Source organism: Paraburkholderia sp. J94 (assembly GCF_905220285.1).
GTDB lineage: Bacteria > Pseudomonadota > Gammaproteobacteria > Burkholderiales > Burkholderiaceae > Paraburkholderia > Paraburkholderia tropica_A.
Map to the genome: position 1 here is coordinate 171,897 of NZ_CAJMZH010000004.1, position 57,671 is coordinate 229,567.

Below are 57,671 nucleotides of genomic sequence, written 5' to 3' on the forward strand. Positions count from 1 at the left end.
GCCGGGGAACATGAAGACCACGGCGGGCGCGGCTTGCGGCGCCTGCGCTTCGAGCGCGCCTTTTTGCAGCTTCGCCTGCGCCTGTTCGAGACTGTCGGCGACGATCACCGCGCGATGCGCGAACGCGCGGCGGCCCGTTTGCAACGTCGCGGCCACGTCGGCCAGTGCGACTTGCTCATGCGCCGCCGCGAGCGGCTTGGCGAGATAGGTGGCGAGATTCGCCTTCGCGCGTTCGAGCGCGGGCGCGCTGCGCGCCGAGATCGGCAGGAGTTGCGGCGTCTGCGGCGTTTGCGGATTCTGCTGCGAGGCGTCCACGCGTTCGCGTGCAGGCGCTTCTTCGAGCAGCACGTGCACATTCGTGCCGCCCACGCCGAACGAACTCACGCCCGCGCGGCGCGGCGTCGGGCCATCGGCCCATGCGCGCGCGGCGGTGTTGAAGTAGAACGGGCTGCGCGCCACATCGATGCCCGGATTCGGCGACTGGAAATGCGAGAGCGGCGGCAGCGTGCGGTCGCGCAGCGCGAGCGACGCCGCGATCAGGCCGGTGACGCCCGCCGCCGCGTCGAGGTGCCCGACGTTGGCCTTCGCCGAGCCGAGCGCGCAGAACTGGCCGCCTTCGACGCCGCCCAGACGGAACGCCTGCACGAGCCCCGCGAATTCGATCGGATCGCCGAGCGGCGTGGCCGTGCCGTGCGCCTCGATGTAGCCGATGGTGGCCGGATCGATGCCCGCCTCGGCATGTGCGATGGCGATGGCGCGCGCCTGCGCGTCGACGCTCGGCGCGGTGAAGCCGACCTTGTCCGAGCCGTCGTTGTTCATGCCGACGCCGCGAATCACGGCGCTGATCGGATCGTTGTCGGCGAGTGCGTCTTCGAGCCGCTTGAGCAACACGACGCCCGCGCCGCTGCCGAACACCGTGCCTTGCGCGTGGGCGTCGAACGGACGGCACACGCCGTCGGCCGCGCCCATGCCGCCTTCCTGGTAGAAGTAGCCGCGCTTCTGCGGGAAGGTGATCGACACGCCGCCGGCCAGCGCCATGTCACAGCGTCCCGCGCGCAGATTTTCGACGGCGAGGCCGATGGCCGTGAGCGAGGTCGAGCAGGCCGTCTGCACCGAAATCGCCGGACCCTTGAGGCCGAGCTTGTAAGCCGTGCGCGTGGCGACGAAATCGCCCGCGCCGACCAGCTTCTGATACTCGCCGATCTGGAACTGGCTCGTGAATTCGTCGATCACGCTGCGGTCGGAGAGCACGTGCTTGAGGAAGTACGTGTTCATCGACGTGCCCGCGAACACGCCGACCGCGCCCGCGATGGCGGCGGGATCGTAGCCCGCATCCTCGAACGCTTCCCACGCGATTTCGAGGAACAGGCGCTGTTGCGGATCGGTCAGCGCGGCCTCGCGCGCGAGCATGCCGAAGAAGCCCGCGTCGAAGCGATCGACATCGGGCAGGATCGGCCGCGCTTTCACGTAGCTCGGGTCGCGGCGCATCGCGTCGTCGAAACTGTCTTCGAGTTCCGACACGTCGAAATGCGTGACGCAGTCCCGGCCCGCGAGCAGATTGGCCCACAGTTCGGCGACGTTGCGCGCGCCCGGAAAGCGCCCGGCCATGCCGATCACGGCGATGGCGCCGCTCGTCTGCGCGCGGCGCGCTTCGAGCTTGCCGCCTTGCGTCGCGCCGAGCGTGGCGCGCGAATGGGCGGCCAGCGCGTCGACGTTCGGATGACGGAACAGATCGACGAGCGCGAGACCCTGCGTGACGTCGCGCGCGATGATCGCGTGCGCGCGCATCAGATCGAGCGAGCGCAGACCGAGGTCGAAGAAGTTCGCGCGGCGCTCGACGGGTTTGCCGAGCAGGCCTTCGAAAACAGCGGCGAGCTGGTCTGCGATGTCGTGCTCTTGCGTCTGCGTTTGCGTGCTTGCCGACGGTGCAGCGGGCACGTCCAGTTCCGCGAGCAGCGCCTTGCGATTGATCTTGCCGTTCGGCGTGAGCGGGAAGTCGGGCAGCACGCGCAACTCGGTCGGCACCATGTAATCGGGCAGGGCCGCTTTCAGATGCGTGCGCAGCGCGTCGAGAAACGCCGATGCAGACGCGGCGTCGGCTTTCACGAAGCCCGCGATGGCCTTGCCGTTGCGGCCTTCGAATGCGGCTACGGCCGCATCGGCGACGCCCGGCGCGACGCGCAGCGCATGCTCGATTTCGTCGAGTTCGATGCGCTTGCCCGCGATCTTGATCTGCCGGTCGTTGCGGCCGAGGAAATCGATCGCGCCGTCCGCGCGGCGGCGCACGAGGTCGCCGGTGCGATAGAGCTTCGCGCCTGGCGTGAAGACGTCGTCGACGAATTTTTCCGCGCTCAGATCGGGCCGGTTCAGGTAGCCGAGCGCGACGCCGTCGCCGCCCACCACGAGTTCGCCCACTTCGCCATCGGCGACCGGTGCGAGCTTTTCGTCGACGATATGCGCCTGCGTGCCGGCAATCGCGTGGCCGATCGGAATCGCGTCGCCGTGCGCGAGCGCTTCGTCACGCGCAATGCGATAGCAGCACGAAAACGTGGTGTTTTCGGTCGGACCGTAGCCGTTGATGACTTGCAGGCCGGCGTGCGCATCCATCACCTTGCGCACGTGCAGCGGCGAGAGCACGTCGCCGCCCGTGAGCACTTCCTGGAGCGGCGCGAACGCGTCGAGCCGGTAATCGGCGAGCGCGTTGAAGAGGCCCGCCGTGAACCAAGCGCTGGTCGCGCCGAGCCGCGCGATGTCGGCGGCGATGGCGTCAAGCGAAGGCTGCACCTCGTTGACGATGGCCGCGCAGCCGCCGTTGAGCAGCGGGCCCCAGATCTCCAGCGTGCTCGCGTCGAAGGCGAGCGGTGCGAGATTCAGGAAGCGCGTGTCCGGCGTGAGCGCGGTGAACGTCTGGCCTTGCACGAGCCGCAGGATCGCGCGATGCGGCACGATCACGCCTTTCGGCTTGCCGGTCGAACCCGACGTATACATGATGTAGGCCGCGTCGTCGCGGCCACTGACATGCAGCGCTGCCGGTTCGGCGGTTTTCTCCGCCGCCACGAGATCCGCGATGTCGATCAGGATTCCGTAGGATTCGCTGGCGTTGGCGAGCGTGGCGGCGTCGGCGATCACGAGCGCGGGCGCGCAATCGGCCACGATGAAGTCGAGCTGCGCGCGCGGATAGGCCGGATCGAGCGGCACGTAGACCGCGCCCACGCGCAGGATCGCGAGAATCAGCGCCAGCGTGTCGCGTCCGCGCGGCACCATGATCGCGCAGCGCTCGCCCGGTGCGAGTCCTCGTTCGAGCAGCGCGGTGGCCAGCCTGGCCGAGCGTTCGCCGAGTTCGGCGTAACGTTCCTCGCCTGTTGCGTCGATGGCGGCAAGGCGGTCGCCGAACTCCGCGCGTATTGCCTCGAAACGCGCCACGACACCTCGTCCCGTATCCGGGCTGCCTTGAAGGCCGCCGGATAGTGCATCGCGATGTGACATTTGCCGGTCTCCCAATATCTTTGATCGGCCATCGGAAAATCATTGGATCGTCGATTCGTCACCGTTTGCGCGATGCCCCGTTGCACCTCGGTGAGTTCACGACAGGAAGAAAACCCCGTTACCGCCTGACTTATCCGCGCCCAGCGCCTTTCCCAGCAACCATTTGCGGGCGAGAAATATTCTGTAAGTCAAATTTAATTTTGCGGGAGGGAACTGTCCGTTCGCCTTCGCACACAGGGGCGCGGCGTGCGCGCCACGCAACAGCGCGGGGCGCGGCGGCCGGCGCGCTCATGCGCTCATTTACGTTTGGCGTCATGCGCGCGTTCAGGCCGCGCCCACCTGGCGCGCGGCGGCCTGGCGTTGCGCGGACGCGCGGCGCAGCACCGCGATGGCGGGCCGCTCGACCAGCAGATGGAACACATAGGCCACGGCCAGCGCGATGAAAAAGCAGGCGAAGGCCCAGAGAATGCTGACCTGGCGCGTCGAATGGAGCAGCCAGTAGAACAGCGCGATGCAGACCGGCATATGCACGATGTAGAGCGAATAGCTGAATGCGCCGACCTTTTCGAACATACGCATCGCGAGCGTGCCACGCGGGCGCGCATGCAGCAGGGCGTCGAGGCAGGGCGTGAACGCGAGCGCCCACGGCAGGCACCAGAGAATGCGTCCGTGGCCCATCGACAGACGGTCGCCGATCACGAGCAGGAGCGGCGTCGCGAACAGCAGCCAGCCGCGTGCGAGCCGCTGGCCGCGCACTTGACGCTCGGCGAGCCACGCGCCGAGATACCACGACGACCAATAGGTCGTGAAGATCAGCACGCCGTGCCGGTCGAGCAACACGAACGATACGGCGGCGAGCGCCATCAGGGCCATGAGCGTGCGATTGGGGCCGAGCCTTCGGTGCGCGGCAAACAGCAGCGGATAGAGCAGATAGAACTGGACTTCGAGGGACAGCGTCCAGAGCGCGGTGTTCGAGCCGTAAGTCGGCGCGGCGATGCCCTGCAAGGCCAGCAGATTCGCGACGAAGGTCCACAGGCTGCCGTCGCCGAGCTGGGTGTCGCGTGGGTGGAACTGGAAGCTGAAGTTGTCGAGCGCCCAGGTCAGCAGCAGCGCGCAGAACAGCACCGGATAGATGCGCACGAAACGCCGCCACAGAAAGTCATGCGCATCGAGCGGGTATTGCGGATTGCGCGCGAGACGCGCCGCATGACTGCGGTGAATGCAATAGCCGCTGATGACGAAGAAGATCGGCACGCCAATCGGTCCCCATACGAACGGAATCGTCAGGTAGGCGAGTATCGTATCGAGCGAGAACCTGGGGTGGGGCCCTGACGCGTAGGCGCGTATGCCGATCCATGCAATCAGCCGGCAATGGAATATCGCGACTGCGATCGCGGCGATACCTCGCATCGCCTCGATCACGCGCGTTTGATCGGCGTCTTCGCCAGTGATGGCAGGGCTCATTGCTAGCCTCCCCTCGCGTGTACCGCGCGAAGGGGTTCGCGTCATGCCACGCTGCTGATCCGGGTGCGGAGATTGAAGCAAGGCGCCGCCGAAGCCTCTGTGCGCCGGCAAACACATTTCAGGCACATGCCGCGCTCGCGCGGCGCAATTTCATCAGGAATTCATGAACACGAGCGACCAGTCGGCGTGGCGGGCGGCGACGGCGCCCGCACAATCGGGGCGATCCTGCATCCCATTTTGAAGGGTTTGAATGCGCCAATGCGCGGCTTCGTGCGCATCGCCGCCGACGCAACACGGCGTGGTGTCGCCGCGCACGGCAAGATCGAATTCGAAATGATCGGGCGGCAGGATGAAGCCCGTGCCGAGCGCTTTCAAACACGCTTCCTTGCGGGCCCAGGTTTCGAAGAACACGGCTTGCCGCTGCGCCTCGGGCAAGGTGGCGAATTGCGCGCGCTCGCGCGTGGAGAACACTTCGACCGGCATGCTTTCTTCAACCGGCCTCACGATCTCCACATCGATGCCGATCTCGATACCGTTCGAGACCGCGAGCGCCGCCGTGTTGTCGCTGTGGCTGAGATTGAAGCAGAGCGTCCAGTGCGCGGGCTGACTCGTGCAAAAGGGCTTGCCTTCCGTGCCGTAATCGAGCGAAACGGCGTGCGGCGCGAGGCCGAGATAGGCGCCGAGCAGACGGCGCAGTTCACCGCGTCCGGCTACGAAGCGGCGACGATGCAGATCGAAACGAAATTTGCCGGCGCGTTCGCGTTCCTGTTCGGACAGCGTTTGCCAATAGCCGTCGATTTCCGCATCGGACACATCGAGATTCCAGCGCCAGATATGAACGTCTTGCGCGGCGGGCGGCGTGAGCAGGAAGGCGGTCATTGAAAGCAGATATTTCGCTGGCAGTAAGCGGAATGATTGTAAGGCGCGGTTAGATTTCTGCCGACTGGTTTTGCCCCGGTATTGTTGGCCACCCCACGGAACGGGGACGGATGGCGACTTACGATCGTCCACAGCATAACGCACGTGGCGCTGCGGGGAAAACTCCGCTCCGTGTGTATGACTGCCATCGTCGATTCGCTCTGTTCGTGCGAGGGCGATCCGATCTGCGATCTGTATGCGCAAGTTTGCCGCGGCTTGAAGACGCGAATGACGTATGCCACCGATACCACGCGTGGCGCGCGTTCGTCCGTTTGTCTATTCGCCGGCTTTGAATCGGAGGAATCGGTTCTGGAGTATTGACCAGGACCGGGGACTCGCTCGGCCCGAGAAAACGATTTGACTGATTCCACTATTTGAGTCGTTGAGCGAATCGTAAAGATTATCGTTATTCGTCAGTAGGCCAGTGTCATTCATCGCCCGCCGGTAAGGCCGCTGGGATGGGCTCTTCTTTGCTCTTCGTGTGAGGGATTTTTCGAAATTTTGACCCGAGGTGTGGGATGCGGCGTGAGTGTGTACCTGGTTACAACGTGAGTGTGATAATTCCACACTACAACAGCGTCGATTTGCTATGGATGGCGATCGAGTCGATCTCCACCCAGACTGTGGTTCCGTTGGAAATCATCGTTGTCGACGACGCGTCGGGCATGGCGTTCGAATTGCCGAGCCATTGCGGCGACGACATCGCACTGCACCTGATTCGCGAGACCGAGAATCGCGGCGCCGCGTGGTGCCGCAATCGCGGTATCGAAGCGGCGAACGGCGAACTGATCGCCTTTCTGGACGCCGACGACCGCTGGCTGCCGAACAAACTCGAGCGCTGTATCGCGGCCTTCGGCGCGAGACCGTCGGACAACGAAACGAAAGTGCTGTTCAGCAATGTCGTGCTGACTGATGGAAGCCATCGCATGCTGGGCAATCCCGCTCCGTACGACGGCCAGTCCATGCTCGATTTCATTTTGCTGGAGCGTGGCTATATTCAGACGTCTTCGATCATGATGTGGCGGCATCAGTATCCGCTCATCAGTTTCGACGCTACCTTGCGCCGCCATCAGGATTGGGATTTCGCGATCAATGCCGAGATGGCGGGCTGTGCGTTTATTTATCTGCACGATGCGCTGGTCGAATATTCATTGCGCGGCCGCGCCGACAAGATTTCGCGCGCGCCCAGTTCCGAACCCAGCATGGTGTTCCTCGGGAAATACAACAAGCTGATGACGAAATGGCATGTCTCGTCGTTTGTCTTCGACGTGCTGATCTACAAGAATATGAATCTGATTTTGCGACTCGATTTCGTCGGACGAATCATGTCGGGTGAAATTGCGATTCCGGGCAAGGGCAGGGTGCCGTTGTTCGCGCGGCTCGTGATCGGCCGTGGCGGCGTGAATCTGCTCAAGCAGCTGCGCAGAAGAATTCAAATCAGAAATTACCCTGCTTGATCGAATTGTCCCCCGCGCATCAGGCGCTCGGGCGGGACGGGCTTGTGTCTGTCGGCGCACAGATACCCCGTTGCCGCTCTGCTCTAATCGCTGAGCACACACGGATAGCGTTCGGACGACGAGTGCCGCATGCAGCACTCCTCCGCAAAACAGACGCGCGGCTTTTGTCGCGACCGGTGTGACTGCGCGTGCTGCGTAACGCTTCGAATCGAGGGGGTCTGAATGCGCCAATTGTTCCGCGATGTCTTTTACTCCTCCTTCGCCGATCGACAGGTGAAATTGCCGCTTGCGCCGACTTCGCTCGCGATCGATTCGCGCAAGCTCAATATCTTGCTGCTGGGTACGTGCGGCGTCGAAACGCTCGCCAAGCGCAGCGCGAATATCGGGCACACCATGCGGCATATTCTGATGGGATCGGAGCGTCACGCGTCCGTGCCGGAACCGGCGCCGACCGACGACGTGGCCGTGGTGAATCTGACGCTACGGCATATTCTCAGCGAGGCTGCGAACACGCCCGAGCCCGCCGTCGACATGTTGTTCGCACGGCTCCAGTCCGACGACGACGCACGCGCGCTGCTCGACAGCGCCGGTAAGTTCATCGCGATGAAGGTCGGGCAGATCGCCGCGAAGATCACCACGGTGCCGATTCTCTTCATGTCGTTCTTCGAGCCGAGTTTCAATTACCTCGGCGATCTGATCGATCAATCGGCGATGACGTCGCCGGCTTATCTGGTTCGCGAACTCAATCGTCTGTTGTTCGATGCGGTGCGCAAAACCGGCAACGGCTACTTTCTCGAAGTCAACGAGATTCTGAATTTCGTCGGCCGCCGACATTTGCAGGACGACGTGCTGCTGAGCAGTTCGCACGCTTCGTTTATCAACGACTGGGATTTCAAGCTCGACGCCAGCCGTTTGAACGCGCCGAAAGCACTCACCAATCTGGTCACGTATGAGGTGGCCTCGCGCGAATATACGCTCGCGCTGCTGGCGCGCGTGGAGGCGATCGTCAAGATCGCTGCGCAGCGCAATCCGGTGAAGCTGATCATCGTCGATCTGGACGATACGCTGTGGCGCGGCGTGGCGGCGGAAGGCGAGGGGCTGAGTCATGCGCAGCGTATCGAAGGCTGGCCGATCGGTCTCGTGGAAGCGCTGCTGTATTACAAGCGGCGCGGCGGCCTGCTCGCGATCTGCAGCAAGAACGATGCGGCGCCCACCATCGAGCGCTTCAATGCGATCTGGCGCGGCGCGATTACGCTCGACGATTTCGCGAGCGTGCGTATCAACTGGCAGCCGAAGTCGCAGAATATTCGCGAGATCATGAAGGAAGTGAATCTGCTGCCCGGCAACTGCGTGTTTATCGACGACAACGACCGCGAATTGTCCGAAGTGAAAGCGGCGATTCCCGAGATTCGCTGCCTGGGCGGCAATCACTACGATTGGCGGCGCATTATTTTGCGGTCGGCGGAAACGCAGGTGCCGGTCGTGACCGAGGAGTCGGCGCGGCGCACGGAACTCGTGCGCGCGATTTCACAGCGCGAGGCCAGTGTCGATGCCGAAAGCGGCGCGTCGCGCGAGGAATGGCTCGCTTCGTTGCAGCTTCGGCAGTCGCTCTTTCTGATCAAGACGCCGCAATCGAAATACTTCGAACGCGCTTTCGAGTTGATCAACAAGACGAATCAGTTCAATACCACGGGCAAGCGCTGGGAGAAGTCGGAGTTCGAGAAGTTCATCAGCAAGGGCGGCTATTGCATCGTTTCCTCGCTGCGCGACAAGCTGATCGACAACGGCATCATCTCCGTGTGCTTGATCAAGTGCGAAAGCATCGTGCAGGTGGTGCTGTCGTGTCGCGTGTTTGGTCTGGGCGCAGAGCTGGTGGTCGGCGCGGTGGCCACGCGCCTCGCGCTCAAGTCGCAGCCGCAGATACACGCGGAACTGGTGGACACGGGCAAGAACGCGACGTGTCATGACTACTTCGAGCGCATCGGCTTCTCGCAGACGAAGACCGGCCTCTATGCCAGCGCGGCGAACGCATTGCCTGCGTATATCCAGATCGAGAATCTGGGCGCGTCCGACTTTCCGCCAGTGCAGATTTAGGCCGGCGCGGCAGGTCTTTCATCTGGCGCGAGCGGATCGCGGCTGCACCCACGGGACATAGAACAACAAGACGTGGGTCACGCGCATGCTCGCGGCTATTCAAGCTGCTACAGCGGGCAGATTCAGAACACGTGTACGCGTGTTGCCTCGCATTCCATTTTCCGGCCGTTCATTCCTTGCTCATCTCCAGATGCCGAGCGGTGCCTGCGCGCCTGACGAATACCTGTCGTCTGGCGAGGCGATGAATTTAATTCTTTCAAATTTCCATTTCTATTCTTTGCTTTTTTATTTGCTTTACCCGACTTTTACCTGAATGTGCGCTTACGAACAGAAAGCCTGTGTGTGGCCGGTGTTTAATAACACTATGGTAAATGCGGGAAATTCCGGGTAAGCAGCGGAAGGCGGGTGTTCGTCAGCGCACATCTGACGGGTAGGGGCGATTGTAGCCTGAAGGCAAATCTTCCCCTTCCCGTGAGGTCTGCCATGTCTACGCCTGGCGATGCCGTTACGTGGGCTTTCGAGCCACAGTTTCCCGCAGACAATAATGTTCTTCAAGCTTGTAAGCCTGAATTCAAGAATAATTTCAACTGTAAGCCTTTCAAATTCAATCACACGTTACATCGATGCGGTTTATTTGAAATTCCAAGAATTGCTGAAGTCGCTGAAAGGATGATGAAAAGAAATGGCGACTTCTGTGCAATCAATTTGAAGCAGGGTTCGGTCGGCAGCAAATTCAGCGACATGCCGAACGAGGGCCGGTTGAAAGACGCATTTGACGAAGTGGGCGAGAGCGCTACGTGGATCAAGCTCACACAAGCCCAGTACTACGATCCAGAGTACGAGAGGGTGCTGGATCAGGTGACCGAGGAGCTCGAAGACTTGTCGGGCTTTCCTCTGCGCAAGGACATGACGTGGCGGACGATGACCTTGATCGTCGCTTCGCCGAAGATCGCAACGCCATTTCATATCGATCATGAGACCAACTTTCTTTTTCAGATCCAGGGCTCGAAAGACGTATGCCTCTTCCCCGCGAGCGATCGTGAGCTGGTTCCCGATCAGGAAATCGAACGCTATTACAGCGGCAATTTCGAAGCCGCGCATTATCGGCAGGAGTTGCAGGATCGCGGCACCATTTTCCGGCTTGCTCCGGGTGAGGTGGTGCACCACCCGTCGCTGGCGCCGCATTGGGTGAGGAACGACAACAACGTGTCGGTGAGCATCAGCATCAGCTATTGCATGAAGTCGCTCGAGCGTTGCGCCAGGGTGTATCAGGCCAATTACATTCTGCGCAAGTTTGGATTGAAGCCGCTGTCACCGGGGCTTTCTCCGATGCGGGACAAGCTGAAGCGCATGCTCATGTCGACGCTGGAACACCGCAATCCGAAGACCTTTGCGGAAGTCGTACACGAACCGTTGAACCGGTTCAGATCGCCGCTGAACGCAGCGCGGCGGATCGTGAAGCGCTGACAAAAAAATCAGGCTCGGCCGCTTGGCCGGGCCCGGCGCAATAAAGGGCTTTTCTGCGATTACTTTATGTTCGTGGGGAAAATTCATGTTGATCAACGACGCTCCCGTCCTGACCCGTTCGCTTTGGCACACCGTCGATCCGCTCGCCGAGTGTCGCGAGCAACTTCATAAGACGGCGTTCGCGGCGCGCCATCCGCTCGCCGGTCATCCGTTGTTTTCCATCGAGGCGCTCACGAAGGTGGCCGAGGCGGCCTGCAAGCGCAAGGACGATGTGTATGTCGACGCCGGCGACCTCTCGCTGGCCGACAAGTGGGGAAGCACGCCCAAGCCCGATATGACGATTCCCGAAATCATCGACCGGATCGAAACGGCGGGCGCGTGGCTCGTGATGAAGCACGTCGAAGAAAACCCCGCGTATAAAGCGTTGCTCAACGAATATGAAGCGTTCGTGCGCGAGGTGGCCGGACCCGAAGGCTCGAAGCTGTTGAGCAATGCGGAGATGCTGGTGTTCATCACCTCGCCGCATCGCAAGACGCCTTTTCATTTCGATGCGGAAATCAATTTCCTCGTGCAGATTCAGGGATCGAAAGATCTTTGGGTTTGCGATCCGCTGGATCGCAGCGTCACCACGGAAGAAGAACTCGAACAATACTATTATGGCGCGATCAATGCCGGGACTTACAAACCGCACGCCGAGAAAGTCGCGCAGCGATTCACGCTGCATCCCGGCGACGCCGTGCATATTCCCACGCACGGTGCGCACTGGGTACAGAACCACGACAACGTGTCCATTTCGCTCAGCCTCAACATGGAATTTCCGCAGCGTTATGGCGACGCATACCGCGCCAATCACTATCTGCGCATGCTGGGTTTGAAGCCGCGGCCGCCGGGCGCATCGGAATGGCTGGATCGTTCGAAGGCCGCGACCGTGTATGGTCTGCGGCAGGTGAAGTCGCTGCTCAAGCGATAGGCGGCGCGCCATTCGAGCCGACTTTCGCGCGCGAGAAGATCGCGGCGCGAAAGCGGCAAGCAGAAAGCAGAAAGCGGAAAGCGGAAAGCGGAAAGCGGAAAGCGGAAAGCGGAAAGCGGAAAGCGCCATTGACCGGCGCAATGACGATTTGCGCACGGCGTAAAGCGCGAAAAGAAAATGGGCTTCTGCGGAAAGAACAACCGGGATCAGTTCGGCCGCGCGACGGCCTGTATCTCGGTACCGCTTCTGCGCGCCAGCGATTGTTCGAGAAATGCCCGGACTGGACGATCGATGAAGCGCTCAACGAGGTAAGCAGCGACTAGCGTTGCAGTGATCGCGATAAGGGCGGCATGCATAGGGTGTCCGCTGCGGGACATGGCAAAGACCAGTCTGCCGATCGGGAAGTGAAGCAGATAGATTGGGTACGACAGTCGGCCAAGAAGGCCGGCCGCGTAACCGGACAGCTTTGATGAGAGGTCGAGTTCCGCTCCGCGCCAAACCAGCACCGGAGCGATCGCGAAAACAATAAAGAATGGATAAATTCCCTTCATGAGATAAGGAAACGCGCAGACGGCAGCAAATAGCGTATAGAGCACCACGTCAGAGGGGATCAATTTTCGGAAAGCGACGAGCGCAACTGGCTGGCTGTTGCGAAAGTGCAGTCGATAAATGAGTATGCCCGTCGCAAATCCATACACGACTCTGCTAAATCCGCCGAGGAAATTCGATGTGGCCCAGCCCAGTCCGAATTGAAGCGCAAAACGACCGGCGTTGACTTCCAGCAGCACGGCGATGATCAGGGTGGTGAGCGCGCCCCATATCGCAATGGTGATCAACTTCTTTTCGCTGGCCCGGATAAATAGCACGAACAAGCCGCTTGCCACGATTTCAAAGAACAGCGACCACGCGGGATCGTTGATGGGAAAAATTGCGCCTATTGACGCCGAGCTGGGGTCCGGATGGCCCGCTATGCCCATATTGTTGATCGCTCTGTCGCCCAGATACGGAATCATCAGCAGATTGGATGCCGTCGCCGATATCAGACCCGGGTACGAGAAGTTGGCGAGAGCCACGTTGTTGATCAAGACGAGCGTCGGAATGCCAATGAGCGACGAGATGAAAAGCATCGGATAAAGGCGTATCAGGCGCTTGACGAGATAGCGCGAGTTGCTTATCGAATGGTTGGCGAGCTTTTCCCCGTAAGCGTGGAAAATGACGAAGCCGCTCAGAATGAAAAAGAGATCGACGCAAATACTCCCGTTCGGGAAGAGCGGCGACGGCCCGTGCATCGTGAAGTGGTACGCCATGACCATCATCGCGGCGATGCCTCTCAGCCCGTCGAGGACGTCATAGCGAGATCGGGGGGCTAGATTCGTCATTGGGCTTGTAATTGGCGTGGGGGCAGGCGAGACGGTGTACTGGCCAACATGCTGCGTGATTTCCGTGGCGGACTCCGTGGGGTGGGGCACCAAGTGCGTGGCCCTGACTGACAATCCGGCCGTCGGTTCGAGTAGGCGAGCGCGCTTGTCCCATTGACTGACGGGCTGGCAAATAGGGTGGAATCGACGCCGTCGCCGCGCTGGGTGGGGATTCCCCTGGGCGAAAAAGAAATCCGGTCGGCAGGGGCGCGACGCCCGGAAAAGGCGGTTTTCGAGTGCCTGCGAGGTGGCGCGAGCGGTCAGGGGTTAGAGCGCGCCGCGCCGACCAAGTCCTTGTTTTTACGGGGCTAATCCGTCTTCAGCGGCTTGTGGAATCGCCGCGCCGATCTGCTCGTCCTGTCCGAACGGCTCAGGGAAAGGGCTGAATTTCGACACCTGTGCCCTCCTTCTTGAATTTGTCACTACCCGTCCATATAATTAGCACTCACCGCATGAGAGTGCTAACAACGCTCCGGTGTACACATATCTCTGGCTGGCACCTTCGCCAACCAGGTTTTCTTGAGTCTCTTCAAGTCCCAATCAAGAGAGAGGATCTATCCATGAACCTTCGTCCTTTGCATGATCGCGTGATCGTCAAGCGCCTGGATCAAGAAACCAAGACCGCTTCGGGCATCGTGATCCCGGACGCAGCGGCAGAAAAGCCGGATCAAGGTGAAGTCCTGGCCACGGGCCCGGGCAAGCGCGACGATAAAGGCTCCCTGATCGCACTCGACGTCAAGGTCGGCGATCGCGTCCTGTTCGGCAAGTACGCTGGCCAGACCGTCAAGGTCGATGGCAACGAACTGCTCGTGATGCGCGAAGAAGACATCATGGCCGTGGTGCAGAAGTAATTTTCGCCCACCGCTCATTCATCAAGAATTCAAGGAGTTAGAAGATGGCAGCTAAAGACGTCGTGTTCGGCGATTCCGCCCGTTCCAAGATGGTTGAAGGCGTGAACATTCTCGCCAACGCAGTGAAGGTCACGCTGGGTCCGAAGGGCCGCAACGTCGTCCTCGAGCGCTCGTTCGGCGGCCCGACGGTCACCAAGGACGGTGTCTCGGTCGCGAAGGAAATCGAGCTGAAGGACAAGCTCCAGAACATGGGCGCGCAAATGGTCAAGGAAGTCGCTTCCAAGACCAGCGACAACGCAGGCGACGGCACGACGACGGCAACCGTCCTCGCGCAATCGATCGTCCGCGAAGGCATGAAGTACGTCGCATCGGGCATGAACCCGATGGACCTGAAGCGCGGCATCGACAAGGCTGTTGCAGCCGCCATCGAAGAACTGCGCAAGCTGAGCAAGCCCTGCACGACCAACAAGGAAATCGCGCAAGTCGGCTCGATCTCGGCGAACAGCGATTCGTCGATCGGCGACCGTATCGCTGAAGCGATGGACAAGGTCGGCAAGGAAGGCGTCATCACCGTCGAAGACGGCAAGTCGCTGCAAGACGAACTCGAAGTCGTCGAAGGTATGCAGTTCGACCGCGGCTACCTGTCGCCGTACTTCATCAACAACCCGGACAAGCAAGTTGCCGTTCTCGACAACCCGTTCGTCCTGTTGTTCGACAAGAAGATCTCGAACATCCGCGATCTGCTGCCGATCCTGGAACAAGTCGCGAAGGCTGGCCGTCCGCTGCTGATCATCGCTGAAGACGTCGAAGGCGAAGCTCTGGCAACGCTGGTCGTCAACAACATCCGTGGCATCCTGAAGACTGTCGCTGTCAAGGCTCCGGGCTTCGGCGACCGCCGCAAGGCCATGCTGGAAGACATCGCGATCCTGACCGGCGGTCAAGTCGTCGCGGAAGAAACCGGCCTGACGCTCGAAAAGGCAACGCTGAACGAACTCGGTCAAGCGAAGCGTATCGAAGTGGGCAAGGAAAACACGACGATCATCGACGGTGCAGGCGAAGCCGCAAGCATCGAAGCGCGCGTCAAGCAAATCCGCACGCAGATCGAAGAAGCGACGTCGGACTACGACCGTGAAAAGCTGCAAGAGCGCGTTGCCAAGCTGGCAGGCGGCGTGGCAGTGATCAAGGTCGGCGCTGCGACCGAAGTCGAAATGAAGGAAAAGAAGGCACGCGTGGAAGACGCGCTGCACGCAACCCGCGCTGCCGTTGAAGAAGGCATCGTCCCGGGCGGCGGCGTTGCGCTGATCCGTGCTCGCGTTGCTGTGACGGGCCTGAAGGGCGTCAACGCCGATCAGGACGCAGGCATCAAGATCGTCCTGCGCGCGATGGAAGAGCCGCTGCGCCAGATCGTCACGAACGGCGGCGAAGAAGCGTCGGTCGTCGTGGCAGCGGTTGCTCAAGGTTCGGGCAACTACGGCTACAACGCAGCGACCGGCGAGTACGTCGACATGGTCGAAGCCGGTGTGGTCGACCCGACGAAGGTCACGCGCACGGCGCTGCAAAACGCAGCTTCGGTCGCCGGCCTGCTCCTGACGACGGACGCAGCAGTGGTCGAAGTCGCGAAGGAAGATGCACCGATGCCCGGCGGCATGCCCGGCGGCATGGGCGGCATGGGCATGGACATGTAATATCGGCTCACGCCGCGATTACATTGAAGTGCAGGAGGGCGCATCGAAAGATGGGCTCTCCGCCCAAAAGAAAACCCGCAGCGATGCGGGTTTTTTTTCGTCCTGGTTTTCGTCGATTTTTTTGTCCGATTTTTCGTCGGATGCGTGCAACTCCACCCGGCGTGTGAACGCGACGACTCGCGCCGGATGGTGGTGATGCCCCGGCTGCCCGTATTTATTGGGGCTCGAGCGAACATGCGTGGGGCTTGCCCGGGACGCTATACTCTCGCCAGTTCCCGCTTTTGGCCGAAGCAGCGGAAGAAATATATGAGTAGCGGATCCCGGCTCGGGATCGATCGCTGGTCGCCACGCACGATGACGGCACGTTATCGCAATGTCGGTCGCGGGAGGCGCTGAGAAGCCCCGTCCCGATGCGGCAACGGCGGCTTCCGATGGCATTTCACATCATCAATGAAAATTCAGACGAATAGCAGCGTCGCGGTCGTATTGCCACCGCCGATCGGTGACAGCCTCATTGGCATGGTCCTGGTGAACAATCTGGTTCGCAATGGCTATCAGCCCGTTGTTTTCGGCTGGGTGGCAGAACAGCTCGCCGCCTGGTTTCCTTACGTGCGGGTCGGGCGTGCCGCGGAACACGCCGGCGAGTTCGACACCGTGATCGAACTGCGGCCGACCGAGCAGGGGCCGACGCTCGCGCGCTCGGGCAAAACGCTGTGTCTCGCCGATCTGCCTGCGTACCACGGTCCCAGGCACCACATGGTGGACCGCATCGTCGACATCGCTTCCTCGGTGTTCGAACTCAAGGATGTGACGCGCTCGAATGGCCTGACCTTGCCGCCCGGTGTGGTGCGCCGTGCCGCGGCGAGTCGCGTGGTGATTCATCCGACCGGCAGCCATCCCGAGAAAATGTGGAGCCGCGCGAAGTTTCTCGCGCTGGCGCGCTCGCTCGAACGTCTTGGCCTGAAGCCGAGCTTTCTCGTGGCGCCCAACGAATTCGACGCGTGGCGCGACGCGGCGGCCCAAGGTCACGAAGTCAATGCGCTCGCGCTCGGCGATGTCGCGAAGTGGATCGCGGAGTCGGACTGGTTTATCGGCAATGACTCGGGACTCGGGCACCTTGCTTCGTCGATCGGTGTGCCGACGCTCACGCTGTTCATGCGTCGCGGACTTGCGCGTTCGTGGCGCCCTGGCTGGGGGCCGGGCGAAATCGTCCTGCCGCTCAATGTCGTGCCTTCTGGCAAACTCAAGGAGCGGTTGTGGAAACAACTGCTTACCGTCAGACGTGTGATGTCGGTGTTCCAGACACTCCGAAATTCGGACTCGACAATCTTCTCTCGCTGATTCTGAAAAACATGCGTTTCTCTCCTGTGGCTGCCTGGTCTGCAGCCGTGCTGCTTTTTATTGCCCCCGCAGTCAACCTGGTCTGGCGCGGCGGCTCCGGCTATTGTTTCTTTCTGCTGCTTGCCATGGCGCTTTTCGCCGCCGTGCGCAATCGGCATGTGAGCGGATATTTTTCGCCACTGCGCGATTACCCGTGGTTCGTCGCAGGTATGTGCGGGCTGCTGCTCGCGAGCATCGTGCAGCAGGCCGTCTACGGCATGTGGAATCCACGCCAGTTCGACGCGTATTCGCGATTTGCGCTTGCCATTCCGATCTTCCTGATGCTTCGGCAAATGCCCGCGCGCTACTTCCGCGCACTGGGCTGGGGTTGCGTGGCGGGCGCGCTGGTACTGGGCGTGGTCGCCTTGAACAACCGGCCGGTGGGTGGCTGGACGGATGCGGACCGTCTCAATAACGACTACACCAACGCGATCCCCTACGGCGACACGGCGTTGCTGCTCGCGTTTCTTTCGATCTTCACGATTGGTTGGGACGAGAAGCATCGCAAGCTGGCCGTGTGTCTGCGGGTTGCGGCACTGGTAGCGGGTGGCTTTTCGTCCTATTCGACGGGCACGCGCGGAGGATGGGTGGCCATTCCCGTATTCGTGGTCATGCTGGGCGTGCAGTACGGCTGGTTCGCGAACCTCAAGCGGCTTGCGATTGGCGCCGTGGTCGTCGTAATCGGTACTGCCGCGCTGCTCTCGACGCCCCGTATCGAACAGCGCATCCACGATTTCAGCGCGGATATCTCGCGGCTGACCAAGGGCGATCCGAATAGCTCGACCGGCATCCGCCTCGAGTTGTGGCGGGCATCGACGCATCTCTTTACCGAGCATCCGGTTTATGGCGTCGGCAAAGGGCGGCTCGAAAGCTCGATGGAGCAGTTGTCGAAGCAGGGCTTCATGCCCGAACTCGTGGTGAACGAGCGCGCTCACAGCGACTTTTTCTCGACGCTGGCTGAATCCGGCGCGGTGGGGATTGTCTGTCTGTTTGTCTTCTACTATGGATCGACGGTGTACTTCTGGCGTCGACGGAAGTCGACCGATCCGTTCATCCGCACGGCTGCCTTTTCAGGCATGGCTGTCTCGGCCAGCACCATCGTTTTCGGATTGACGATCGATGTGCTCGTGCCGATCATGGTGACGGTCCTCGTCTCGTTGCTGAGCGCGACCTTCCTCGCGGCCATCGACGCTCGCGAGCGCGAGATCGCGAGCACGCCGCGCTGACGTAACTCGCCCGAGCGACTTCACTGCGCTCGAAAGAAAAAACCCGCAGCGATGCGGGTTTTTTTTCGTTCGGTGTTTGTGTCTCGCGCGGGGCCTCGGGGCGATACGGCGCGTTACGCCTCGCCGTCCTCGTCCGGCGTCTCGGCGTCGTTGCTGCGCGCCCAGAAGAAGCGGTCGGGCACCCACGCGCCCATGCCCGGACGGAACGCGCCCTGCACGCTCTGATAGAGATATTCCTGTGCCTCGCGCACGGCCTCGGGCGGCTCCTGGCCGTTGGCGAGCAGGGCGGCGATGGCCGAACCGAGCGTGTCGGTCACGCCCATCATCGGATTGTTCGAGCGGTCCCAGAAATCCTGGCGCAGCTGGCCTTCTTCGCTGTAGAGCGTGTTGACCACGCGGTGCGAGCCGGTTTCCATCGCGAGGATGTACTCGCAGCCCGTGGCGAGCAGATGCGAGATCGCGGCGTCGATGCTCGGCGCTTCGGCGTCGCCGTCGGGTTGCGCGAGCGCGAGCAGCACCGAGACGTCGGCGACCAGCAGCGTGGTTTGCGGTACCAGCAGGTCGCCGACCGCTTCGCGCAGTTCGTCGGCGGCGAGCACGTGCTCGTCGTCGAGCGTGAAGTCGGGTGCGAGCACGAGCGGCACCTCGTCGTAGTCGGCGACGACTTCGGCGATCGCGCTCACGACTTCCGCGCGCGTACCGGCGCCGACCTTGAAGGCTGAAACGGGCATGTCCTCGAGCAGCATGCGCGCCTGGGTCGCGACGGTCTCGGGGTCGAGGCCGGTGACTTCGTCGCAGCCCGCGGAGTCGCGCACGGTGTAACCCGTCAACGCGGTGACACCGTGGCAGCCCATGCTGGCGAGCGTGAGCAGATCGGCTTGCAGGCCGCCGCCGCTGGTCGGATCGGAGAGGCCGAAGGTAAGGACGATGGGAGGGGTGTCGCTGGGCATGAACGTGACGAGAAAGGTTGGCTCGCTGCAAATGCAATGCGCTTGCGGTGATCGGCAGGTCGGCGGGCTTTCCGCCGACGTTTGCACAGTCTCGTCAATTATGCCGCCTGGCGGCGCTCACGGGGGACGGATGATCGGTCTTGCGCCCGGAATTTCGCATCGCGGCCGTGTGCGTGGTCTGCGCCGGGTCCGCCGCAAGCAGGCAGCGTGCGCGGCGACACGGTTGCTAGGCATAAAAACGGCAACACGGTACCATCATGGCTCTTGTTTCCTGACAGTTTTCCCCAACCGCCTCCACCTCGCGCCCGCAGGGTCATCGACGGGTGCGGGCGCGCGGTATTTTGGACTTTTCGACGCGGCATAAGAATGGAATATAGAAGCTGGATGTGCCTGATCTGCGGCTGGATCTATGATGAAGAAGCCGGTTTGCCAGACGAAGGCATCGCGCCCGGCACGCGCTGGGAGGATGTGCCGATCAACTGGACGTGCCCCGAGTGCGGTGCCCGCAAGGAAGACTTCGAGATGGTCCAGATCTAAGGCATGGGCCGGGAGCGCCGCTTCCGGCTGGCTGAGGATCGGTACAGAAGTCTGCTGTCAAAGCGGGCGCTGGCATTGTGGTTCGCGTCGCGGCCCGCTTGATCGCTTCGATTTCCTTCGCGCCGCATCGCGGTTTCGCGGACGCATCACGAAGGTCGCGAAGATCGCGAACGTCGCGCGCTTCGTCACGGATCACCCGCATCATCCGCATCAACGGCGGGCGGCGCGCAAATTGCTCAATGAGGGCTCGTCCGCGGGCCGCCTGAGCGCAGTCGAGGCCGCCACGCCCCCGCGCCGCCTGACGAGCGGCCCGCTCGCGCCGCGTGCGCCCGTCCCGCCGGGCCGCGGTCATCGCAACCTGCACTGCAACCGCATTGCAACTGTTCTCGGCGCTGCATCATGAGTCTACGTTCAACGTCGGTCGCCCCTTTCGACGCGCTGCCCAATCCGCGCGGCGGCAGCGTGCCGTTCGCCCTCGCGGCGCTCGCGCAGGCGCTCGCCGCGCTCGACGAGCAGCGCGACGTCGCGCGTCCGCTGCGCCAGGCCGCGCGCACGCTGCGCGACGCGGGCTGGCTCGCCGCCGCGCGTTTCGCCGATACGCTCCTGCTCGCTTCGCCGCTCGCGCTGGCGGCTTCGGTCGCCGTGGCGCCGCCGCCCGGCTTGCCCGCGCGGCCCGCGCACGAACACGACGGTCCCGACGACAGTCACATCCGCACGGCATTTCGCGACGCGCTGATCGAACTGTCGGCCGTGCTTGACCGCCGCAATCTGCGCGAGCAGGCCTGTTCTCCGGCGCTTTACGCGCATCAGCGCGCGCTCATCGACATCATCGCGGAGCACGCGCCGGGCCTCTCGCTCGCGTACGAGGACGTGGCGCTGCATGCCCGTCCGATCGTCGGCGCGATCCTGAGTCCGCAGCCCGCGCAGCGGCTTTCGCAGGCCCGCGCGCGCTTCGAGGCGGCGCTGCTGCCCGCACTGAAGGCGCGTCTGGGCAACGGTAGCCGCGCGGCCAACGCGCTCGCCGAGGCCGCGTTCGACGAGATGGACGCCTGTTTCGCCGAATTGACCGGCCCCAATCCCTATGACTTCTGGCGCCTCGCCGTTGCCTGCGGACGCGCGCTGCGGCGCGGCGTGACGTATTGGGGCGACGAGGACGTGCGGCGTTTCTACGCACGCTGCAACCTGCTGCTCGGCGAGCACGCACGCGGCTTGCGCATCGTTCCGCAATCGCTCGTGCGTTCGGCGCTCGCGCTGTTGTGGCGCGATTACGCGCTGTTCGGCGCGTCGGCTGAAGATACCGCCGACGTCGAGCTGCTGCACGACTACGGCTTGACCGTCGACTGGCACGTGGCCGGCACCCAGGCGTCCGAGGCGCTGTGGGAGGCGGAAAGCGCGCAGGCCGGCGCGCTCGCGGCGCGGGTTGCGCCGTCGCGCGATCTGGGCGCGCTCGTCGTCAACGGCAATGCTTACGAGGATTTCCTGCAGACCGCCGATGCCGCGATGCTCGCGCTCGGCACCCAGGCGCGGGCGCTGTCGCTGCGTAACGACGGCACGCACGGCGATCCGGCGGCCTCGCTGCTGGCGGCGGAGGCGGCGTACCGGATCGGCGCGGCGGCGTGGGCGCTTGGCCTGGGCCACGTGGCGCTGCTGTCGGATGCGCTCGGGCTGGCCTGGCGGCGCGCGGCGCACGCGATGAGCGCGCATGAGGCGGTGACGGGCGGTGCGCATGGCGAGAGCGGTGCAAGTGGTACAAGCGCCGCGCCGTCCATCGAGGCGATCGAGTACGCCAACGAATCGCTGCGCGCGATGCTGCACAAGGTGGCGGCGGGCGTAGCGCAGCCGGACGCGACCCCGACCGTGCGGGCGCTCGGCCTGGCGATCGCGAGCGGTGCGGGCAACAACGCCAGCAACAGCAACAGCGCCAGCAACAACGTAGGCAACGGCGCGGCCAGCCCGACGGCAAACGCAGCGCCGTCCGCGCCAGGCGGTCTCGGCGCGACGACGCCACACTGAGACGGCACGCGCCCCGCCCACCGGCATCGTGCCGATTGGCCAGTCGGGCGTGTCGCGCCGCCGTGTTAGAGTGAGCAATTCCCCGTCATACGGAGCGCGGGTCGAGTTGTGCGCAGGGCGCAGGCAGGGTGCAGGTAGGGTGCAATCGGGTCGCAGGCAGGACACAAACCGAGGGCACAAACCGGGTGCCGCGCGGGTCCACGGACCCTCGGGCAACCGGCGCACCGGGCCGCCGCCATTCCGTATCGTCTTTGCTAGAATTCAAACCATGTCCAAGAGTAACGATCGCATCAACCTGACCAACCAGTTCCTGATTGCCATGCCCAGCATGGCGGATCCCACGTTTTCAGGAACGGTGGTCTACCTTTGCGATCATTCCGAGCGCGGCGCGCTCGGTCTCGTGATCAACCGTCCCACCGACATCGACCTCGAAGCGCTGTTCTCGCGCATCGACCTCAAGCTCGAAATCGAACCGCTGCTGCACGTGCCCGTTTATTTCGGCGGTCCGGTGCAGACCGAGCGCGGCTTCGTGCTGCACGCGCCCAAATCGGGCATCAACTACACCTCGTCGATGGCGGTGCCGGGCGGGCTTGAGATGACCACGTCGAAGGACGTGCTCGAAGCCGTCGCGAACGGCAGCGGTCCCGAGCAGTTCCTGCTCACGCTCGGCCACGCGGGCTGGGGCGCGGGCCAGCTCGAGGACGAAATCTCGAAGAACGGCTGGCTGACCGTGGAAGCCGACCCCAAGATCGTCTTCGACGTCCCCGCCGAAGATCGCTTCGAAGCCGCGCTCGCGCTGCTCGGCATTTCCTCGACGATGCTCTCGGGCGAAGCGGGTCACGCATGAGCGTGGCCGCGAAGCGAGGCGCCGCCGAGGCGACCTTGCTGGCGTTCGATTACGGCGAAAAACGCATCGGTGTCGCGCTCGGCAACGTGCTCACGCATAGCGCCCGCGCGCTCACCGTCATACCCAACAAGAGCAAGGAATATCGGTTCGAAGCCATCGGCGCGCTGCTGCGCGAATGGCAGCCCGATTTGCTCGTGGTCGGCCTGCCGTGCCACCCGGACGGCACGCCGCACGCCATGACGCAGCTCGCCACGCGCTTCGGCAATCAGCTGAATGGCCGCTTCAATCTGCCTGTCGTGTGGGTGGACGAGCGCTACTCGTCGGTCGACGCCGAGGCGCGTCTGCGCGAGCGCGGCGAACGCGCCGAGCACATCGATGCCGAAGCCGCCTGCGTGATCCTGCAGCAATATCTCGACGAGCATTCGTCGCAACCCCTCTGACGCGCCCGTGATGAGCCCACTTGACGCCGAGGCGCTGTACCGCGCCGTTCTCGACCAGATCCGCGCGGCGTATCAGAGTGACGCCGCGGGTGACGCCGCCAACGCCTTCAGCGCCGCCGACGGCATCGCCATCGTCGGCATACACAGCGGCGGCGCGTGGCTCGCCGAACGGCTCGCGCGCGATCTCGGCGCGCCGCATCACGGCGTGGTGAACGTCTCGCTGCATCGCGACGACTACGCGAAGAAGGGCTTGCACAGCGAGGCGAGCCCGACCGCGCTGCCGTTCGAGGTGGAGAACCGCCGCATCCTGCTCGTCGACGACGTGCTGCACACGGGCCGCACGGTGCGCGCGGCGCTCAACGAACTCTACGATTACGGCCGTCCCGCGTCCGTCGAACTGGCCGTGCTCGCCGATCGCGGCGGCCGCGAGCTGCCCGTATCGGCACGCTTTGTCGGCGCCGAAACGGTCGTGCCCGCAGGCTCGACGCTCGTGCTCGCGCGCGAGGGCGGCGACGCTGATCAAGCCACCTTCGCGTTCAGAATCGACGCGAACGCCGGCTGATCCACACAGGCCACGCGCAACGTGTAGTGCGCGCCGCGTGGCCAGCCTCAGACACACCCAACATTCTTCCGACTCCGATCTCACCGCAGGACTCATCGCGATGAACACACAGCCCACGCCAGCGTCGCCCGATAGCGGCGACTCGCGCTTTCGCTACGGCTTCCTGAAGGGCAATCCGCAGCTCACGAAAAACGGCGAGCTCAAGCATCTGCTCTCGATCGAAGGCCTGCCGCGCAAGATCCTCACGCACATTCTCGACACGGCCACGCAGTTCGTCAGCGTGACCGACCGCGACGTGAAAAAGGTCCCGCTGCTGCGCGGCAAGTCGGTGTTCAACCTGTTCTTCGAGAACTCGACGCGCACGCGCACGACCTTCGAGATTGCCGCCAAGCGTCTCTCGGCGGACGTGCTGAACCTGAACATCAACGCGTCGTCGACGAGCAAGGGCGAATCGCTGCTCGACACCATCGGCAATCTGTCGGCGATGCACGCCGATATGTTCGTCGTGCGTCACGCATCGAGCGGCGCGCCGTATCTGATCGCCGAGCATTGCGCGCCGCACGTGCACGTGATCAACGCCGGCGACGGCCGTCACGCGCACCCGACGCAGGGTCTGCTCGACATGTACACGATCCGCCACTACAAGCGCGATTTCACAAATCTGCGCGTGGCGATCGTCGGCGACATCCTGCATTCGCGCGTGGCGCGCTCGGACATCCACGCGCTCACCACGCTCGGCGTGCCCGAAGTGCGCGCGATCGGTCCGCGCACGCTGCTGCCGGGCGGCCTCGAACAGATGGGCGTGCGCGTGTTCCACAACCTCGACGAAGGGCTCAAGGATGTGGACGTCATCATCATGCTGCGTCTGCAGAACGAGCGCATGAGCGGCGCGCTGCTGCCGTCGGCGCAGGAGTATTTCAAGAGCTGGGGGCTCACGCCCGAGCGTCTCGCGCTCGCCGCGCCCGACGCGATCGTGATGCACCCGGGGCCGATGAACCGCGGCGTCGAAATCGATTCGCAGGTCGCGGACGGCCCGCAGTCGGTGATCCTCGATCAGGTGAGCTTCGGCATCGCGGTGCGTATGGCGGTGATGGGCATCGTCGCCGGTAATAACGATTAACGCAGGGCAGACAGGGCAGCGCATGAAGATTCATATTCAAGGCGGCACGCTGATCGATCCGGCGAGCGGCAAAGAGACGCGTCAGGACGTGTTCATCGAAGCGGGCAAGATCGCCGCGCTCGGTACGGCGCCCGCGGGCTTTCAGGCGGATCGCACGATCGACGCCAGCGGCCTCATGGTCGCGCCGGGTCTCGTCGACCTGAGCGCGCGGCTGCGCGAGCCGGGCTACGAGCACAAGGCCACGCTCGACTCCGAAATGGCGGCCGCGCTGGCGGGCGGCGTGACGAGTCTCGTGTGTCCGCCGGACACCGATCCGGTGCTCGACGAAGCGGGTCTCGTCGAGATGCTCAAGTACCGCGCGGGCAAGCTCGAACGCGCGCACGTGCATCCGCTCGGCGCGCTCACGGTCGGGCTCAAGGGGCAGACGATCACCGAGATGGTGTCGCTGACCGAGGCGGGGTGTATCGGCTTCACGCAGGCCGATCAGCCGATCGTCGATACCTCGGTGCTGCTGCGCGCGCTGCAATACGCGAGCACCTATGGCTACGCCGTCTGGCTGCGTCCGCAGGATGCGTATCTGTCGAAGGGCGGCGTGGCCGCGAGCGGCGCGCTGGCGTCGCGCCTCGGTCTCTCGGGCGTGCCGCAGAGCGCCGAGACGATTGCGCTGTTCACGCTGTTCGAACTGATGCGCGTGACGGGCGCGCGCGTGCACGTGCAGCATCTGTCGTCGGCGGCGGGCGTTGCGCTCGTGCGCGCGGCGAAGGCCGAAGGCCTGCCCGTGACCTGCGACGTCACGGCGAACCATCTGCATTTGATCGACATGGACATCGGCTATTTCGACGCGCAGTTCCGGCTCGATCCGCCGCTGCGCCAGCAACGCGACCGCGAGGCGCTGCGCGCCGGTCTCGCCGACGGCACGATCGACGCGATCTGCTCGCAGCACACACCCGTGGACGACGACGAAAAGCTGCTGCCGTTCGGCGAAGCCACGCCGGGCGCGACGGGGCTCGAACTGCTGCTGTCGCTGACCGTGAAGTGGGCGCAGGAAGCGGGCGTGCCGCTCGCGAAGGCGATCGCGCACATTACGTCCGCGCCTGCCGCCGTGATGGCGCGCGACGCCGTCACGTTGAGCGTGGGCGCGCGCGCCGACCTCGTCGTGTTCGACGCGGGCACGCACTGGCACGTCGAGCCGCGCGCGCTCAAGAGCCAGGGCCACAACACGCCGTTCCTCGGTTACGAGTTGCCCGCCGTCGTGCGCGCGACGCTCGTGGCGGGGCGCATCGGCTTCGAACGTCATATCGAACGCAACTGAGCGCATCGCCATGAGTCTCTTCTTTCGCAAAGCCCGCCTGCTCGGCCATCTGCTGCGCGGCGCGTGGACCGTCGCGATGCGCTTTCCGCGCGCGACGCCCGAAAAACGTCACGCGCTCAACCGCGCCTGGTCGCTGAGGATGCTCGAACTGTGCGGCATGAAGCTCGTCGTGCACAACGACGCCGCGCGTCTCGACGCGGGCGCGCTGGTCGTCAGCAATCATATTTCGTGGATCGATATCTACGTGATCAACGCGTGGCGGCCGACACCGTTCGTCTCGAAGGCCGAGGTGCGCAGCTGGCCGCTGATCGGCTGGTTCGCGCAGAATCTCGATACCGTGTTCATCGAGCGTGAGAAGCGCAGCGAAGCGCGCCGCATCATGCACGAGCTGGCCGAGCGGCTGCAGCGCGGCGAACTGATGTGCGTGTTCCCCGAGGGCACGACGACGGACGGCTTCGCGCTCAAGCCGTTTCACTCGAACATGTTTCAGGCGCCGGTGTCGGCGTGCACGCCGGTGCAGCCGGTCTGCATCATGTATGAAGATGCACAGGGCCGTCAGTCGCTCGCGCCGGCCTATATCGACGATCTGTCGCTGAAGGATTCGCTCGACGCGATGCTGAAGTCGGGGCCGCTGACCGCGCACGTCTATGTGTGCGACGCGCTGGAACCCGGCGACGACCGCCGCAAGCTCGCGGCGCGCGCGCAGGAAGCGGTGGGCGCGGCGCTGGCGACGATGCAGGGGGCGGGGCAGGGGCAAAAGCAGGCGCAGAGCGTGGCGGAACGGGCGTGAGTTCGAGCGCCGATAATCAGCGAACCAGCACGGAAAGCAGGGCAAACATCATGGATCGTACGGAACTGGGCGCGCGCATCGCGCAGCGCCTCGAAGCGGAACTCGCGCGGCTGCGCGAGCAGTGGACGCAGACGGCGCCCATCAACCATTTCCATATCGACGACGTGTTGCCGGAAGAAGTCGCGCGCGAGATTCGCGCCGCATTCCCGGACGCGTCGAAGATGATGTTGCGCAAGAGCTTGCGCGAACTGAAGTACGTCTCGGCGCAAATGGATGCGCACGCGCCGCTGCTCGAGGAGATCATCTTCGCGTTCCAGGCGCCGCGCGTGGTCGAACTGGTGAAGGAGATCACGGGCCTGCGCTCGCTGTATCCGGACGAGCATCTCTACGCGGGCGGTATCTCGATGATGGGGCCGGGCCACTTCCTCAATCCGCATCTCGACAACTCGCACGACAAGGACCGCGCGCACTATCGCGTGCTCAATCTGCTGTATTACGTTTCGCCGGACTGGACGCTCGAGAAGGGTGGCAATCTCGAAGTGTGGCCGCAGGGTACGAAGGCTGAACCGATCACGATCGTGAGCCGCTTCAATCGCCTGGCCGTGATGGTGACGAACCAGCACTCGTGGCATTCGGTGTCGAAGAACGCGAGTGCCGAGCAGCGGTGCTGCGTGTCGAACTACTACTTCTCCGATCATCCGGTCGGCGACGATGAGTATTTCCATCCGACCTCGTTTCGCGGCCGTCCCGATGAACCGGTGCGCGACGTGGTGCTGCAGGCCGATGCCGCCGCGCGCGGGCTGGTGCGCCGCGTGTTCCCGAAGGGTGTGGCGGCGACCACGCACGTGTACAACAAGAAGCGCTGAAGCTTTCCGGCGCGCGGGGTGGCATCGCGCGCGTTGTTCTGGCTCAGCTCAACCCGAAACCGCGCGGCAGGTCTCGCAGGGCACCTGGGTTAGCACACGCTGATACGGGTCGGGGACGAGATGCACGGCCGAGAGCCGCTCGCCCCACACGCAGCCCGAATCGAGCCCGACGAGATTCGGGCGCAGAGTCAAGCCGAGCGCGGCCCAGTGGCCGAACACGACGGTGACGTCGTCGGTCTTGCGGCCGGGCACGTCGAACCACGGCAGCGTGCCTTCCGGCGCCGAATCGAGGCCGCCGCTCGCGCTGAAATCCATCACGCCGTCGCTATCGCAAAAGCGCATGCGCGTGAGCGCGCTGCACGTCACGCGCAGCCGCTCGATCCCCTTGAGATTCTTCGACCAGCGGTTCGGCTCGTTGCCGTAGAGGCCCGCGAGCGTTTCCTTCCAGTTGTCGCGCCGCAGAGCCTTTTCGAGCTCGTGTGCGAGTTCCATCGTCAGATCGACGTCCCACTGCGGCAGCACGCCCGCATGCACCATCAGCATGCCGTTCTCGTAATGCGCGATCGGACGATGACGGACCCAGTGCAGCAGATCGTCGGCGTCGGGCGCGTTGAGAATATCGTCGATGGTGTCGCCCTTTTTCGACTTGCGGATGCCCGCCGACACCGACAGCAGATGCAGGTCGTGATTGCCGAGCACCGCCACGCTGCGTTCGCCCAGCGCGATGATCTCGCGCAGCGTCGCCAGCGAGTCGGGGCCGCGATTGATCAGGTCGCCGGCGAACCACAGCGGCGTGTCGGCCGAGGGCGCAGCTTTGGCGAGCAATTCGCGAAACGGCGTGAGGCAACCCTGAAGATCGCCGAAGGCAAGAGGAGCAGGAGACGGCGCGTGCTTGGTCATGAATCGGAATCAGTTGCAGTACGACGCGGTGCCGCACAAAGAGGGAGTGACGGTATCACAGGAATACTTTTATCGCGTGATAGCACCTGAATTTGACATCATTGAGACAGATAGGCGCAGACGTCGTGAAAAGGGCGTTCGCTATAAGTGTCCGGTCAGAATTTGTCAAGCTGTTTCAAGATGTTAGCGGTATGGTTTTCGCTTGCGCTGGCCTTATAATTGCAAAGATAAAATCAGCGCCAAAGTATGCTGCGCGGATAATATTCGGCGCTTTTCCGCCTGAATTTTCTTTTTACAGCATTCTTTCGAGCATCTGGTGGCCGGGGTGGTAACGCCAGATCTGCTATCAAACACGCGACACAAAGGAGTTCCATGATCCTCGTAACGGGCGGTGCCGGCTTTATCGGCGCCAATTTTGTGCTTGACTGGCTGAGCCAGTCCGACGAAGCCGTTCTCAACGTAGATAAGCTGACCTACGCGGGCAATCTTGGGACGTTGAAGTCGTTGCAGGGCAACCCGAAGCACGTGTTCGCCCGTGTCGACATCTGCGACCGCGAAGCCCTCGACGCGCTGTTCGCCGAGCACAAGCCGCGCGCCGTGCTGCATTTCGCCGCGGAAAGCCACGTCGATCGCTCGATTCATGGTCCGGCCGATTTTGTTCAGACGAATGTGGTCGGCACCTTCACGCTGCTCGAAGCCACGCGTCAGTACTGGAACACGCTGCCCGAAGCCGAGAAGGCCGCCTTCCGCTTCCTGCACGTTTCGACCGACGAAGTGTTCGGCTCGCTCTCCGCGACCGATCCGCAGTTCTCCGAAACCACGCCGTACGCGCCCAACAGCCCGTACTCGGCGACCAAGGCCGGTTCCGACCACCTCGTGCGCGCCTACCATCACACGTATGGTCTGCCCGTGCTCACGACGAACTGCTCGAACAATTACGGTCCGTACCAGTTCCCCGAAAAGCTCATTCCGCTGATGATCGCCAACGCGCTCGCCGGCAAGCCGCTGCCCGTCTACGGCGACGGCCAGAACGTGCGCGACTGGCTCTACGTGGGCGACCATTGCAGCGCGATCCGCGAAGTGCTCGCGCGCGGCCAGAGCGGCGAGACGTACAACGTCGGCGGCTGGAACGAGAAGAAGAACCTCGAAGTCGTGCACACGCTGTGCGACCTGCTCGACGAGATGCGTCCGAAAGCCGCAGGTTCGTACCGCGACCAGATCACCTACGTGACGGATCGCCCCGGTCACGACCGCCGCTACGCGATCGACGCGCGCAAGCTCGAACGCGAACTCGGCTGGAAGCCCGCGGAAACCTTCGAAACCGGTCTCGCGAAGACGGTGCGCTGGTATCTGGATAACCAGGCATGGGCCGACGAAGTCGCTTCGGGCGACTATCGCAAGTGGGTCGAAACGAACTACGCGCAGCGCACGTAAAGGCGGTCGACATGGCTCGTAAAGGCATTATTCTCGCCGGCGGTTCCGGCACGCGGCTCTATCCGATCACCCACGCAGTCTCGAAGCAGCTGCTGCCGGTGTACGACAAGCCGATGATCTACTACCCGCTGTCGACGCTGATGATCGCGGGCATTCGCGACGTGCTCATCATCTCGACGCCGCAGGACACGCCGCGTTTCGAGGCGATGCTCGGCGACGGCAGCCAGTGGGGCATGAACATCCAGTACGCGGTGCAGCCCTCGCCGGACGGTCTCGCGCAGGCGTTCATCATCGGCAAGGATTTCGTCGGCAACGATCCGTCGGCGCTGATTCTCGGCGACAACATCTTCTACGGTCACGATCTCGCGAAGCAGCTCGAGCGTGCCAACGAACAGGATGCGGGCGCAACGGTTTTCGCCTATCACGTGCATGACCCGGAACGCTACGGCGTGGTCGAGTTCGACAAGGATTTCCGCGCGCTGTCGATCGAAGAAAAGCCCGAGAAGCCGCGTTCGAATTACGCGGTCACGGGGCTGTATTTCTACGACAACCGCGTCTGCGATATCGCGGCCGATATCAAGCCGTCGCCGCGCGGCGAGCTGGAAATCACGGATGTGAACTCGCGCTATCTGACCGACGGCGCGCTCAACGTCGAGATCATGGGCCGCGGCTACGCGTGGCTCGACACCGGCACGCACGACTCGCTGATCGAGGCGGCAACGTTTATCGCCACGCTGCAGAAGCGTCAGGGTCTCGTGGTCGCCTGTCCCGAGGAAATTGCGTTCCGCTATGGCTGGATTGGCGCGGAAGCGGTGGAGAAGCTCGCCAGGCCGCTGTCGAAGAACGCCTACGGCAAGTACTTGTTGAACCTTCTTACGGATCAGGTCGCATGGCCATCACGGTAACCGCTACGGCGCTCCCCGAAGTCAAGATCATCGAGCCGAAGGTGTTCGGCGATGCGCGTGGCTACTTCTACGAAAGCTTCAACGCACGCGAGTTCGAAGAACTGGTCGCGCCCGGTGTCGTGTTCGTGCAGGACAACCATTCGCGTTCGGCGAAGGGCGTGCTGCGTGGCCTCCACTATCAGATCCAGCATGCGCAGGGCAAGCTCGTGCGCGTGGTGGAAGGCGAAGTGTTCGATGTGGCCGTCGACCTGCGCCGCGACTCGCCGAACTTCGGCAAGTGGGTGGGCGTGACGTTGTCGGCTGAGAATCATCGGCAATTGTGGGTGCCGCCCGGTTTCGCGCACGGTTTTGTCGTGCTGTCGGAGTCGGCGCAGTTCCTCTACAAGACGACCGACTACTGGTTCCCGGAGCACGAGCGCAGCATCGTCTGGAACGATCCGGCCATCGGCATCGAATGGCCGATCGATTTCGAGCCGCTGCTGGCGGCCAAGGACGCGGCGGGCAAGCAGCTGGCCGACGCCGAAGTCTATGAGTGAGGCGGCGATGGACAAGCAAGCGACCATCCTCGTCACGGGTATCAACGGCCAGGTCGGCTTCGAGCTGCTGCGCAGTCTGCAGGGGCTCGGGCGCGTCGTGGGCTGCGATCGCGCGGCGCTCGATCTCGACAATCCCGATGCGATTCGCCGCGTCGTGCGCGAAGTGAAGCCCACGATCATCGTCAATCCGGCTGCTTATACGGCGGTGGACAAGGCAGAGAGCGATGTGGAAGGCGCGACGCGCCTGAACGTGCAGGCGCCGGCCGTGCTCGCCGAAGAGGCGAAGCAGCTGGGCGCGGCGCTCGTTCACTATTCGACCGATTATGTGTTCGACGGCACGAAGGATTCGCCGTATGTCGAGACCGATGCGGTGAATCCGCAGAACGTCTACGGCCGCACGAAGCTGGAAGGCGAGCAGGCGATTGCGGCGAGTGGCTGCGATCATCTGATTTTGCGCACGAGCTGGGTGTACGGGCGGCGTGGCAAGAACTTCCTGCTGACGATGTTGAAGCTGGGCGCGGAGCGCGAAGAGTTGAGCGTGGTGGCCGATCAGATCGGCGCGCCGACGTGGTCGCGCACGATCGCGACGACGACCGCGCATGTCGTCGCGCAAGGCCTCGCGGCGCAGCGCAGCGGCAACACGAACTGGTGGCGCGAGCGCTCGGGCGTCTACAACCTGACGGCGGCCGGCGCTACGTCGTGGCACGGTTTTACAGAAGCCATCCTTGGCATCGCGATGGGCGACAAGGCCCCGAAGGTGCTGCCGATCCCGGCTTCGGAGTATCCGGTGCCGGCGAAGCGGCCCGCGAATTCGCGGCTGGCGGGCGATAAGCTCGCGCAAACCTTCGGCTTGCGCCTGCCGCAATGGGACGAAGCATTGCGTCTTTGCCTTGCTAATTGATGAGCGCAAGTGTAGTTGGCAATGCCGGGGCCGGCACGGTTGTCGTTTTTTACCGTCCCGACGCCGGATGTATCGCGCGGGCTAACAGGCTGGCGAGCTTCGGTGTGTGTGTGGTCGTCGACAACACCGAAAAGGTGGCCGACGCGGCGTCGCTTGGGCTCGATCCGCGCATCGTTTATATCGCCAACGGCGCCAATCTTGGGATAGCGACGGCAATCAATCAGGGCGTCGAGACTTTGATCGCGCGCGGTTGTTCGAGTGCGATTCTCTTCGATCAGGATAGCGAGCCCTCCACGCAACTGCTGTCGGCGTTGCCGCAAACGCTGGAACGCGCGCGCGCGGGCGGCCGGAATGTCGCTCTCGTGGGCCCTGCCTACGAAGATGCGCGGCTTGGAGGTATTGCTCCGTTCGTGCGTTTCGGTTTGTTGCGGCTGCAACGTGTGGCGCCGCAAGGCGAGGTGCCGATGGAGGTCGATTTTCTGATCACCTCCGGGTCGTGCATTAACCTTTCGGCGTGGTCGAGTATCGGTCCGATGGACGATGCGCTGTTCATCGACTTCGTCGACCTGGAGTGGTGTGTTCGCGCACGTAAGCATGGATACTCCGTGCTTGGCGCGCCGGCGCTGCGCCTCGCTCACTCGCTGGGCGGAGAACCGGTGCGAGTGTTCGGACGCGCCTATCCCGGCCATGGTGCTGTGCGCCACTATTATCAGTTTCGCAATGCCATCGCCTTGATGAAGCGTGGTTACATGCCGTGGAGCTGGAAGTCCACGGAGCTCGTGAAATTGCCGGGGCGCCTCTTTATTTATGGTCTTTTCATGGCACCGCGCGCCGAACATCTCGGGATGGCGCTGCTGGGTGTCTGGCATGGTTTGACGGGCAGATTGGGGCCTTTGCGTAGACGGTCTTGCTGAGCGCACGGTCACTTGTCCATCGATAACTTCTTATACCCGGTCTTCCGGGAAACCGCATGTTGAAACTTGCACTGCTTGATTTGAGAAATAGCATCGCCGCCTGGCGCTTATGGACGCTGCTGGGCTGGCTTGAAGTACGTCAACGTTACGCGCGCTCCCGCGTCGGTCCGTTCTGGCTGACGATCAGCATGGGCGTCATGATCGCGTCGATCGGGATCGTCTACGGCACGTTGTTCGGCATGCACATGAGCGACTATCTGCCGTTCCTCGCGTCGAGTCTAGTGATGTGGAACGCGTTCTCCCAGATGGTCCAGGAAGGAAGCGTCGCTTACATCAATAGCGGCACCTACATTCGCCAGGCGTCCACGCCGAAGCTGATCTACCAGATGCAGGTAATCTGGCGCAATCTGGTCGTCCTCGCACACAACTTCGTGATCATCCTGATCCTGCTGGCGATTTTCGGCGTGAAGGACTGGGCAGCCCTGGCGTTGTTCGTGCCGGCGCTCGCCGTCTATCTGTTGAATGCACTGTGGATCGGCATGCTCGCGGGCCTGCTTTCCGCGCGTTTTCGCGACCTGCCGCAGATCATCTCCGCGCTTATTCAGGTTGCGTTCTACGTGACGCCGATCATCTATCGCCCGACGTCGCTCAACCGTTTCTCGTTCATCGTCGAATGGAATCCGTTGGCGTACATGATCGAGCTGGTGCGCGGTCCCCTGATCGGTCAAGCGCCGTCCGCGCTGACCTGGGGCGTCACCGTGGGCATGCTCGTCATTGGCTGGCCGCTGGCGCTGTTCATGACGGGTCGTTATCTGAAACGTATTCCGTATTGGGTTTAAGGGCAAATCATGGCGTATATCGAATTGAAGGGCGCGACGCTCGACTTGCCCATTTATGACGTGCAAGGCCGTTCGCTGAAGAAGCAGGTCATGCGGCTCGGGCGCCGCAATACGATTGCCGAAGACAACGACGGCGTCATCGTCGTGCGCGCACTGGACAACGTCGATCTGCGCTTCGACAAAGGCGACCGTGTCGGTCTGATCGGACGCAACGGCGCGGGCAAGTCCACCTTGCTGCGCATCATGTCGGGCATCTACACGCCCACGCACGGCTCGGTCACGAGCGACGGCAAGATCGTGCCGCTGCTCGACATCAGCCTCGGCATGGACGAAAACTCCACGGGCATGCAGAACATTCGCCTGCGCGGCCTGCTGCTCGGCATGAGCGATGCGGAGATCCGCGCGAAGCAGCAGTCGATTGCCGACTTCTGCGAACTTGGCGACTATCTGGATCTGCCGCTGCGGACCTATTCCAGCGGTATGCGCGTGCGTCTTGCGTTCGCGGTTTCGACGGCGATCGACGCACAGATCCTGCTGCTCGACGAAGTGATGGGCGTTGGCGATGCCTCGTTCATGCACAAGGCGAAGGACCGTCTCGAAGATCTGCACAGCCGCGCTGAAATCGTGGTGCTCGCGATGCACTCGAACGCCGAGATTCGCAACGTCTGCAACAAGGCACTGTGGATGGAGCGGGGCCGGGTGCGCGCGTTCGGTCCTGTGGAAGAAGTGGTCTCGGCTTACGAGGCGGAAGCTTGAGACAGCACGTGTGCCGGGCGGCAAGGAGGCATCGTGCCGGATCGCATTGAAGGTCGTAAGCCCGGCTGGGTCGCGAGACTGCGTGATCGCGCGCTGGGTCTCGAGCACGCCAGCGCGGTTCTCACGCGGGCGGTGCGCAGCAACGGCGGGATGATCTCGACGCTTGGCCGCGCCGTCGAACTGCTGCGGCAAGAGGGCATCTCGAGTGTCCGGCGACGCGTGCTGGGTCGCCTCGGCGGTTCGGCCGAGGCAGCGCGGCGTAACAACTACGCCGAATGGATCAAGCGCTACGACCGGCTCGACGCCGGCGGGCGCGAGGCCATCGCGCGGCGCGTCGCGGCGATGGCGGAGCCGCCACGCTTCTCCATCCTCATGCCGGTCTATAACGCGAAACTCGAATGGCTGGCCAAGGCAATCGCCTCGGTGCGCGGGCAACTCTACCCGCATTGGGAGCTTTGCATTGCCGACGATGCGTCGACTGATGCGCAACTGCGCGCCTTTCTCGAAGACCAGGCTCAGGCCGATTCGCGCATCAAGCTCGTGTTTCGCGCCAGCAACGGTCACATCTCGGCGGCGACCAACAGCGCGCTCGAACTGGCGTCGGGCGACTGGGTTGCGTTGCTCGACCAGGACGATCTGCTGCCGGCCCACGCGCTGTTCTGGGCTGCCGATGCCATCGTCGCTAATCCCGCGTTGCGGCTGATCTACTCGGACGAGGACAAGGTCGACGAGCGCGGCGAGCGCTACGAGCCGTACTTCAAGTGCGACTGGAATCGCGAGCTCTTTTACGGGCAAAACCTGTTTAGCCACCTCGGTCTGTTCCAGCGCGAACTGGTCGATCAGGTAGGCGGATTTCGCGTCGGCTTCGAAGGGGCGCAGGATCACGATCTGGTACTACGCTGCATCGAGCGCGTGGACGAAAGCGTCATTCACCACATTCCGCGCGTGCTCTACCATTGGCGCGCGCACGCCGGCAGCACGGCCGCCACGGCCGAGTCGAAGCCGTATGCGGCGTTGGCCGGAGAGCGCGCACTGAATGAGCACTACGCGCGCAGTGGCATGCGCGCGCGGGCCGAGTGGATCGGCTATGGCTACCGCACCCACGATGCGTTGCCGGACACGCTGCCGCTCGTCAGTCTCGTCATTCCGACGCGCAATGGTCACGAACTCGTGCGCCAATGCGTCGACAGCATCATCGGGAAGACGACGTTTCCGAACTACGAGATTCTGATCGTCGACAACGGGTCGGACGAACCGGCGTCGCTGGCCTATCTGGCCTCGCTTACGGCAGATGCGCGCATCCGCGTACTGCGCGACGACGGGCCGTTCAATTTTTCGGCATTGAACAATCGGGCGGTGGCTGCGGCTCGGGGCGAATTGATCGGCCTCGTGAACAATGATATCGAGGTGCGCTCGCCGGATTGGCTGTCGGAAATGGTGGCGCTCGCGCTCCGTCCAGGCGTCGGCGCGGTCGGCGCCCGTCTGCTCTATCCGGACGAGACGTTGCAGCACGGCGGGATCATTGTCGGCATCGGCGGCGTAGCCGGCCACGCCAACAAGCACGTGTCGGCGCCGTACCGGCGCTGGTTTGACCGGACCGCGCTGACGGGCGGATGGTCGGCGGTTACGGCCGCTTGCCTCATCGTCACGCGCAGCGCCTACGAGGCAGTTGGCGGCTTGAACGAGCAGGATCTGGCCGTGGCGTTCAACGACGTCGACTTCTGCCTGCGCTTGCAGGAGGCCGGCTATCGCAACATCGTGACACCGTTCGCGGAGCTGTTTCACCACGAATCGGCGACGCGTGGTTACGAAGACAATCCGGTCAAGCGTGCTCGTTTTCGTACCGAAATCGACTACATGAATCGGCGATGGGGCTCAGCGCTGCAGCGCGATCGGGCCTATAGCCCCAATTTGACGCTCGAACACGAGGACTTCAGCTTCGCGTGGCCGCCACGCGTCGCCAGCCTCCTCGAGTCGGCGCAGTAGCGCGCGAAGGCACGCCATCGATCGCAGGTGCCTGCGTAGCGCCTCGTGTGCCGCGCGCTCACTTTCGCAATATTCGTCAACAGGATTTCCCAGAGCATGACAACGTCCAATCCAGGTGAATCTTCGACCCAGTACGGCGCCCTGTCGTCTGCTGCGGATCAGGTCGGCTGCCTGAGCGCGGCGTCGTTCTGGACCCCGGATTATTTCGCCGGGTCCGCGTGGCACGAACACGCGCCTTTTGCTTTCTGGCTGACCGCCGCAATCGGTCCTCGCGTGTTCGTCGAACTCGGCGAGCACCCCGGCTTCTCGTACCTGGTGTTTTGCCAGGCGGTGCAGCGGCTGCAACTGTCCGCGCGCTGCTATGCGATCGATACCTGGCGCGGGGAGGCACAGGCGGGGCTGACCAACGAAGCGGTTCTCGAAGCCCTGCTGCGTTCGCACGTCGCGCGTTATGAGGTGTTTTCGCGACTGATCCGCGCACGCTCCGATGAGGCACGAGACGGTTTCGAGGACGGCACGATTGATCTGCTGCACATCGACGGCCACCGCGGCTACGAAGACGTGCGCGCGGAATACGCGAACTGGCTGCCGAAGCTGTCGAGTCGCGCCGTCGTGTTGTTCCACAACACCCTGATTCAGCGTGACGATTCGGGCGTCGGGCGCTTGTGGCGCGAGTTGAGCGAGCGTCACGCGGCGTTCGGGTTCGAGCACGGCCAGGGGCTTGGCGTGCTGTGCCCAACAAACGTGCCCGCACCGCTGCAAGCGCTGTTCGACGCCGACGAGCCCGCGCGCGCGGCGATCCGCGCGGCTTACGCGCGGCTCGGCGCGGCGGTCGCTGCGCAATTCGCGTTCGAAAAGGCGGAAGCGGCGTTGCTGGAGCATCACGGCGACGCGCTGCCGCACGGACCCGAAAGCGACCGAATTGCCGAGCTGGAGCAGGCGTTGAGTGAGGCGCGCGCGGATTTCGAGGGCGCGCGCAAACGCCTCGCGAGCGCTCGAGCCGATCATTCGATGACGCAAGCGAGCCTGGCGCGAATGCGCAACGAACTGGGGGCGTTGCAGGGGTCCGTCATGTGGCGCGCGTTCAGCGTTGCGCGCAAGGTTGCGTCCCGCGTACCGCCGTCTACGCGCGCGAATTTGCGCCGGGCGGCGCGCATGCTCTGGTGGGCAGCCACACCGCACCGCATACCGGCGCGTCTGCAATTCCTGCGCATGCGCGCAGCGCAACGCACCGTCTCCGGCCCGGTGATCGCGCTGGGTAATCGCAGTTACTTTGAATTCCTGCCGACGCCCGGTGAAGGGCAGTCGGATGCGGTGCCGGAGGGCGTGTACCAGATCGGGCAAAGCTCGGGTGGGTACGTCTATGTGCCGAAGCGGCGCCCCGACGACATCGAACGTCGCATCGCGGCCATGACGCGCCGTCCGACGTTCTCGATCGTTGTACCGCTCTACAACACTGACGATTATCTGTTCCGGCGCATGGCCGGGTCGGTGCTGGCGCAATGGTATCCGCACTGGGAACTCATCCTCGTCGACGACAAGAGTCCCGATGCCTCTGTACGCGAGCGTGCCGCGCGGCTCGACGATCCGCGCGTGCGGCTGATTGCGCTCGACCAGAACCAGGGCATTTCCGGCGCAACGAACCGCGGCCTGGAGCAGGCGCAGGGCGACTACATCGTCTTCCTCGATCACGACGACGAACTGACGGACGATTGCCTCTACGAACTCGCGCAGAGCATCGAAGCCGAAGATCCGGACTACGTCTACAGCGACGAAGACAAGATCATGCCGGATGGCCGTTTTGCGCAGCCGTTCTACAAGCCGGACTGGTCGCCCGATACGCTGATGAGCACGATGTTCACGTGCCACGTTTCCTGTGTACGACGCAGTTTGCTGGACCGCGTCGGCCATCTGCGCAGCGAATTCGACGGCGCGCAAGACTGGGATTTCGTGCTGCGCGTGACGGAGCAGACGCGCCGCATCGCGCACGTGCCGAAGGTGCTCTACCACTGGCGCGTGATTCCGCAGTCGGTCGCTTCCGATCTCAATGCCAAGCCCTATGCGATCGATGCCGCGCGCCGCGCGCGTCTTGACGCGCTCGAGCGTAGAGGCCTGATCGGTGAAGTCGAGGCGGTGCCGACATTGCCGGGTTATTTCCGCGTCAAGTACGACGTGCAAGGCACGCCGCTTGTGTCGATCATCATTCCGAGCAAGAACAACGGCGACGTGCTTAAGCGTTGCGTCGACTCGATTCTCGCGCGCACGAGCTATCCGGCATTCGAAGTGGTCGTGATGGACAACGGCTCGTCGGAGCGGAGCACGCTGGCGTGTCTGGACGCGCTGCGTGCGATTCGCAACGTGCGCGTCATTCCGCACGATTTCCCGTTCAACTATTCGGAGATCAACAACGTCGGCGCCCGGGAGTCGAAGGGCGAGATCCTGCTATTCCTCAATGACGACACCGAAGTCATTTCGGGCGACTGGATCGAGCGCCTGGCCGGTTATGCGCAACTCGACCACGTCGGCGCGGTGGGTGCCAAGCTGCTGTATCCGGGAACGCGCCAGATCCAGCACTGCGGCATTCTCAATCTCGCCGACGGTCCGGGCCACGCCATGCTGCGCGGTGACGCCGATACGCCCGGCTACTTCGACCGCAACCTCCTCGAGTACGACTGGATGGCAGTCACAGGTGCCTGCCTGATGGTCGAGCGCGGCAAGTTCGAGGCGGCAGGCGGTTTCGATGAGAGCCTACCGATCGCCTATAACGACGTCGATCTGTGCTTCCGCCTGATCGAGCTCGGCTATTTCAACGTGGTGTCGCCAGCGGTGGAGCTTTACCACTACGAATCGCTCAGCCGCGGTCAGGATGGCGAGAGCGAGGCGAAGCGCCGCCGGCTCGTTCAGGAGCGGCAGCGGCTGTATCGCAAGCATCCGCGCTTCCTGATGAACGATCCGTTTCACAACCCCAATCTCGCGCCGAACGATGTGTACTTTTCGCTGCCTTGACGCTACGCGTCTTTGTTGCGCGCAGGGCGTTCAACGCACCTTATTTTTGCTTCGGGAGGCGTCATGTTGCCTGAGTTGATGCGACGTATCGAGGCCGCGGACGCCATTTCGTTCGATGTTTTTGATACGCTATTTGTGCGCCCGCTAGCCGATCCCGAGGATCTTTTCGATTTGATCGGCGAGCGCTTCGGTATTCCGCAATTCCGCCGTCTGCGTCAGCAGGCGCAGACCCGCGCCTTCGAACGCATGAAGGCGGCGGGCCGCCGCGAGATCACACTCGACGACATCTATGCATGTTTCGACGCGGTGAGCGTGCCGGCTGAGCAGTTGCGCGATGCCGAGTACGCGCTAGAGCTCGAACTCACGCTGCCCAATCCCCGGCTCATGCCGGTTTTCAAGGCGTGGGCGGGTAAGAAGCCGGTGGTCGTGACCTCCGACATGTACCTGCCGCGCGCGTTCTTCGATGATCTCCTGAAAAGGCATGGCCTCGAACCGCATGCGGTTTTTGTCTCTTCGGAGCGCAATGCGACGAAGCGCGATTCCGGGGAGCTGTTCGACCTCGTCAAGGACGAACTGGGCATTCCCGCGCCGCACATTCTGCATATCGGCGACAACCGGGTGTCCGACGTCGAGCGCGCGCAGCAGAAGGGGTTCGCGGCTTACCATTACGTGGATCCGCTCGCGGCCGGCGTGCGCAGGGAAACGTCGACTTCTGGATCGATTGCCAGCGCGCTGATGCGCAGTGTGGACGATGCGCCGGAACATGGCTCCTTTACCGAACTGGGCTACCGCTACGGCGGCCCGGCGGCGGTGGGCTTTCTCGATTGGATCGTGCGCGAGGCGCATACCGACCGCATCGATCGCATTCTGTTCGTCTCGCGTGACGGCCATATTCTCGATCAGCTCGCACGCGAAATGCCCGAGGCAACGTTGCCGTCGTTCTCGTATTTCAAGGGTTCACGCGTAGCGTTCACGCTGGCGGCGACGGACGAGCGCAATTTCGACGCTCAGATGCAATTCTTCCTCTCGGGCGCGTATGGTCTGCGTCCGATTGAACTGCTCGAACGCCTCGGTGTGACGCCGCCGTCGGACGCAGTCATGGACGGCGTTGGCCTTGGCGAGAATTTCGTCATCGACAAGGACAATCTGGCGCGCGCGGCTGATTTTCTCAGCGCCTCGCGCGTGGACATCCTGAAGGTGTGCAGGCGCAATCGGCGCGGGTTGTTCAGCTATCTGCTGGCTGCCGGTGTGAAGCCCGGTGAGCGCATTGCGATGATCGATGTGGGTTGGAACGGTACGACGCAGGATGCGTTGAGCGAGGTGCTGGCGCAATTGCTTGACGTCGAACTGTTCGGTTATTACCTGTGCCTGAGTGATACCGAAGATTGTCTGCGGCGCCAGAAGCGTCTGAACATGAAGGCACTGTTTTCGACGGCGACGCTCGGTGCTGAGCGCCTGAAGGCCGTCTATACGAATCGTGTCGCGATCGAGCTGTTTTTCTCGGCGCCGCACGACGCCGTGATCGGGTATGCGCTGGAGCCGAAAGGGACGGTGACGGTTGTCGAGGACGCGGGGCGCATCGTCGTGAGAGAGCATGCGACCGTTTCGCAGGAAATCGCAGCAGGCATTCAGCAGTTCAGCAATGATTTCCGCTCTCTCTGCGCCCGCATCGGCATCACGCCCGATCCGCTGGGCTCGGCGATGCCGATCGCCAGCTTCGCCGCGAACATCGAGCCCGAGGCGTTGCGGTTGCTCGCCTCCGTCGAGAACTTCGATGCCTGGGCGAGTACGCGCAACGCAACCGTTGGCTTGGCTTCTTATCTGTTGGGCTGATCGATCGAGATGATCATGCCCAGCACCCGTTGCGCGGGTGCTGGGCATGGGTCACGCCGTCATCTTAGCGTGGCTTCGATAGAGCACCGATACGCGGTTCCGCCCGCTTCGACCATCATGTGCAGAGTGGCGGGTCCGGCGTCGCTTCCGACATCGAGGAGACCGTTATAGCCTGCGGTCAGGAGCTCGGGACGCTTGAATGCCTGTGCGACGTCCGGGCGCTCCTGCGAAGAGGCCAGATAGTACTTCACATCCTGCCCCCGTTCTACGACGAAGTAGGTGTGAATGGCACTGGCGTCGACGCCCGGTGGTGGCGCACTCCAGCCTTGCATGCGCAACACGCCGCGAACCGTGCTGAGCGGCGTATTTGGCGCAAACGGCCTGCCGTTTGCAAAGTCGACAGCGCATTGCGTCGCGGGATTCGTCACCGGGTTAGACAAGGCTGCTGACGGCGCGACGGGTTGTGCCAATGCGAACTGGCGCGCCTGCGGCTGCGGCTCGAACTTCACCGCGCGCAATGTCACCGAGTAGGTCTCCTTCCAGAGCAGCGAATGATGATGCATCAGCTTGAACGACGTCACGCGCGGCTCGGGCCATGCGCCCGATGCGAGGAGCGCGAAATCACGTCCTTCCGACAGGTACGGTGAAAGCAGGAATCCCGTGCGACCGACCGCTGGAATGAACCGATGGGGGACGGTGTCGTTCGAGTCGAGCGTCAGGTCAATTTCCAGTTGCGGCAACTTGTAGAGCGCGCCGAGTATTTTGCCGAGGAGTGTGGGTTGAATATCGATCTGCGCCCAGATCGCATCACTACCGCCAACCTTGACCGGTTCGCCGACTCGTGCGGTTGTCTGGAGGAGCGCGTCTTGGGCCAGCGCTGCGGTTGACGGGCCGCCGTGCCGGGCGAGTTGAACGTAGGTGCCTGTCACGCCGACCACCGAGTATCGGCCGAGCAGGGAAATCAGGCTGCCCGAATCGTCCAGAGCCGGCAGGCGCCCGTCAATTGATCCAATCGAATAGAAAATCGTGTCGGCGCCCGCATGTTCCAGAAACTGCACGTTCTGGCGATCGAGTTTGGGGTCGTAAACCGAGTAGCTCTGGAAAATCGGACGGCCCTTCCACTTGAGGCCGTTTGCGAAGATCGCCGACAGTTCGGTCGGATAGATATCGACCGTACCGTTCACGTGCGGTAGTGGATGCAGCGCGCGAATTTGCGCATTGGCGTCGTCGAACGCCGCAACCAGCTTTTGCTTGCCTTCAAGACGCTCCTCGATACCGCTGATCGAACGATCCCACGCGGCTTTGACCCATAACGGCGGCAGAGCGCTGATGGTCGGAATGGCCGTGCGGCCAACGCCGAGCCACACAACGATAGCGATGAGCCAGAGTGCGAGGCTGACTGGCAGCTTGCAGCGCGCGGCGACTACGAGCGTAACGAACAGCAGCGTGCACGTTGAAATGAACACGTGGCCATCCTGGCGGACGAGACCGGCCTTGAAGCCGACGAACAGGATGAACGCGAGGCCCAGCGAGCACAGTGCGGCGGGGATGCGATCGGCGCGGTCGAACGACAGAAAGAACGACACGACCACGATGACGCTCGTTGCCGCGACAGCAATCGGAACCCACGTACGGCCCGCCAGTGACATGGCGGTGGTGTAACCCGAAATGATCGGGCCTTGGGCCAGGAAGTAGTTCGGCAGTGCGGCGAGCGGCTGGCCTGCGGCGAGCCATGCACCGCCAAGCGAGATCAACGCGAGCGCGACAAATCCAAGTGCGATGCGCCAGTTATTTCTGATCAGGACGAGGGTGGCGAGCGCGAAACTGGCGCCGACGGCACCGGCAAAACTACCTTTGACGATCGGCGTGATGCTGACGGCAACCGTCGCAATGGCGATCGCCCACTGAATCGGGCGCGTCGGTGCGAGATACAGCTTGCTGGACGGCTGAAGCTGCGTGCGCGTGATGGCGAAAAGCAGGAAGAACGGCACCGAAATGAACTGACTGTCCTTCACGATGCAGACGGCGACAATGATCGGCACCGCCACTGCCAACAACATGCGGCCGGGGTAAAGTGCCAGTGCCGCCGAGAGGCAAAAGCCGAGCGCGAACAAGGCGCTTGCCACGAGTGTGAGCGTGTTGGTCGAGGGGCTGAACAGACTGGTGTAGACCGAGCCGAGCGGGCCGAACGTGAAAATGAGGTCGCGTCCAAAGACCAGATGCTGTTCGATGGCAACGTTCAACGCGTATTGCCACGAAGGGTCTAGGCCAGCCTCGGGCATATGCGGCTGTAGAGGCATCAGGAAAACGGCCGCGATGAGTAGCGCGAGCGTCCCGATTATTGTTGCGAGTCGTGTCGGACGTTCGTGTAGTTCGCGAATGGTCTTCATTATTTCAGGCAAGGATCGATCCGATCTGGCCGTTTCGGCAGCGCAAGGCTTGGCGAAGGCGCAACGTCATCAGTAGGGGGAGTGTTGGCTGTGGCGCACTGTTGCCGCCACAGCTCGTGTCCAGCTTCAATGCTTGAAGCTGAACTTCTTATGCCCGATGTAACTGGTAAAAACCGGCACGATAACGCCCACGAGGTGGGCGACATCCCGGTCGTGCCAGTTCATGCCCACCTTCGGGAACACGTAATACGCAAGCCCAACGCTCACAGCCCACGTTTGCACAACCGCCACGAGATTGACGAGCGTGAAAAAGAACGCTGAGCGATGCGTCGACTGCGTGCTTTCCGTGAAGACGAACAGCTTCGCCAGCACGAACGCCGTGATCATCCCGGTGATGTAGGCGACGACAATGGCAGCCGAATACGGCATCCAGTGGTTGTAAAGGATGCGGCTGCCCCAGTTCACGGCGGCCGCGAAGCCGCCGGTCAGCAGGAACATCAGGAACTTCCTCGACACGAAGCCGTTCCTGACGGGCGCTTGTGCTTGCGTCATACCATTCTCGCCATCTTGCGCGACAGCCCGATACTTTCGGAAATACCGCGGTCTTCGGGATAGTAATAGGACGTATCCGCCACCAGCAGGCCCTTGATGGGCAACTGAATCGGCGGCAGACGATCGAGATAGCCCGGCTCGCAGATCGGCTGCGCGAAGCGATAGCGGCTCGCGCGCACGTCGATGAAGTCGTCCGGCGTGAGCGCGGGATTGATCTTCATGAGATAGCGCTTCACCTTGTCGATGAACGCCGAATCCGGCTCCTGATACTTCGGATGCTCGCCAGGCACATAGAACGGCACGTAGACGATGTGATCGTCGAGCGGGCGAAGGTTCGTGTATTCGACGATGCCCGGAATGTCCATCTCGGGATCGTTGGTGTTGAGCCAGAAGTTTTCGGTCACGCGCTTCTTGAGCTTCGCGATCACGCATACGACCGCGACGTTCTTCTTGCTGCTGAACGCATCGCGAATATCGGCGGGCAGATCGGGCATCACGCGCGGCACGTAGGGCAGCGGAATCGTGCTGATCACCTTGTCGAACGCATGGAACTCGCCGCCGGCCTCGATGCCTTTGACCGCGCCATTTTCCATCACCACTTTCTGCACCGGCGTGCCGAGACGGAACTCGCCGCCGTTCGCCTCGATGTAGGCTCGCATGCCGTTGAGCAGCGTATCCGAGCCGCCCTCGAGATAGCCGAGTTTCTCGCGGAACAGGTCGTAGCGCGAGCGCCCGATACGGCGGATGCGGCTCCAGATCCACGCGGCCGAGAGGTTGTCCGCGTAGTCGTAAAACTTGTAGTCGAACAGACGGCGCCACAGCACTTCCCACGCTTCGTCGCCGATCCAGCGGCGAATCCAGCTCGTGGCTTCCACGTGGTCGAGCGGCTTCCAGTCGTTGCGCTTGGTCGAGAGGAACGCATGCAATCCGTAGCGGAACTTCGCCGCGAAACTCAGGCCCTTGAACTTGAGCAGGGCGACCGGGTTACCCCAAGGCTGCACCTGGCCCTGATAGAAGTAGCCCATCTTCGTTTCGCACCACTTCATCTTGTCTTCGATGCCGAGCTCACGCAGCACCTCGAAGAAGGCGTGATCCGAAATCGCGTGGAAGTGATAGTAGCGTTCGATCGACAGGCCGCCGAAATCGAAACACGCGGCCATGCCGCCGACGCGGTCGTCGGCCTCGAAAATAATCGGCTTGCGGCCATCCTTGACCAACTGGTAGGCGGCTCCGAGGCCCATCGGCCCCGCGCCGAGGACGGCAATGCGATCTGCACTCATCTTTCTTCAGAACTCCAGGGCGATGTGGCTATAGGTGGGATCGTTGAACGTTTCGTCCATGGCCTTGGCGAACGGCGTGGCGCGAATGCCGAAAATGCCTTCCCAGTCGATCACCTCGAACTCGTCGCCGGCCGTCAGCGCCTTGAGCTGATCGGCCGTGAACGGCGGGTTCTTGTCGAACAGCGCGTAGATCTTCAACAGCACGTAAAAGAGACCGTAAGGAATCCGCACGATTGCGCAGCGTGCCTTCGTCGCGCGCTTGATCTGACGAATGATGTCGATGTAGTCGACACGCTCGAGGCCGCTGATGTTGTATGCCTTGCCCTTGATGCGCGACTCGATGCTGCTGATGATCACGTTGCAGAAGTCGCCCACGTAGAGCGGCTGGCGCATGTACTTGCCGCTGCCCGGAATCGGGAACACCGGCACGCGATGCATGAAGCGCGAGAGCCAGCCAAGGTGCTTGCGGTCGAACCAGCCGAACATCAGCGTCGGGCGCAGCACGACACAGTCGATGCCCGAGGCGACCACGATCTCTTCCTGCTCGCGCTTGGTTTCGGTGTACCAGTCGTCTGCCACGGAGTTCACCACGGACGAGCTGATGTGCACCGTGTAGGGAATATTGTGCTGCTTGATGGCGTCAAGCACGTGGCGCGTCGCCACGATGTTGTTGCGCACGAACGGGTCACGGGTCGGTGCGCCAATCTGCGCCTGCAGCATCACCACGACGTCCGCGCCTTCGAAGTGCTGCGCCCAGTCGCCCGGTTCGGCGAGGTCGGCGTAAATCGCTGTGACGTCGGGATGCACGCTGCGCAGGATGTCTAGGTTCGCCTTGAACTTGTCGAGCACGACGATGTTGGTATAGCCGCGCGCCTTGAGCCGGGCCACCAGATTCTGTCCGACGAGTCCGGCGCCGCCGGGAAGAAGAATGCGAGTCTGATTCATGCGATAGCGAATAAGTGGATGCGCTTCGTGAGTTGCTTCGGGCCGCGCTTACAGCGACGCCCGCTTGAACAGAAACTTCGGCACCGACCGGATGATCAGCATGATCAGCGACCAGAACCACGGTGTGTAGAGCACGTCCTTGTTCTTCTCGATGGCGCGCGTGATATCGGCGGCGACCTTGTCGGGTGTGGCGACGAGCGGGCCGGGCAGCGGCAGGCCGGCGGTCATCGGCGTGGCGACGAAGCCGGGCTTGATCGTCACGACATGCGCGCCCGCCTTGAACAAACGCGCGTTCAGGCCTTCGCAGAACGCCGAAAGCGCGGCCTTCGCGCTGCCGTAGAGATAGTTCGACGGGCGTCCGCGGTCGCCGGCCACCGACGAGATCACTGCGATCGTGCCGCGCTTCTGCGCTTCAATCTGATTCGCGATCGGCGTGAGCAGGCCGATGATCGACGTGACGTTGGTCGTGAATTCGCGGATCGCGACGGCGGCGTCGGCCTGGCACTGCGCCTGGTCGGGCAGGGTGCCTGGCGCGACCAGCACGATATCGAGCGTACCCAGTTCGGCCTGACATTGCGCGAGCATGGCGGCGTGGCGATCGACGTCGTTGACGTCGAGTTCGTAGCACGCGGCGAGCTTGGCGCCGCGCGCGACGAGGTCGTCGGCGACTTGCTGAAGCCGTTCACCATTGCGGGCGACGAGGAAAAGACGCGCGCCCTGTGCGGCCCAGTGGCGGGCACAGGCGTTGGCGATCGCCGAAGTGGCGCCGATGATCAGAATGTTCTTCATGTTCGAGTCGTTCGTTCCCAGAACCGCGACAGCATCGCGGGATCTCGCAGGGTTTCCAGTTGCTGCCATTGCGGATAAGCCGCCCGAAAATCGGCGCCGGACATATGCGCGTCCTTGGCCGGATACAGGCGGCCGCGTGCAGCGCCGACGATCGCGTCGAGCCGCGCGAAAAGCCGCGCATTCTGCGCGTCGCGCTGCGGAAAATCCAGCGCAAGCGAGGTGCCTTCGCGCGGAAACGACAGCAGCCCCGGCGAGCGAATATCGCCGCAACGCTTGAGCACCGCGAGAAATGAACCGGTGCCGCTCGAGGCGATCGCGTCGAGAATCTCGCGCGTCGCTTCACGCGCAGCCTCGGGCGGCACGACGCACTGATACTGCTGAAACCCGCGCCGCCCGTAAATGCGGTTCCATTCGAGCAGGCTGTCGAGCGGATAAAAGTACGCATCGTAGCTGACTTTGCTACGGGTCTCGCCGCGCGCCTGGCGGTGATAGTACAGACCGTTGAAGGCGCGCAATGTGAGCGGATTGAAGATGGGGACCGGCAGCGTCATCGGCACCGTGCGCTTCTTGCGCCGGTCGACTTCGAGCGGGCCGTCTTCGGCGTGATCGCCGACCATGAAAATGCCGCGCCCGAGCGCCGATCCGCGGCTCTGGCAATCGACCCACGCGACGCTGTATTCGTGCAGCGGATCGAGACGTTCCGAGAGCGCGAAGAATTCGTCGACATTGTCGAAGCGCAGTGTCGTCACGTCGATCTGGCTGGAGCGGATCGGCATCAGCTGGATCTCGGCCCACAGGATCAGGCCCGTGAGCCCGAGTCCGCCGATGGTGGCCGCATAGAACTCCGCGTGCTGGTCGGGCGCGCAGTCGAGCACGCTGCCGTCGCTGCGCGCGAGGCCGAAGCGGCGCACGTGGCGTCCGAAGGTGCCGCGCACGTGATGGTTCTTGCCGTGGACATCGTTGGCGATCGCGCCGCCCAACGTGGCGTATTTGGTGCCCGGCGTGACCGGTAGCATCCAGCCGCGCGGAATCGCCACGTCGAGAATCTGTTCGAGCGTCACGCCCGGCTCGGCGCGCAGCACGCCCGTGCTCCAGTCGGCGGCGATCAGGCGGTCGAGCGGCAGCGTCTGCAGCACGTGCCCGGAAGCCGCGAGACAACTGTCGCCATAGCTGCGGCCGTTGCCAAAGGCGAGCGCGCTGCCGTGCGCGTCGCGCAGATCGCGCCACGCGCGGGCCGCGCCGTCACGCCATGCGAGCGCATGGGCTTCTTGCGGATAGTCGGGGTAACGTCCCCAGGACAGCACCGTGCTCATCGTTCAGGTCGCCGCCCAGAACACAAGACCGCAGAGCAGCACGACGGCGAGGCTCACGCGGTCGCGCGCGGCGAACACGATCGGGTCGTCGTGCATCAGGCCCCGATGCGCGATGATCCACGTGCGGCTGATCCAGTAGAGCAGCAGCGGGCACGCGAGCCAGATGAACTGCGCGTGGTGGTAGAGGCGCGCGGTGGCGCCGTCCTGGATATACATCGCGAGCACGAGCACGGAGATATAGCCCGACGCGGTGCCCAGCGACGAGATCAGCGGCAGATCGCTCGACACGTAGCCGCGACCACGCGTCTTGACGAGGCCGCGCGCCTGCATCGAATAGAGTTCGGCGTAGCGCTTCACGAGCGCGAGGCTCAGGAAGATGAACATCGAGAACGCGAGCAGCCAGAACGTCAGATGCGCCGCGATGGCCGCCGTGCCCGCCACGATGCGGATGGTGTAGAGCATCGCCAGCACGACGACGTCGACCATCACCTGGCGCTTCAAAAACATCGAATAAGCGAGCGTGAGCGCGTAGTAGCCGAGCAGCACGATCGCGAAACGCCATGGCAGGAACAGCGCCGTCAGCGCGAACGCGCCGACAAGCAGGACAGGAAAGAGGCCGATCCCCCAGGTGAGCGGCAGCGCGCCCGAGGCGAGCGGGCGTTTGCGCTTGGTGGGGTGATGGCGGTCGTCCTCGAGATCGAGCAGGTCGTTGAGCAGATACACACTCGATGCGCACAGGCCAAACGCGAGAAACGCGAGCAGCGACGCGAAGACGAGATCGATATTGGCCAACTTGTGCGCGGCGAGCAGCGGTACGAAGATCAGCAGGTTCTTCAGCCACTGATGCAGACGCAGCGATTTGCTCCACGTCTTGAACGTGGGCGGACGCGATTCGATCACGCGCTCGACGTTGCCGATCTTGCGCGCGGCGCGCTCGACACCGCTCGACGGATTGACGACATAGGCGCGCGCAGCGGATTGCCAGACGGCGACGTCGTCATGCGAGTTGCCGGCGTAATCGAAATTCTTCTCGCCGAACTCCGCGACCAGCTTGTCGCGCTTGCGGTGTGAGGAGAGGTTGACGCCGTCGGCGGTCGCGAAGGTCTGGTCGAACAGACCGAGGTGGTTGGCGATCGCATGCGCGTAGCGCTCGTGGCTGGCGGTGGCTAGCACGAGAGGACGGCCCGCCTCGCGTTCCTGGCGCAGCCAGTCGAGCACCTGCGGGTCGTACGGCAGAACCGTGACGTCGACGTTGGTGTGTTCAGCGAGCCCGGCTTTGAGGGCCGGTTTGCCGCCGCGCAGCAGCCACAGGATCGGGCGATAGAAGCGGTGCGGGGCGGAGGTCAGGTAGGCGAAGCCGGATTCGATCAGAACGTCGGATCGAATCAATGTGCCATCAAGGTCAACAACGAGTGGTCTGCTGCTCATGCGGTTGGCCAGTGGGCAACTTGTGCGTGTTAATTGATCAATATGGATGCCTGTATCGCGCGCGCGTCGGGCAACCTGTAATTTTGCAAAATATAAACGGTATATTGCAGCTTTGTTACATTTATCCCGTTTTATTTGCTGGGCAAGACGTCGCTGCGCGGCCCGTGAACTAAGGCTGATGCGACGTTTCGGACGGATTGGGGGCAGAGGCCGGCAATTGTTTCTTTTCTGCAACGACACAATATTTTCCCGGCTCAATTTCGCCGAATGCCTGAATCGTGCCGCCATCGGGGCGTTTGAAGAAACCCACCCAGCCGCCCTCACGATTGTCAGAGCCGGTCAGCGGTTTGAGGTCGTTGCGCCGCGCTCCGGCAATTCCCGTTCCGAGCACCTTGCCGTTCATGTCCGCAATCACGATCGAGGTGACATAGTGCTTTGCCTGCGTGTCGTAGATCCAGCCGGTCGCGGCGAGGCGGTCCGGCGTGGCGGTGTCCGTCACGCTGTCAATCGTTCCGGCGCAGTGTGCGGTGGCGGAGATCGTCGAGGGCGGGGCGGAAAAATCGGTCTGATCCGGTGCAAAAATCGACAAGCCCATCGCTTCTGCTGGCGTGGCTAACGATTTCAGTGCCCCAGCGTCGGGAAACAGCACTCCCGTATAGACCGCGTCATAAACATGCGCGCGCAGCGCCAGCCCCGCTACCTGTTTCGCATACAAGGCGCCGTGCGCGGAGTGGAAGACGGTGCGTTGTGCAACGACGACGATCGTGAGTGCGATCGCGAAGACACCGGCGATCATTTTGCGCCGCGCGGGGCGCGTTTCATTGAGCCAGAGGAATGCGATGAGCGACGCCGTCATGATGAGCGGCGCAGTGGTGTAGCGCGACGAAGTCGCAGTTTCAAGTCCGAGTCCAACGCGCCCCGCAGCTGTGACGAGCGCGTTGCCGCAGACGAACACGGGCATGGCGAGCAGCGCGGATGCGCTCACCGCACGGCGACGCAACGCCAGCCACGTCGAGTATGCGACCCCCAGCAGTACCACGGCGCCCCAGAGGAACCCCGATTTCGCCCCAAAACCCGACCACGTGACGGGCGACCCGATGTAGAGCAGCCCGTATGCCAGAACCCCCAAGGGGTGATGCACCAGCGAATTGTGAAGGCCGCCGTTCGGCGCCTGCGTCTGCCAATTCGTGAAATAAGCAAGCCAGATGGCGAAGGTGGCGAGCACGAGCAGCAGGCCACGCATGCGCGTCGTGCGCAAATAGACCGCTTGAACGAGGAGCACCGGCGCGACCAGCACGCCGCTCGCCATCGATAGCGCCGCCATGACAGCAGCGCCGATCGACGTCGCGAACCATGCAGACGAAACCGTAGTCGCGGCGCGCTTACGTGCCAGTTCGCTCAGATCCAGCGCGTGGAAGGCGCACAGGCCGAAGAGATAGACGGCAAACCACTGACTCTGGAAGCCCCAGCTGAAGTTTTCGACCTGCATCCATGAAAAGCAGAATGCGAGTGCGGCGCCGGCCGCAATCATCCGCGCTTGACGCGACTGCCCGGCGTGCCGCATGGCGATCCGATAGATCAGCAAGGCGAGCAAGCCTGCGAGCACGATATTGGCCGCGAGATCAAGCACATTGCGGCCCCCAAAATAGCGGACGTCGGCGAAAAAAATCAGACGCGAGAAAAACAGCCGATGTTCGTTGTGCAGCCCGAAGAACGCCGTATACGGATGCTCAAGCGCCTCCATATAGAAGCCGAGCGTTCCATCCCACTGATCGCCGAACGGAACGGGTGAATATTGCCGGATGACGCCAAGGCAGGTCGTGACGAATGTGAGCGCACCGAGCAGGAGGACGAGAAGTGACCAGGCGTTGTGGCTCTTTGACTTCGAAATTGACACGGCAAGCTTGTTGTAATGAAGTTATCTGAGTTGGGCAATTGCTGTACCCACGCCGCTTGTTTACAAGCAGATTTCACCCGCATTGCGTGGCCGCGCGTTCCCCCGCAGGCCCGGGCAGGCCTTGGCCGACGCTACTGTACTATTCGTACGCTTGGGCTTACAACTTTTTCAATGTGTGCATTCGGCCACGCGGCAATCTCCGACCCCCGTAACAAAAGGAAAAGCGGGTTGCCGGAAAGCGCCATTTTTAGCAAACTAGACATTTTTTACCGACCCCGTTTAAGTTGACGAGACGCGCCACGCGCCAGATCGTTGCATTTCCAGATGACAGTGAGTGCGGTATCCAGCATGAATCACGGCGTGGTGTCCGTATCGGTGGTCGTGTTTCATCCCGACCGGCAATTGCTAGCCAGAACGTTCGACAGCCTCGCCGAAGCCGGCGCGGAACTGGCACGCGTCAAACCCGGGATATCGATCCATCTGTTCCTGGTCGACAACGGCGGCATGCCCGACATGCGCGCGAACCTCGCCGCGCTGTCCCAGGCGGGCATCGAGAGCACGGTGATCAGCGGTCACGGCAATGTGGGCTACGGCCGCGGCCATAATCTCGCGATTGCAGAGGCGTCGAGCCGCTATCACCTGATCCTGAATCCCGACATCGACATCGAGCCCAAGGCGCTGCTCAACGCGCTGGAGTTCCTGGACGTCCATCCAGAAGCCGGACTCCTGACCCCCGCCATCGTCGACGACTCGGGGCAGCTTCAGTACCTCTGCCGCCAGTTCCCCACGCTCGTCGATCTCTTCGTACGCGGCTTTCTGCCGCGCGCGGCGCGCCGGCCGTTCGAGTCGCGTCTCGCGCGCTATGAAATGCGCGCGCAGATCAATGAGCGCGACACGCTCTGGGACCCGCCCATCGTCAGCGGCTGTTTCATGCTGTTCCGTACCGAGGTGCTGAATAAGCTCGCGGGTTTCGACCCGCGCTACTTCCTTTATTTCGAGGACTACGACCTGAGCCTGCGCACGCACGATGTGGCGCGCGTGGTCTACACGCCCGCCGTGCGGGTGTTGCATCACGGCGGCGGCGCGTCCCGCAAGGGCATGGCACATATCCGCATGTTCGCGGCGTCGGCGTTCAAGTTCTACAACCGCTTCGGCTGGAAGTGGCTTTGAGCAGCGTACTGGTGACGGGGGCAAATGGCTTCGTCGGGCGCGCGCTCTGCCGCACGCTTGCGGGCGCGGGCCACGAGGTCACCGCGCTGGTCCGGCAAAGCGGCGTCGATCTCGCCGATGGCGTGCGCGAATGGCGCCACGCCACGGCGGACTTTGCGGGCCTGGGCGCAGCGTGGCCGCAGGACTATGCGCCCGATTGCGTCGTGCATCTGGCCGCACGCGTCCACGTGATGCGCGACGAATCGCCGGACCCGCTTGCGGCGTTCACGGCCACCAACGTCGACGGCACGCTGCGCGTGGCCCGCGCCGCACGAGCGAAGGGCGCGCGGCGCATGGTGTACGTGAGCAGCATCAAGGCCGTCGCGGAGACGGACGGCGGCGTGCCGCTCGCCGAATCCACGCCGCCCATGCCGCTCGACCCTTACGGGCTCTCCAAGCGCGCGGCCGAAGAAGCGCTCTGGCGGTTCGGCGATGAAACCGGCATGGAGATCGTGGTGGTGCGCCCGCCGCTCGTCTATGGTCCGGGCGTTGGAGCCAATTTTCTGCAGATGATGAACGCAGTGTCGCGCGGCATCCCGTTGCCGCTCGGCCTCGTCGATGCGCGCCGCAGTCTCGTCTACGCCGATAATCTGGCCGATGCGCTGATGCATTGTGCGACCGACCCGCGTGCCGCCAACACCTGCTTCCACGTGACCGACGGCGATGATCCGTCGGTCGCGCAGTTGCTGCGCACGCTGGGACGCCACCTCGGCAAGCCTGCGCGCCTGCTGCCCGTGCCGCCGCGCCTGCTGCGCGCGGCTGGCGCGCTCGCTGGCCGCGCGGCCCAGATCGAGCGGCTGACGACGAGCCTTCAGGTCGACGCCTCGCGCATTCGCGAGCAGCTCGGCTGGTATCCGCCCGTGAGCCTGGACGCCGGGCTTGAGGCCACCGCACGCTGGTTTCGTGCGACGCACTGATCAAGCGGAGACCGTATACGTCCATGTTGCCTGCAATGAATTCGCCGCTGTTTTCTTCGTCGATCGTGACGCTCGTCGCGATCGCGCTGGTATGCGCCGTGGCGTGCGCCGTCATCCTCGCGTTCCTGCTCAAGACCGGACTCGCCTGGCGGCTCGCCACCGACATTCCCAACGAACGCTCGCTGCACGTGCGTCCGACGCCGCGCGTGGGCGGGTGGGGCGTGATTCCGGTCGCCGTCGTGGCGATCCTGGTGGTGGCGCCGTCGCTCTGGCTGATCGCGCTCGGCGCGGCGTTCCTCGCGGCGGTGTCGCAGATCGACGACCGGCGCGGCCTGCCTGCGCGCGTGCGCTTCGCCGCCCACTTTGTCGCCGTGCTGGCGCTGATCGTTGCCTACCCGGCGCCGATTCCCTGGTGGTGCGCGGCCCTGCTGGCGTTTTTGCTGCTGTGGCTGGTCAATCTCTACAATTTCATGGATGGCGCGGACGGCCTCGCGGGCGGCATGGCGCTCTTCGGCTTCGGCGGCTACGCGCTGGCGGCGTTCTTCGGACCGCAGCCGATGCCGGCGCTCAGCTGGGCGTGTGCGGCGGTTGCGGGTGCAGCGGCGGGCTTCCTGTTCTTCAACTTTCACCCGGCGAAGATCTTTCTCGGCGATGCCGGCTCAATTCCAACCGGTTTTCTGGCGGGCGCGTTAGGCTATTGGGGTTGGCGTGGCGGCGCGTGGCCGATCTGGTTCCCGGCGCTGGTCTTCGCGCCCTTCATCGGCGATGCCTCTGTCACGCTGATTCGACGCCTGCTGCGCGGCGAAAAATTTTGGCAGGCGCACCGTGAACACTATTATCAACGGATGGTTCGGCTCGGTACCGGTCACGCAGTCACGGCGCTGACATGGTATCTGGTAATATGCGTGGGCATAATAATTGCTTTGTGGGCTCTGGGGCGTTCCCCGGCCCAGCAGTGGGGGATCGTTGCAGGCTGGTCTGTCGTTCTTGTTCTGATGGGTGCGGCAATCGACGTGCGCTGGCGTAGTTTCCAGTCCCTTACCAGTCAATCTGAGGTCGACGCTGATGCTCCGCAATAAAGCCTCCTGGCTCTCGTTCAGCGCCTTTCTGTTCGACGTCGGCGCCGTCGCCGCCGCCTGGCTGACGGCCTATCTTCTGCGCTTCAACGCGTCCGTGCCGACCGAGTTCTGGCACGGCGCCGTGAAGACCCTCGTCTGGGTGCTGCCGATCTACGCGATCATGTTCCGCATCTTCGGGCTCTACCGGGGCATGTGGGTGTTCGCGAGCCTGCCCGACCTGCTGCGCATCTCGAAGGCGATCATCTCTGCCGGGCTGATCGTCATGATCGCTTCGGTCCTGCTGCAGCCGATGCCGATGATTCCGCGCTCGGTGCTGATCGTTTCGCCGCTGCTGCTGTTCTTCGCCATGGGCGGCGCGCGGGCGCTCTATCGCGCGACCAAGGAGTTCTACCTGTACGGCGGCCTTGTCGCCCAGGGCAAGCCCGTGATCGTGGTGGGCGCGGGCGGCGCGGGCGCGAGTCTCGCGCGCGAACTGTCGCGTTCCGCGGAGTGGCGTCTCGTCGGCCTGCTCGACGACGATCCGGCCAAGCAGGGCCGCGAAATCTACGGCTACAAGGTGCTCGGCCCGATCAGCGACGTCGCGCGCTGGGCCGACGAACTGCGCTGCGAATTCGCGATCATCGCGATTCCCTCGGCATCGGCGGAAGTGCAGCGGCGCGCCGCCACGCAATGCGTGCGCACGGGCGTCAAGGCGCTGATGCTGCCGTCGCTGACTGAACTCACGCCGGGTCGCGGCTTCCTCTCGCAGGTGCGCAACATCGACCTCGAGGATCTGCTCGGCCGCGACGCGGTCAAGATCGACACGCCGCACGTGGAAGCGCTCCTGAGCGGCCGCGTGGTGATGGTGACGGGCGCGGGCGGCTCGATCGGCTCCGAACTGTGCCGCCAGATTCTGCGTTTCGCGCCGGCGCAACTCGTCGCGCTCGATCTCTCCGAATTTGCGATGTACCGGCTCACCGAAGAATTTCGCGACCGCTTCCCCGGACTGTCGGTGGTGCCGATCGTCGGCGATGCCAAGGATTCTCTGCTGCTCGACCAGGTGATGGCGCGCTACACGCCGCACATCGTTTTCCACGCGGCCGCGTACAAGCACGTGCCGCTGATGGAGGAGCTGAATTCGTGGCAGGCGATCCGCAATAACGTGCTTGGCACCTATCGCGTGGCGCGTGCGGCGATCAAGCATCAGGTGCGCCATTTCGTGCTGATCTCGACCGACAAGGCCGTGAATCCCACCAACGTGATGGGCGCGAGCAAGCGGCTCGCGGAGATGGCGTGTCAGGCCTTGCAACAGACCAGCGAGCGCACGCAGTTCGAAACCGTGCGCTTTGGCAACGTGCTGGGCAGCGCGGGCAGCGTGATTCCGAAGTTCCAGCAGCAGATCGCGAAGGGCGGCCCGGTGACGGTCACGCACCCCGAGATCACGCGCTTTTTCATGACGATTCCCGAGGCGTCGCAACTCGTGCTGCAGGCGTCGAGCATGGGGCACGGCGGCGAGATTTTCATTCTCGACATGGGCAAGCCGGTGCGGATCGTCGATCTTGCGCGCGATCTGATTCGTCTTTATGGGTACTCGGAGGAGCAGATTCGCGTGGAGTTCACGGGGCTGCGTCCCGGCGAGAAGCTCTACGAAGAACTGCTCGCCGACGACGAGACCACGACGCGCACGCCGCATCCGAAGCTGCGTATCGCGCGTGCGCGCGAAGTGCCGGATAACCTGCTCGACGAACTGCTGCCGTGGCTCATGCAGCATCGTGTGCCGAGCGACGACGAAGTGCGTCGCGATCTGCGGCGCTGGGTGCCGGAGTATCAGCCGTCGGTCAATCCGAAGCTGCACAGTGTGACTTCGGGAGAACGCAAGGTGAGTTGAGACGTCGTGACGGCGTAGGCCTCCCCTAACGCCACACACCTCGTACCGGATGACGGCGCCTGAGCGCGCCGTCTCCTTCAGACGTCGCGCGTTTCGTTCTCGAGCAGGCGCCGCATGAGCATTTCGACGTCGACCGTGAAGG

At 63.2% G+C, this 57,671-nt stretch carries 46 protein-coding genes (2 of these 46 cut by a window edge); 31 read left to right on the forward strand and 15 right to left on the reverse strand.

Going from position 1 to position 57,671, the window contains the following annotated elements; all coding sequences use genetic code 11:
* The 3 genes from U4Y88_RS09495 to U4Y88_RS09505 all read right to left on the reverse strand — a co-directional run.
* Positions 1–3,423, reverse strand: partial view of a non-ribosomal peptide synthetase/type I polyketide synthase gene (locus U4Y88_RS09495; RefSeq protein ID WP_321783568.1) — the 5' end (the start) only. Its footprint begins 6,582 nt before the window's first position; only the first 3,423 of its 10,005 coding nucleotides appear in the window; it begins with the start codon at positions 3,421–3,423; its stop codon lies off the left edge, out of view.
* Between the two features lie 387 nt (positions 3,424–3,810).
* On the reverse strand, positions 3,811–4,950 hold the full coding sequence (locus tag U4Y88_RS09500) for an acyltransferase (protein WP_321783570.1): 1,140 nt from the start codon (positions 4,948–4,950) through the stop codon (positions 3,811–3,813).
* A gap of 153 nt (positions 4,951–5,103) precedes the next feature.
* Positions 5,104–6,072 (reverse strand): 4'-phosphopantetheinyl transferase family protein, encoded by a 969-nt coding sequence (locus U4Y88_RS09505; protein ID WP_321783572.1) that lies wholly within the window; start codon positions 6,070–6,072, stop codon positions 5,104–5,106.
* Between the two features lie 314 nt (positions 6,073–6,386).
* Here U4Y88_RS09505 and U4Y88_RS09510 point away from each other — a divergent pair, with 314 nt between their 5' ends.
* From U4Y88_RS09510 to U4Y88_RS09525, 4 genes are all read left to right on the forward strand, one after another.
* Entirely contained in the window at positions 6,387–7,325 is a 939-nt protein-coding gene (locus U4Y88_RS09510) for a glycosyltransferase family 2 protein (RefSeq protein ID WP_310633821.1), read from the forward strand.
* Positions 7,326–7,598: 273 nt separating this feature from the next.
* Entirely contained in the window at positions 7,599–9,419 is a 1,821-nt protein-coding gene (locus U4Y88_RS09515; protein WP_321783574.1) for an HAD-IIIC family phosphatase, read from the forward strand.
* A gap of 483 nt (positions 9,420–9,902) precedes the next feature.
* Positions 9,903–10,886: a cupin-like domain-containing protein gene (locus tag U4Y88_RS09520; protein ID WP_321783576.1), complete on the forward strand. Its 984-nt coding sequence runs from the start codon at positions 9,903–9,905 to the stop codon at positions 10,884–10,886.
* Positions 10,887–10,971: 85 nt separating this feature from the next.
* Positions 10,972–11,856, forward strand: a complete 885-nt coding sequence (locus U4Y88_RS09525; protein WP_321783578.1) for a cupin-like domain-containing protein — start codon at positions 10,972–10,974, stop codon at positions 11,854–11,856.
* Positions 11,857–12,062: 206 nt separating this feature from the next.
* On the opposite strand, the gene U4Y88_RS09530 is transcribed toward U4Y88_RS09525, so the two are convergent.
* Positions 12,063–13,235, reverse strand: a complete 1,173-nt coding sequence (locus U4Y88_RS09530; protein WP_321783580.1) for an acyltransferase — start codon at positions 13,233–13,235, stop codon at positions 12,063–12,065.
* 599 nt (positions 13,236–13,834) lie between these two features.
* Here U4Y88_RS09530 and U4Y88_RS09535 point away from each other — a divergent pair.
* From U4Y88_RS09535 to U4Y88_RS09550, 4 genes are all read left to right on the forward strand, one after another.
* Positions 13,835–14,125, forward strand: a complete 291-nt coding sequence (locus U4Y88_RS09535; protein WP_027816722.1) for a co-chaperone GroES — start codon at positions 13,835–13,837, stop codon at positions 14,123–14,125.
* Between the two features lie 44 nt (positions 14,126–14,169).
* Complete coding sequence (gene groL / locus U4Y88_RS09540; protein WP_224013129.1) at positions 14,170–15,810, forward strand: chaperonin GroEL; 1,641 nt, start codon at positions 14,170–14,172, stop codon at positions 15,808–15,810.
* A gap of 519 nt (positions 15,811–16,329) precedes the next feature.
* Positions 16,330–17,151 carry a glycosyltransferase family 9 protein gene (locus U4Y88_RS09545; RefSeq protein WP_321783582.1) on the forward strand — a complete coding sequence of 274 codons (822 nt, stop codon included), beginning with the start codon at positions 16,330–16,332 and terminating at the stop codon, positions 17,149–17,151.
* A gap of 11 nt (positions 17,152–17,162) precedes the next feature.
* Entirely contained in the window at positions 17,163–18,416 is a 1,254-nt protein-coding gene (locus tag U4Y88_RS09550; protein ID WP_321783887.1) for an O-antigen ligase family protein, read from the forward strand.
* 113 nt (positions 18,417–18,529) lie between these two features.
* Here the strand turns inward: U4Y88_RS09550 and U4Y88_RS09555 are convergent, their stop codons facing one another.
* On the reverse strand, positions 18,530–19,366 hold the full coding sequence (locus U4Y88_RS09555; protein ID WP_224013131.1) for a hydroxymethylpyrimidine/phosphomethylpyrimidine kinase: 837 nt from the start codon (positions 19,364–19,366) through the stop codon (positions 18,530–18,532).
* 366 nt (positions 19,367–19,732) lie between these two features.
* On the opposite strand from U4Y88_RS09555, the gene U4Y88_RS09560 reads away from it, so the two are divergent.
* The 9 genes from U4Y88_RS09560 (at position 19,733) to U4Y88_RS09600 (ending at position 27,853) form a co-directional block, all read left to right on the forward strand.
* Complete coding sequence (locus tag U4Y88_RS09560; RefSeq protein ID WP_008342674.1) at positions 19,733–19,903, forward strand: rubredoxin; 171 nt, start codon at positions 19,733–19,735, stop codon at positions 19,901–19,903.
* Positions 19,904–20,302: 399 nt separating this feature from the next.
* On the forward strand, positions 20,303–21,916 hold the full coding sequence (locus U4Y88_RS09565) for a hypothetical protein (protein ID WP_321783584.1): 1,614 nt from the start codon (positions 20,303–20,305) through the stop codon (positions 21,914–21,916).
* Positions 21,917–22,184: 268 nt separating this feature from the next.
* Entirely contained in the window at positions 22,185–22,763 is a 579-nt protein-coding gene (locus tag U4Y88_RS09570; protein WP_224015380.1) for a YqgE/AlgH family protein, read from the forward strand.
* Positions 22,760–23,203: a Holliday junction resolvase RuvX gene (gene ruvX, locus U4Y88_RS09575; RefSeq protein ID WP_224015382.1), complete on the forward strand. Its 444-nt coding sequence runs from the start codon at positions 22,760–22,762 to the stop codon at positions 23,201–23,203. The genes U4Y88_RS09570 and ruvX overlap by 4 nt, the downstream gene beginning before the upstream one ends.
* Before the next feature lie 10 nt (positions 23,204–23,213).
* On the forward strand, positions 23,214–23,765 hold the full coding sequence (gene pyrR, locus U4Y88_RS09580) for a bifunctional pyr operon transcriptional regulator/uracil phosphoribosyltransferase PyrR (RefSeq protein ID WP_310632011.1): 552 nt from the start codon (positions 23,214–23,216) through the stop codon (positions 23,763–23,765).
* Between the two features lie 100 nt (positions 23,766–23,865).
* The gene (locus U4Y88_RS09585) at positions 23,866–24,885 is read left to right on the forward strand and encodes an aspartate carbamoyltransferase catalytic subunit (protein ID WP_224015386.1); all 1,020 of its coding nucleotides are present in this window, start codon (positions 23,866–23,868) and stop codon (positions 24,883–24,885) included.
* Between the two features lie 22 nt (positions 24,886–24,907).
* On the forward strand, positions 24,908–26,197 hold the full coding sequence (locus U4Y88_RS09590) for a dihydroorotase (RefSeq protein WP_321783586.1): 1,290 nt from the start codon (positions 24,908–24,910) through the stop codon (positions 26,195–26,197).
* Between the two features lie 10 nt (positions 26,198–26,207).
* The gene (locus tag U4Y88_RS09595) at positions 26,208–26,987 is read left to right on the forward strand and encodes a lysophospholipid acyltransferase family protein (protein ID WP_321783588.1); all 780 of its coding nucleotides are present in this window, start codon (positions 26,208–26,210) and stop codon (positions 26,985–26,987) included.
* Between the two features lie 50 nt (positions 26,988–27,037).
* Positions 27,038–27,853, forward strand: a complete 816-nt coding sequence (locus U4Y88_RS09600; RefSeq protein ID WP_321783589.1) for a 2OG-Fe(II) oxygenase — start codon at positions 27,038–27,040, stop codon at positions 27,851–27,853.
* A gap of 48 nt (positions 27,854–27,901) precedes the next feature.
* On the opposite strand, the gene U4Y88_RS09605 is transcribed toward U4Y88_RS09600, so the two are convergent.
* Positions 27,902–28,753: a symmetrical bis(5'-nucleosyl)-tetraphosphatase gene (locus tag U4Y88_RS09605; RefSeq protein ID WP_321783592.1), complete on the reverse strand. Its 852-nt coding sequence runs from the start codon at positions 28,751–28,753 to the stop codon at positions 27,902–27,904.
* A 372-nt stretch (positions 28,754–29,125) separates the two neighbouring features.
* On the opposite strand from U4Y88_RS09605, the gene rfbB reads away from it, so the two are divergent.
* The 10 genes from rfbB (at position 29,126) to U4Y88_RS09655 (ending at position 41,863) form a co-directional block, all read left to right on the forward strand.
* A complete protein-coding gene (gene rfbB, locus U4Y88_RS09610) occupies positions 29,126–30,187 on the forward strand; it encodes a dTDP-glucose 4,6-dehydratase (protein ID WP_224015393.1) in 1,062 nt (353 codons plus the stop codon).
* 11 nt (positions 30,188–30,198) lie between these two features.
* Positions 30,199–31,092 carry a glucose-1-phosphate thymidylyltransferase RfbA gene (gene rfbA / locus U4Y88_RS09615; protein ID WP_224015395.1) on the forward strand — a complete coding sequence of 298 codons (894 nt, stop codon included), beginning with the start codon at positions 30,199–30,201 and terminating at the stop codon, positions 31,090–31,092.
* Entirely contained in the window at positions 31,077–31,628 is a 552-nt protein-coding gene (rfbC, locus tag U4Y88_RS09620; RefSeq protein ID WP_224015397.1) for a dTDP-4-dehydrorhamnose 3,5-epimerase, read from the forward strand. The genes rfbA and rfbC overlap by 16 nt, the downstream gene beginning before the upstream one ends.
* Positions 31,629–31,635: 7 nt before the next feature.
* Positions 31,636–32,529 carry a dTDP-4-dehydrorhamnose reductase gene (gene rfbD / locus U4Y88_RS09625; protein WP_321783594.1) on the forward strand — a complete coding sequence of 298 codons (894 nt, stop codon included), beginning with the start codon at positions 31,636–31,638 and terminating at the stop codon, positions 32,527–32,529.
* A complete protein-coding gene (locus tag U4Y88_RS09630; protein WP_321783596.1) occupies positions 32,529–33,443 on the forward strand; it encodes a glycosyltransferase family 2 protein in 915 nt (304 codons plus the stop codon). Before rfbD ends, U4Y88_RS09630 begins: the two co-directional genes overlap by 1 nt.
* A 56-nt stretch (positions 33,444–33,499) precedes the next feature.
* Complete coding sequence (locus U4Y88_RS09635) at positions 33,500–34,282, forward strand: ABC transporter permease (RefSeq protein ID WP_321783598.1); 783 nt, start codon at positions 33,500–33,502, stop codon at positions 34,280–34,282.
* Positions 34,283–34,291: 9 nt separating this feature from the next.
* A complete protein-coding gene (locus U4Y88_RS09640) occupies positions 34,292–35,038 on the forward strand; it encodes an ABC transporter ATP-binding protein (RefSeq protein ID WP_321783600.1) in 747 nt (248 codons plus the stop codon).
* A gap of 150 nt (positions 35,039–35,188) precedes the next feature.
* Positions 35,189–37,024: a glycosyltransferase family 2 protein gene (locus U4Y88_RS09645; RefSeq protein ID WP_415774422.1), complete on the forward strand. Its 1,836-nt coding sequence runs from the start codon at positions 35,189–35,191 to the stop codon at positions 37,022–37,024.
* Positions 37,025–37,120: 96 nt separating this feature from the next.
* Positions 37,121–40,030 carry a glycosyltransferase gene (locus tag U4Y88_RS09650; protein ID WP_321783604.1) on the forward strand — a complete coding sequence of 970 codons (2,910 nt, stop codon included), beginning with the start codon at positions 37,121–37,123 and terminating at the stop codon, positions 40,028–40,030.
* A 63-nt stretch (positions 40,031–40,093) separates the two neighbouring features.
* A complete protein-coding gene (locus U4Y88_RS09655) occupies positions 40,094–41,863 on the forward strand; it encodes an HAD-IA family hydrolase (protein WP_321783605.1) in 1,770 nt (589 codons plus the stop codon).
* Between the two features lie 59 nt (positions 41,864–41,922).
* Here the strand turns inward: U4Y88_RS09655 and U4Y88_RS09660 are convergent, their stop codons facing one another.
* The 8 genes from U4Y88_RS09660 to U4Y88_RS09695 form a co-directional block, all read right to left on the reverse strand.
* Complete coding sequence (locus U4Y88_RS09660; RefSeq protein ID WP_321783607.1) at positions 41,923–44,253, reverse strand: hypothetical protein; 2,331 nt, start codon at positions 44,251–44,253, stop codon at positions 41,923–41,925.
* A 126-nt stretch (positions 44,254–44,379) separates the two neighbouring features.
* Positions 44,380–44,805, reverse strand: coding sequence for a GtrA family protein (locus tag U4Y88_RS09665; protein WP_321783609.1), 426 nt, complete (start codon positions 44,803–44,805; stop codon positions 44,380–44,382).
* The gene (locus U4Y88_RS09670) at positions 44,802–46,085 is read right to left on the reverse strand and encodes an NAD(P)/FAD-dependent oxidoreductase (RefSeq protein ID WP_321783611.1); all 1,284 of its coding nucleotides are present in this window, start codon (positions 46,083–46,085) and stop codon (positions 44,802–44,804) included. Before U4Y88_RS09670 ends, U4Y88_RS09665 begins: the two co-directional genes overlap by 4 nt.
* Positions 46,086–46,091: 6 nt before the next feature.
* Positions 46,092–47,030, reverse strand: a complete 939-nt coding sequence (locus U4Y88_RS09675) for an NAD-dependent epimerase/dehydratase family protein (protein ID WP_321783613.1) — start codon at positions 47,028–47,030, stop codon at positions 46,092–46,094.
* Positions 47,031–47,078: 48 nt separating this feature from the next.
* Positions 47,079–47,819 (reverse strand): SDR family oxidoreductase, encoded by a 741-nt coding sequence (locus U4Y88_RS09680; protein WP_321783615.1) that lies wholly within the window; start codon positions 47,817–47,819, stop codon positions 47,079–47,081.
* Entirely contained in the window at positions 47,816–49,132 is a 1,317-nt protein-coding gene (locus U4Y88_RS09685) for an FAD-binding oxidoreductase (RefSeq protein ID WP_321783617.1), read from the reverse strand. The genes U4Y88_RS09680 and U4Y88_RS09685 overlap by 4 nt, the downstream gene beginning before the upstream one ends.
* A gap of 3 nt (positions 49,133–49,135) precedes the next feature.
* Positions 49,136–50,560, reverse strand: a complete 1,425-nt coding sequence (locus U4Y88_RS09690) for a UbiA family prenyltransferase (RefSeq protein ID WP_321783618.1) — start codon at positions 50,558–50,560, stop codon at positions 49,136–49,138.
* A gap of 169 nt (positions 50,561–50,729) precedes the next feature.
* A complete protein-coding gene (locus U4Y88_RS09695; protein WP_321783620.1) occupies positions 50,730–52,457 on the reverse strand; it encodes a hypothetical protein in 1,728 nt (575 codons plus the stop codon).
* A 348-nt stretch (positions 52,458–52,805) separates the two neighbouring features.
* Here U4Y88_RS09695 and U4Y88_RS09700 point away from each other — a divergent pair, with 348 nt between their 5' ends.
* From U4Y88_RS09700 to U4Y88_RS09715, 4 genes are read left to right on the forward strand one after another with little or no spacing between them, the layout of a single operon-like run.
* Complete coding sequence (locus U4Y88_RS09700) at positions 52,806–53,627, forward strand: glycosyltransferase family 2 protein (protein ID WP_321783622.1); 822 nt, start codon at positions 52,806–52,808, stop codon at positions 53,625–53,627.
* Positions 53,624–54,583, forward strand: coding sequence for an NAD-dependent epimerase/dehydratase family protein (locus U4Y88_RS09705; protein WP_321783624.1), 960 nt, complete (start codon positions 53,624–53,626; stop codon positions 54,581–54,583). Before U4Y88_RS09700 ends, U4Y88_RS09705 begins: the two co-directional genes overlap by 4 nt.
* A gap of 35 nt (positions 54,584–54,618) precedes the next feature.
* On the forward strand, positions 54,619–55,662 hold the full coding sequence (locus U4Y88_RS09710; protein WP_321783626.1) for a glycosyltransferase family 4 protein: 1,044 nt from the start codon (positions 54,619–54,621) through the stop codon (positions 55,660–55,662).
* A complete protein-coding gene (locus U4Y88_RS09715) occupies positions 55,649–57,529 on the forward strand; it encodes a nucleoside-diphosphate sugar epimerase/dehydratase (protein ID WP_321783628.1) in 1,881 nt (626 codons plus the stop codon). Before U4Y88_RS09710 ends, U4Y88_RS09715 begins: the two co-directional genes overlap by 14 nt.
* 77 nt (positions 57,530–57,606) lie before the next feature.
* On the opposite strand, the gene U4Y88_RS09720 is transcribed toward U4Y88_RS09715, so the two are convergent.
* Positions 57,607–57,671, reverse strand: the 3' portion of a protein-coding gene (locus U4Y88_RS09720; protein WP_321783630.1) for a glycosyltransferase family 61 protein. It continues 1,129 nt past the right edge of the window; only the last 65 of its 1,194 coding nucleotides appear in the window; the start codon falls outside the window, past its right edge; it ends in the stop codon at positions 57,607–57,609.

Excerpts from the sequence above, each read along its gene's own strand:
- U4Y88_RS09710 (WP_321783626.1), top strand. The coding sequence starts at position 54,619 with ATGAATTCGCCGCTGTTTTCTTCGTCGATCGTGACGCTCGTCGCGATC.
- rfbB (WP_224015393.1), top strand. The coding sequence starts at position 29,126 with ATGATCCTCGTAACGGGCGGTGCCGGCTTTATCGGCGCCAATTTTGTG.
- U4Y88_RS09565 (WP_321783584.1), top strand. The coding sequence starts at position 20,303 with ATGAGTCTACGTTCAACGTCGGTCGCCCCTTTCGACGCGCTGCCCAAT.
- U4Y88_RS09550 (WP_321783887.1), top strand. The coding sequence starts at position 17,163 with ATGCGTTTCTCTCCTGTGGCTGCCTGGTCTGCAGCCGTGCTGCTTTTT.
- U4Y88_RS09685 (WP_321783617.1), bottom strand. The coding sequence starts at position 49,132 with ATGAGCACGGTGCTGTCCTGGGGACGTTACCCCGACTATCCGCAAGAA.
- U4Y88_RS09655 (WP_321783605.1), top strand. The coding sequence starts at position 40,094 with ATGTTGCCTGAGTTGATGCGACGTATCGAGGCCGCGGACGCCATTTCG.
- U4Y88_RS09595 (WP_321783588.1), top strand. The coding sequence starts at position 26,208 with ATGAGTCTCTTCTTTCGCAAAGCCCGCCTGCTCGGCCATCTGCTGCGC.
- U4Y88_RS09645 (WP_415774422.1), top strand. The coding sequence starts at position 35,189 with ATGATCTCGACGCTTGGCCGCGCCGTCGAACTGCTGCGGCAAGAGGGC.
- U4Y88_RS09560 (WP_008342674.1), top strand. The coding sequence starts at position 19,733 with ATGGAATATAGAAGCTGGATGTGCCTGATCTGCGGCTGGATCTATGAT.
- U4Y88_RS09585 (WP_224015386.1), top strand. The coding sequence starts at position 23,866 with ATGAACACACAGCCCACGCCAGCGTCGCCCGATAGCGGCGACTCGCGC.
- U4Y88_RS09555 (WP_224013131.1), bottom strand. The coding sequence starts at position 19,366 with ATGCCCAGCGACACCCCTCCCATCGTCCTTACCTTCGGCCTCTCCGAT.
- U4Y88_RS09590 (WP_321783586.1), top strand. The coding sequence starts at position 24,908 with ATGAAGATTCATATTCAAGGCGGCACGCTGATCGATCCGGCGAGCGGC.
- U4Y88_RS09665 (WP_321783609.1), bottom strand. The coding sequence starts at position 44,805 with ATGACGCAAGCACAAGCGCCCGTCAGGAACGGCTTCGTGTCGAGGAAG.
- pyrR (WP_310632011.1), top strand. The coding sequence starts at position 23,214 with ATGAGCCCACTTGACGCCGAGGCGCTGTACCGCGCCGTTCTCGACCAG.
- U4Y88_RS09680 (WP_321783615.1), bottom strand. The coding sequence starts at position 47,819 with ATGAAGAACATTCTGATCATCGGCGCCACTTCGGCGATCGCCAACGCC.
- U4Y88_RS09605 (WP_321783592.1), bottom strand. The coding sequence starts at position 28,753 with ATGACCAAGCACGCGCCGTCTCCTGCTCCTCTTGCCTTCGGCGATCTT.
- rfbD (WP_321783594.1), top strand. The coding sequence starts at position 31,636 with ATGGACAAGCAAGCGACCATCCTCGTCACGGGTATCAACGGCCAGGTC.
- U4Y88_RS09600 (WP_321783589.1), top strand. The coding sequence starts at position 27,038 with ATGGATCGTACGGAACTGGGCGCGCGCATCGCGCAGCGCCTCGAAGCG.
- U4Y88_RS09535 (WP_027816722.1), top strand. The coding sequence starts at position 13,835 with ATGAACCTTCGTCCTTTGCATGATCGCGTGATCGTCAAGCGCCTGGAT.
- U4Y88_RS09650 (WP_321783604.1), top strand. The coding sequence starts at position 37,121 with ATGACAACGTCCAATCCAGGTGAATCTTCGACCCAGTACGGCGCCCTG.
- U4Y88_RS09715 (WP_321783628.1), top strand. The coding sequence starts at position 55,649 with ATGCTCCGCAATAAAGCCTCCTGGCTCTCGTTCAGCGCCTTTCTGTTC.
- U4Y88_RS09525 (WP_321783578.1), top strand. The coding sequence starts at position 10,972 with ATGTTGATCAACGACGCTCCCGTCCTGACCCGTTCGCTTTGGCACACC.
- U4Y88_RS09675 (WP_321783613.1), bottom strand. The coding sequence starts at position 47,030 with ATGAATCAGACTCGCATTCTTCTTCCCGGCGGCGCCGGACTCGTCGGA.
- U4Y88_RS09690 (WP_321783618.1), bottom strand. The coding sequence starts at position 50,560 with ATGAGCAGCAGACCACTCGTTGTTGACCTTGATGGCACATTGATTCGA.
- U4Y88_RS09500 (WP_321783570.1), bottom strand. The coding sequence starts at position 4,950 with ATGAGCCCTGCCATCACTGGCGAAGACGCCGATCAAACGCGCGTGATC.
- U4Y88_RS09545 (WP_321783582.1), top strand. The coding sequence starts at position 16,330 with ATGGTCCTGGTGAACAATCTGGTTCGCAATGGCTATCAGCCCGTTGTT.
- U4Y88_RS09640 (WP_321783600.1), top strand. The coding sequence starts at position 34,292 with ATGGCGTATATCGAATTGAAGGGCGCGACGCTCGACTTGCCCATTTAT.
- U4Y88_RS09570 (WP_224015380.1), top strand. The coding sequence starts at position 22,185 with ATGTCCAAGAGTAACGATCGCATCAACCTGACCAACCAGTTCCTGATT.
- ruvX (WP_224015382.1), top strand. The coding sequence starts at position 22,760 with ATGAGCGTGGCCGCGAAGCGAGGCGCCGCCGAGGCGACCTTGCTGGCG.
- U4Y88_RS09660 (WP_321783607.1), bottom strand. The coding sequence starts at position 44,253 with ATGAAGACCATTCGCGAACTACACGAACGTCCGACACGACTCGCAACA.
- U4Y88_RS09530 (WP_321783580.1), bottom strand. The coding sequence starts at position 13,235 with ATGACGAATCTAGCCCCCCGATCTCGCTATGACGTCCTCGACGGGCTG.
- U4Y88_RS09700 (WP_321783622.1), top strand. The coding sequence starts at position 52,806 with ATGAATCACGGCGTGGTGTCCGTATCGGTGGTCGTGTTTCATCCCGAC.
- U4Y88_RS09630 (WP_321783596.1), top strand. The coding sequence starts at position 32,529 with ATGAGCGCAAGTGTAGTTGGCAATGCCGGGGCCGGCACGGTTGTCGTT.
- U4Y88_RS09510 (WP_310633821.1), top strand. The coding sequence starts at position 6,387 with ATGCGGCGTGAGTGTGTACCTGGTTACAACGTGAGTGTGATAATTCCA.
- rfbA (WP_224015395.1), top strand. The coding sequence starts at position 30,199 with ATGGCTCGTAAAGGCATTATTCTCGCCGGCGGTTCCGGCACGCGGCTC.
- rfbC (WP_224015397.1), top strand. The coding sequence starts at position 31,077 with ATGGCCATCACGGTAACCGCTACGGCGCTCCCCGAAGTCAAGATCATC.
- U4Y88_RS09635 (WP_321783598.1), top strand. The coding sequence starts at position 33,500 with ATGTTGAAACTTGCACTGCTTGATTTGAGAAATAGCATCGCCGCCTGG.
- U4Y88_RS09520 (WP_321783576.1), top strand. The coding sequence starts at position 9,903 with ATGTCTACGCCTGGCGATGCCGTTACGTGGGCTTTCGAGCCACAGTTT.
- groL (WP_224013129.1), top strand. The coding sequence starts at position 14,170 with ATGGCAGCTAAAGACGTCGTGTTCGGCGATTCCGCCCGTTCCAAGATG.
- U4Y88_RS09670 (WP_321783611.1), bottom strand. The coding sequence starts at position 46,085 with ATGAGTGCAGATCGCATTGCCGTCCTCGGCGCGGGGCCGATGGGCCTC.